Source organism: Aeromonas sp. s1(2024), assembly GCF_040908005.1.
Lineage (GTDB): Bacteria > Pseudomonadota > Gammaproteobacteria > Enterobacterales > Aeromonadaceae > Aeromonas > Aeromonas caviae.
The window spans coordinates 56,456-99,984 of sequence record NZ_JBFOCW010000025.1 but is presented as its reverse complement, the minus strand read 5'-3'; the positions used below and the strand labels follow the sequence as shown (position 1 = coordinate 99,984).

The 43,529-nt window shown below is 63.5% G+C and carries 36 protein-coding genes and 2 tRNA genes (1 of these 38 cut by a window edge); 13 read left to right on the top strand and 25 right to left on the bottom strand.

The window, feature by feature from the left end:
• The first annotated feature begins 117 nt into the window (after positions 1-117).
• Positions 118-1,617 carry an IS21 family transposase gene (istA, locus tag AB5Y70_RS06585; RefSeq protein WP_368175977.1) on the top strand — a complete coding sequence of 500 codons (1,500 nt, stop codon included), beginning with the start codon at positions 118-120 and terminating at the stop codon, positions 1,615-1,617.
• Positions 1,604-2,344 (top strand): IS21-like element helper ATPase IstB, encoded by a 741-nt coding sequence (gene istB, locus AB5Y70_RS06580; RefSeq protein WP_010675356.1) that lies wholly within the window; start codon positions 1,604-1,606, stop codon positions 2,342-2,344. Before istA ends, istB begins: the two co-directional genes overlap by 14 nt.
• On the opposite strand, the gene AB5Y70_RS06575 is transcribed toward istB, so the two are convergent.
• Both AB5Y70_RS06575 and AB5Y70_RS06570 read right to left on the bottom strand, forming a co-directional pair.
• Positions 2,316-3,305, bottom strand: a complete 990-nt coding sequence (locus AB5Y70_RS06575) for an integrase arm-type DNA-binding domain-containing protein (RefSeq protein ID WP_319882060.1) — start codon at positions 3,303-3,305, stop codon at positions 2,316-2,318. The two genes, istB and AB5Y70_RS06575, sit on opposite strands and share 29 nt — an antisense overlap.
• A 545-nt stretch (positions 3,306-3,850) precedes the next feature.
• Positions 3,851-7,288, bottom strand: coding sequence for an ATP-binding protein (locus AB5Y70_RS06570; protein WP_128274397.1), 3,438 nt, complete (start codon positions 7,286-7,288; stop codon positions 3,851-3,853).
• Between the two features lie 249 nt (positions 7,289-7,537).
• On the opposite strand from AB5Y70_RS06570, the gene AB5Y70_RS06565 reads away from it, so the two are divergent.
• Positions 7,538-7,613, top strand: a tRNA-Gly gene (locus tag AB5Y70_RS06565).
• 55 nt (positions 7,614-7,668) lie between these two features.
• Positions 7,669-7,742 (top strand) — tRNA-Cys (locus AB5Y70_RS06560).
• 63 nt (positions 7,743-7,805) lie between these two features.
• On the opposite strand, the gene AB5Y70_RS06555 is transcribed toward AB5Y70_RS06560, so the two are convergent.
• Positions 7,806-8,093 (bottom strand): hypothetical protein, encoded by a 288-nt coding sequence (locus tag AB5Y70_RS06555; RefSeq protein ID WP_128313520.1) that lies wholly within the window; start codon positions 8,091-8,093, stop codon positions 7,806-7,808.
• Between the two features lie 214 nt (positions 8,094-8,307).
• Here AB5Y70_RS06555 and AB5Y70_RS06550 point away from each other — a divergent pair, with 214 nt between their 5' ends.
• On the top strand, positions 8,308-8,508 hold the full coding sequence (locus AB5Y70_RS06550) for a YbfA family protein (RefSeq protein WP_045523888.1): 201 nt from the start codon (positions 8,308-8,310) through the stop codon (positions 8,506-8,508).
• 280 nt (positions 8,509-8,788) lie between these two features.
• Here the strand turns inward: AB5Y70_RS06550 and AB5Y70_RS06545 are convergent, their stop codons facing one another.
• The 6 genes from AB5Y70_RS06545 to AB5Y70_RS06520 form a co-directional block, all read right to left on the bottom strand.
• Positions 8,789-9,136 carry a response regulator gene (locus tag AB5Y70_RS06545; RefSeq protein WP_279988955.1) on the bottom strand — a complete coding sequence of 116 codons (348 nt, stop codon included), beginning with the start codon at positions 9,134-9,136 and terminating at the stop codon, positions 8,789-8,791.
• Positions 9,126-11,588: a transporter substrate-binding domain-containing protein gene (locus tag AB5Y70_RS06540; protein ID WP_319882059.1), complete on the bottom strand. Its 2,463-nt coding sequence runs from the start codon at positions 11,586-11,588 to the stop codon at positions 9,126-9,128. Before AB5Y70_RS06540 ends, AB5Y70_RS06545 begins: the two co-directional genes overlap by 11 nt.
• Positions 11,589-11,623: 35 nt before the next feature.
• On the bottom strand, positions 11,624-12,010 hold the full coding sequence (locus AB5Y70_RS06535; protein WP_223920708.1) for a hypothetical protein: 387 nt from the start codon (positions 12,008-12,010) through the stop codon (positions 11,624-11,626).
• Between the two features lie 143 nt (positions 12,011-12,153).
• Positions 12,154-12,921 (bottom strand): class III extradiol ring-cleavage dioxygenase, encoded by a 768-nt coding sequence (locus AB5Y70_RS06530; protein WP_049636606.1) that lies wholly within the window; start codon positions 12,919-12,921, stop codon positions 12,154-12,156.
• Positions 12,922-13,219: 298 nt separating this feature from the next.
• Entirely contained in the window at positions 13,220-13,690 is a 471-nt protein-coding gene (locus AB5Y70_RS06525; protein WP_010673545.1) for an FKBP-type peptidyl-prolyl cis-trans isomerase, read from the bottom strand.
• A gap of 140 nt (positions 13,691-13,830) precedes the next feature.
• Positions 13,831-14,985 carry a Na/Pi symporter gene (locus AB5Y70_RS06520; RefSeq protein WP_049636607.1) on the bottom strand — a complete coding sequence of 385 codons (1,155 nt, stop codon included), beginning with the start codon at positions 14,983-14,985 and terminating at the stop codon, positions 13,831-13,833.
• A 251-nt stretch (positions 14,986-15,236) separates the two neighbouring features.
• Between AB5Y70_RS06520 and AB5Y70_RS06515 the strand changes: the two genes are divergently transcribed.
• Positions 15,237-15,629 (top strand): hypothetical protein, encoded by a 393-nt coding sequence (locus tag AB5Y70_RS06515; RefSeq protein WP_029314009.1) that lies wholly within the window; start codon positions 15,237-15,239, stop codon positions 15,627-15,629.
• Between the two features lie 75 nt (positions 15,630-15,704).
• Here the strand turns inward: AB5Y70_RS06515 and AB5Y70_RS06510 are convergent, their stop codons facing one another.
• From AB5Y70_RS06510 to AB5Y70_RS06490, 5 genes are all read right to left on the bottom strand, one after another.
• Entirely contained in the window at positions 15,705-17,048 is a 1,344-nt protein-coding gene (locus tag AB5Y70_RS06510) for an APC family permease (RefSeq protein ID WP_049636608.1), read from the bottom strand.
• A 470-nt stretch (positions 17,049-17,518) separates the two neighbouring features.
• On the bottom strand, positions 17,519-18,862 hold the full coding sequence (locus tag AB5Y70_RS06505) for an APC family permease (RefSeq protein ID WP_041214747.1): 1,344 nt from the start codon (positions 18,860-18,862) through the stop codon (positions 17,519-17,521).
• Entirely contained in the window at positions 18,862-18,999 is a 138-nt protein-coding gene (locus tag AB5Y70_RS06500; RefSeq protein ID WP_164882979.1) for a hypothetical protein, read from the bottom strand. The genes AB5Y70_RS06505 and AB5Y70_RS06500 overlap by 1 nt, the downstream gene beginning before the upstream one ends.
• Positions 19,000-19,232: 233 nt before the next feature.
• Positions 19,233-20,522, bottom strand: coding sequence for a 4-aminobutyrate--2-oxoglutarate transaminase (gene gabT, locus AB5Y70_RS06495; protein WP_042014742.1), 1,290 nt, complete (start codon positions 20,520-20,522; stop codon positions 19,233-19,235).
• 232 nt (positions 20,523-20,754) lie between these two features.
• Positions 20,755-22,218 (bottom strand): NAD-dependent succinate-semialdehyde dehydrogenase, encoded by a 1,464-nt coding sequence (locus AB5Y70_RS06490; protein ID WP_200164049.1) that lies wholly within the window; start codon positions 22,216-22,218, stop codon positions 20,755-20,757.
• A gap of 309 nt (positions 22,219-22,527) precedes the next feature.
• Between AB5Y70_RS06490 and puuR the strand changes: the two genes are divergently transcribed.
• Together puuR and AB5Y70_RS06480 are read left to right on the top strand one after the other, a co-directional pair.
• On the top strand, positions 22,528-23,136 hold the full coding sequence (puuR, locus tag AB5Y70_RS06485; RefSeq protein ID WP_029314011.1) for an HTH-type transcriptional regulator PuuR: 609 nt from the start codon (positions 22,528-22,530) through the stop codon (positions 23,134-23,136).
• A gap of 49 nt (positions 23,137-23,185) precedes the next feature.
• The gene (locus AB5Y70_RS06480; RefSeq protein ID WP_128273405.1) at positions 23,186-24,463 is read left to right on the top strand and encodes an FAD-binding oxidoreductase; all 1,278 of its coding nucleotides are present in this window, start codon (positions 23,186-23,188) and stop codon (positions 24,461-24,463) included.
• Positions 24,464-24,552: 89 nt separating this feature from the next.
• On the opposite strand, the gene AB5Y70_RS06475 is transcribed toward AB5Y70_RS06480, so the two are convergent.
• The 5 genes from AB5Y70_RS06475 to AB5Y70_RS06455 all read right to left on the bottom strand — a co-directional run bounded on the left by AB5Y70_RS06475 (position 24,553) and on the right by AB5Y70_RS06455 (position 28,937).
• Positions 24,553-25,752 (bottom strand): transporter, encoded by a 1,200-nt coding sequence (locus AB5Y70_RS06475; protein WP_041213311.1) that lies wholly within the window; start codon positions 25,750-25,752, stop codon positions 24,553-24,555.
• A 62-nt stretch (positions 25,753-25,814) separates the two neighbouring features.
• Positions 25,815-26,474 carry a hypothetical protein gene (locus tag AB5Y70_RS06470; RefSeq protein ID WP_042881141.1) on the bottom strand — a complete coding sequence of 220 codons (660 nt, stop codon included), beginning with the start codon at positions 26,472-26,474 and terminating at the stop codon, positions 25,815-25,817.
• A gap of 7 nt (positions 26,475-26,481) precedes the next feature.
• Positions 26,482-27,159, bottom strand: coding sequence for a C39 family peptidase (locus AB5Y70_RS06465; protein WP_039039335.1), 678 nt, complete (start codon positions 27,157-27,159; stop codon positions 26,482-26,484).
• Positions 27,160-27,211: 52 nt separating this feature from the next.
• Entirely contained in the window at positions 27,212-28,171 is a 960-nt protein-coding gene (locus tag AB5Y70_RS06460; RefSeq protein WP_202007337.1) for a hypothetical protein, read from the bottom strand.
• Between the two features lie 187 nt (positions 28,172-28,358).
• Positions 28,359-28,937 carry a hypothetical protein gene (locus AB5Y70_RS06455; RefSeq protein ID WP_223924172.1) on the bottom strand — a complete coding sequence of 193 codons (579 nt, stop codon included), beginning with the start codon at positions 28,935-28,937 and terminating at the stop codon, positions 28,359-28,361.
• A 346-nt stretch (positions 28,938-29,283) separates the two neighbouring features.
• Between AB5Y70_RS06455 and AB5Y70_RS06450 the strand changes: the two genes are divergently transcribed.
• Positions 29,284-30,585 carry a sigma-54 dependent transcriptional regulator gene (locus tag AB5Y70_RS06450; protein WP_290436067.1) on the top strand — a complete coding sequence of 434 codons (1,302 nt, stop codon included), beginning with the start codon at positions 29,284-29,286 and terminating at the stop codon, positions 30,583-30,585.
• Positions 30,586-30,683: 98 nt separating this feature from the next.
• On the opposite strand, the gene ybaL is transcribed toward AB5Y70_RS06450, so the two are convergent.
• Together ybaL and ggt are read right to left on the bottom strand one after the other, a co-directional pair.
• Entirely contained in the window at positions 30,684-32,315 is a 1,632-nt protein-coding gene (gene ybaL / locus AB5Y70_RS06445; protein ID WP_039039338.1) for a YbaL family putative K(+) efflux transporter, read from the bottom strand.
• A 374-nt stretch (positions 32,316-32,689) separates the two neighbouring features.
• Positions 32,690-34,471, bottom strand: a complete 1,782-nt coding sequence (gene ggt, locus AB5Y70_RS06440) for a gamma-glutamyltransferase (protein ID WP_049636614.1) — start codon at positions 34,469-34,471, stop codon at positions 32,690-32,692.
• 112 nt (positions 34,472-34,583) lie between these two features.
• Here ggt and AB5Y70_RS06435 point away from each other — a divergent pair, with 112 nt between their 5' ends.
• The gene (locus tag AB5Y70_RS06435) at positions 34,584-35,201 is read left to right on the top strand and encodes an arylesterase (protein ID WP_049636615.1); all 618 of its coding nucleotides are present in this window, start codon (positions 34,584-34,586) and stop codon (positions 35,199-35,201) included.
• Between the two features lie 168 nt (positions 35,202-35,369).
• Here the strand turns inward: AB5Y70_RS06435 and rdgC are convergent, their stop codons facing one another.
• Positions 35,370-36,281 (bottom strand): recombination-associated protein RdgC, encoded by a 912-nt coding sequence (gene rdgC / locus AB5Y70_RS06430; protein ID WP_010673564.1) that lies wholly within the window; start codon positions 36,279-36,281, stop codon positions 35,370-35,372.
• A gap of 179 nt (positions 36,282-36,460) precedes the next feature.
• Between rdgC and AB5Y70_RS06425 the strand changes: the two genes are divergently transcribed.
• The 3 genes from AB5Y70_RS06425 (at position 36,461) to AB5Y70_RS06415 (ending at position 41,978) form a co-directional block, all read left to right on the top strand.
• Entirely contained in the window at positions 36,461-36,889 is a 429-nt protein-coding gene (locus tag AB5Y70_RS06425; protein WP_049636616.1) for a GNAT family N-acetyltransferase, read from the top strand.
• A gap of 110 nt (positions 36,890-36,999) precedes the next feature.
• Entirely contained in the window at positions 37,000-38,226 is a 1,227-nt protein-coding gene (locus tag AB5Y70_RS06420; protein ID WP_049636617.1) for an exonuclease SbcCD subunit D C-terminal domain-containing protein, read from the top strand.
• Positions 38,223-41,978 carry an AAA family ATPase gene (locus tag AB5Y70_RS06415; RefSeq protein WP_049636618.1) on the top strand — a complete coding sequence of 1,252 codons (3,756 nt, stop codon included), beginning with the start codon at positions 38,223-38,225 and terminating at the stop codon, positions 41,976-41,978. The genes AB5Y70_RS06420 and AB5Y70_RS06415 overlap by 4 nt, the downstream gene beginning before the upstream one ends.
• An 81-nt stretch (positions 41,979-42,059) precedes the next feature.
• Here AB5Y70_RS06415 and AB5Y70_RS06410 read toward each other — a convergent pair whose 3' ends face one another.
• The 3 genes from AB5Y70_RS06410 to ptsI form a co-directional block, all read right to left on the bottom strand.
• Positions 42,060-42,605, bottom strand: a complete 546-nt coding sequence (locus AB5Y70_RS06410; RefSeq protein ID WP_042015896.1) for a cytochrome b — start codon at positions 42,603-42,605, stop codon at positions 42,060-42,062.
• A gap of 254 nt (positions 42,606-42,859) precedes the next feature.
• Positions 42,860-43,369: a PTS glucose transporter subunit IIA gene (gene crr, locus AB5Y70_RS06405; RefSeq protein ID WP_010673569.1), complete on the bottom strand. Its 510-nt coding sequence runs from the start codon at positions 43,367-43,369 to the stop codon at positions 42,860-42,862.
• A gap of 43 nt (positions 43,370-43,412) precedes the next feature.
• Positions 43,413-43,529, bottom strand: partial view of a phosphoenolpyruvate-protein phosphotransferase PtsI gene (gene ptsI / locus AB5Y70_RS06400; protein ID WP_041213301.1) — the 3' end only. Its footprint extends 1,611 nt past the window's final position; only the last 117 of its 1,728 coding nucleotides appear in the window; its start codon lies off the right edge, out of view — the gene reads right to left on this strand; its stop codon occupies positions 43,413-43,415.

Sequence of the window (43,529 nt, the reverse complement as noted above, 5' to 3'; positions counted from 1 at the left end):
CTGTTGATCAGCGCGCAAAAATGACCAGGTTTCCGGGGTTTTCAGCGTCCAATTTTGACCACCCCGGAGTGTGTGCAACTATCCGATCTTTGGATCGGAGAACCTGGAGTGTTAATCATGGAAACCGTGTTGAAGATCCGGCGTATGCATCAGGTGGACGGCCAGTCCATCAGCGCCATCGCTAAAGTCACAGGACTCTCTCGCAATACCGTTCGCAAATACCTTCGCCAACCTCCCTCCGAACCGCCCAAGTACCGCCGTCCACAGCCAGCCAGGCCCAAGCTCGGTGAATTCGAGTCGACACTGACCCAGTGGCTGGACCTCGATGCCAAGCGGCCCAAGCGACAACGCCGCTGTGCCAGGCAACTCTTCGAAGACCTACAACGCCTGGGCTACCAGGGGGCCTACGACAGCGTCCAGCGCTTCGTCCGTGACTATAAACAGCAGTCAGCCAAAGTGGCTGCCTTTGTCCCCCTGACGTTCGCGGCTGGTGAGGCCTATCAGTTTGACTGGAGCGAGGAAGAGGTGGAGATCGGCGGCGTGGTGCAGTGGGTCAAGGCTGCCCATTTTCGCCTCACCCACAGCCGCCAGCCCTTCGTCATGGTGTTTCCTCGCGAAACCCAGGAGATGGTGTTTGCCGCTCACGATGCGGCCTTTCACTACTGGGGCGGCGTGCCACGCCAGGGCATCTACGACAACCTCAAGACCTGTATCGACCAAGTACTTGAGGGGAAAGAGCGCCGCTTCAATCCCCGCTTCCTGGCGCTGATGAGCCATTACGTCATTGAGCCGGTAGCCTGCACCCCTGCCTCGGGTTGGGAAAAGGGCCAGGTTGAGAAACAGGTTCAGGATGTGCGCCGGCGCTGCTTTACACCCCGGCGCAAGGTCGACAGCCTGGCCGAGCTCAACCGTCGGCTTATCCAGGAGCTGGAGCAGGCAGCACAAACACGCCCCCACCCGGACGACCCCTCGCAAACAGTGTGGCAGCGCTTCGAGCAGGAACGGACCACCCTGCGCCCCCTGGCTGCGCGCTTCAATGGCTATGTGGAGCGGGAGCTGCGGGTTGACAGCACCTGCCTCATCCACTTCGACCGCAACACCTACAGTGTCGACAGCCGTTACGCCCATCGTCATGTCACAGCCCGGGTCTTCGCTGACCGGCTCCAGGTGTATGCCCAGAGCGAGCTTATTGCCGAGCATCCCCGCCAGTTTGGCCGGGACAAGACCCAGTTCGACCCCTGGCATTACCTCGGCCTGCTCGAGCACAAACCCGGCGCGCTGCGCCACGGTGCTCCCTTCAAGGAGTGGGTGTTACCGCCGGCTTTGAGCCGCTTACAGCAGCAACTGCTGAGCCGCAAGGGCGGTGACCGGGACATGGTCAAGCTACTGTTGGCTGCCCGGCAGGACGGACTCGACCTGTTGGAGCAAGCCTGCCAGCAGGTACTGCTGCTGGGCGGCAGCTCGGCCGAGCTGGTACTCAACCACCTGCAGCGGCTGCGCCGCCCCGTCGAGGTGCCACAGCTCCATGCTCAGGTGGTGCCGCTTGCACAGCCGCCGCAGGCCAACTGCCAACGCTATGACAGCCTGTTACCGGGAGGTCAGCATGTCAGCCGATGAAATTTACCAGCGCCTGCAGGGGTTGAAACTGTTTGGTATGGCGGCGCTGTGCGACGAGCTGCTGGCGCATCGGGAGCGTCCCTTACCACCGCCGGAGCAGTGGCTCAAACGGATGATCGAAGCCGAAGAATCCGAACGTCAGTGCCGCTCGATCCGCTATCAGATGGGCATCGCCAAGTTCCCGCTGGCCAGGGACCTGGACAGCTTCGAGACCGCAGACACCCCGGTCAGCCCCGTGCACCTGTCCGCGCTGGATAGAGATGACTTCCTGGAGCAGAAGCGCAATCTGCTGCTGATAGGCGGAACCGGGACGGGTAAAACCCATCTGGCCATCGCCCTGGGGCGCAATGCCGTGCGCCGGGGCAAGCGAGTGCGTTTCTACGGCGTGGTGGATCTGGTCAACCAACTGGAGCAGGAGAAGGCGGCAGGCAAAGCCGGGCAGCTTGCCAACCGGCTGGTCAATGTCGATGCGGTTATCCTGGACGAACTGGGCTACTTGCCGTTTGCCGAAAGCGGTGGCGCCCTGCTATTTCACCTGATCAGCAAGCTGTACGAGCGCACCAGCCTGATCCTGACCACCAACCTGGCCTTCAGCGAATGGAGCAAGGTATTTACGGATGAGAAGATGACAACGGCGATGTTGGATAGGATCACCCATCACTGCGAGATCATCGAGACAGGAAACGACTCCTACCGCTTCAAACAGAGGATGAAATCAGCCAGCTAACCCTGGTCAATTTTGGACGCTGAACCCTGGTCATTTTTCGATGCTGATTGACAAAGATCTCGACGGCTCGAAGAGATAACGGGACGCGATGCATTTGTTTGGCCTTCATTCGTTCTGCTGGCAAGGTCCAGACCTTTGCTTCCAGGTCTACCTCTGACCATTTCATGGCTCTCACTTCACCTGAGCGGCAAGCCGTCAGGATTAAGAACTCCAGCATTAAACGAGTTACATCGTAACGTTGTGCCGTTCTCAAATGCTGCTGAATAAAGGTTGGAATATCACGCCAAGGCATGGCTGGCTGATGCTCTGTACGAACGGCCTTACTGGGTTGCGATGGGAGTAAGTGATTTACAACATCGACAGGGTTTGCCTGGCAGTGACCATGCGCCCAGGCCCAAGCCATGACCGCATGCAGCCGTTGTTTCACACGGCTGGCAGTTTCAGGGATCTCCAACCAGATCGGCATTAAGACCTCAGCGATCTGTGCAGGAGTGATAGCGGAGATTGAGTACTGGCCAATCATGGGGAATGCATACTGCTCGAGCGTCGAGATCCACTGTTTGCCGTGTTTGGGTTTTTTCCATCCAGGTAGCAGTTTGGAATGAACTTCCCGAGCAGCAGCCTCGAAAGTTGGGATAGCGGGTTTGTTCTCTTCAGCACGTTTGAGTTCGAGTGGGTCAAGGCCATTGGCGAGTTGCTCTCGCATCTTCTGTCCTTGCTTGGTGGCATCGGCTATGGATATTTCGGGGTAAGAGCCTATTCCTGCATTTCGGCGTTTTCCGGTCACTGGGCTGACATAACGAAGCACCCAGTTGCCACGGCCTTTAGCCGTTGACGGATGAAGTGCTAGGCCTGTTACGCCACCATGTGCAATCGCTTTGTCACCCGGCTTGAGATTACGTGCTTTGGTATCGGTAAGAAGTGGCATTAGGGAAGATTCCTTGAGAATGTGGTATGCCATTGACTATGCCATCCATTGTGCCATTTAGTGCGAGATAGAGTCATTTACAGTTGGACGGTTTTGGACAGCTTTACCTGTAAGGCGCTGATTTTAATTGGATATGTAGGGTGTGGCTGGTTTTGGTTGGATGTAACTCAGGCGGGCTGTCTCTCCGCCATTTATTCCCCTCAAGCCCGCGTCCGTCGCGGGTTTGTCATTTCTATCTCATCTCTGTCCATCCCCCGGCTCAGCCATCTCCCAATGTCTTTCCCGATTTGGGGCCTGTGGTCACGGGGTCGCGAAGTCTCACCCCATTCTCTCTAATGTCCATTCACCTGATTAGCCACTTGCCGGCTCAGACAGGTCTCCCGGGGTCATCACCAACATGGTGATGGGGCATGGGCCCGCACCTGCAGGGTCATCTGGCCGACCCCGCGAGCTCAGCCATCGCGATCCCCCTGATAGGCGCAGAAAGCCTGCGAGTCGATGTGTCCAGAGTTGGCTATTGGTGCTTGGTTTTCTATCCCGCAGCCATCATCAGAGCAACGTGGCTGCGGGTTGGAGACTCATGCCTTGCGGCTGGCGAGCTGGCGAAGGCGCTGGGTGCTCTGGTGCAGACTCTGGTGCTGCACCTCGTTCAGGGCGCAGTGCTTGAGCACGTACTCGGCGCTGGCCACCACCGTCTTCCAGCGCGGTGCCTTGGGCAGGGTGTCGAGGTTCAGGTACTTGTCGAGGGTGCGGGTCTGGGGACTGGAGCGGTCCATGTAGACCCGCCACAGCTTGCTCTTCTCCGCCAGCACTATCTTGCCCTTGCCGGTGCTCTGCTGCCAGGTCTCCAGGGTGAGACGCATGGTGTCCACCAGGGCGCGGCGCAGAGGTTCGTCATCCTGCTGGCGAATGAGGTCGTCCGCCAGCGACCTGAACTCCCCTCCCAGCCGGCTCAGTTCCCCCAGCAACTGGCCATCCTCGATGATGGCCTGGCGAGAGAGGCTCTTGAGGGCGTTCTCCAGTGCAGCCATGCGATTGTCGTCCTGGCGCGGTTCGGTGCCAAGGGTCAGCGCATAGGCGTGCTGCCCCCCCAGGTTGATGGGCAGGGCGCGGGCGTTGAGGGTGTCTCGCTGGCCCGCCACCAGGAAGTCCAGCTCCCGCACCGGCTGCGCGGTCATGTCGGGCCACTGGCTTGCCAGCGGGGCGGCCAGCCACTCGTCCAGCATCTGCCCCTCCATGGCTTCCGGCTCCTGACCCAGCAGGCGCGCCAGGGCCCGGGAGGCAAACAGCACCCCTCCTTGCTCATCGAGGAAGACCATGGGGTCGGCCCCCTCGCCAAGCAGGGCGAGGAGCCGCTCCTGATCCTGGTGCAGTTGCTCCTGGAGCAGCAGACGGTGCTCTATCTCCTGTTTGAGCAGGCGGTTCTCCACCAGGGAGGCGCGCCCGGCGCTGGCCTCCAGCAGGGCTCTCACCCGGGCGAACAGCTCCTCCTTGCAGAAGGGTTTCACCAGATAGTCGTTGGCCCCGGCGTTGAAACCCTCTTCAATCTCCTTGGGCTGGTTGAGGGCGGTGAGCAGCAGCACCGGCAGCTTCTCCTTGGGGTGCTGCTGGCGCAGACGGCGGCAGACGTCGAAGCCCGAGAGGGTGGGCATCATCACATCAAGCAGGATGAGATCCACCGGCTCCTGAGCCAGCTTGGTCAGGGCGTCGTGGCCGTCGCTGCTGGGCAGGATGCGATAACCGCAGGGCTGCAGCAGGTGGCGCAGTATGTGCAAATTGATGGGCTCGTCATCCACCACCAGGATGACGGGGGCATCTTGCGGCGGGGGCGGCAGATCCTCGCTCTCCCAGTCCGGCAGGATGACGGGCTGCTGGCGCACCAGCTGGTGCTCTATCTGGCGGCTGTCGAGGGTCAGACTGCCCGCCTTGCCGCTGGCCAGCGGCAGGGTGAAGGCGAAGGTGGAGCCGACGCTCGGCTCGCTCTCCACGAACAGCTCCCCCCCCATCAGGTGCACCAGCTGGCGGGTGATGGAGAGACCGAGGCCCGCTCCCTGCTTGCTCACTTCCGGGCTCATCTGCACCAGGGGCTCGAAGATGTGCTCCAGATGGTCCCTGGCGATGCCGATGCCGGTGTCGGTCACCTTGATGCGCAGGAAGTTGCCTTCCACCAGGGCGCTCAGCACCACCTTGCCCTGGGGGGTGTACTTGATGGCGTTGCCCACCAGGTTGTAGAGCACTTGCTCGAGGCGCTGTTCGTCCGCCAGCACAGGGGGCAGTTCGGCGGGGCTCTTGTCCACCAGGGTGAGGGGCTTGGCCTGCACCAGGTGCTGGCAGAGATCCAGCACCAGCCGGATGACCCCCTTGGAGGAGACCGGCTGGGGGTGGATCTCCAGCTGGCCGTAGCGCATCTGGTGGTAGTCGAGCAAGTCGTCCACGAGGCGAGCCAGACCGTCGGCGCTCTTGATGATGAGGCCGAGCTGCTTCTGCTGCCCTTCGGTCAGGTCCTGCTGGCTGGCGAGCATGGACTCGGCCATCCCCTTGATGCCGTGGATGGGGGTGCGCAGCTCGTGGGAGGTGTTGGCCAGGAGCTCGTCTTTGAGCTTGTCCGCCTGTTGCAGGCTGAGGTTCTGCTTGTGGGTCAGCTTGACCTGCTGTTGCAGCTCCTGGGTCTGGCGTTCGATGAGCTCGATCTTGTCCTTCACCGAGCGCTGCATGTGGCGAAACGCCTGGGCCAGCCGGTCGATGTCGTCGTCGGTGCGGGGGATGGTGATGGGGTGATCCAGGGCGCCGTCAGCCACCTGTTCGGCGGCGGCGGTGAGGGATCGCAGGGGCGCCGTGATGGAGTGGGAGAGCCAGCGGGAGAAGAGGATCAGCAGCAGCAGTGAGCCTGCCCCCAGCAGGATCACCAGCGTCTCGAGCTGGCGGATGGGGGCATAGGCCTCGCTGGTGGAGATCTCGGCGATGAAGGCCCACTCGGTATCGAACACCTTCACCTGGGTATAGGCGGCCAGCACCTCGTCATCGTGGTAGGAGAGGAAGGGGCCGACCCCCTGCTCCCCGGAGAGGGCCTTGATGATGAGGGGGGTCTGCAGCGGCCGGAAGTCGGGGCTGAAGCTGTTCTCCACGCTGAATTCAGGGGCGAGCCAGGCGTTGGCGCGCATCCGCTTGTCCGGGCCGATAAGAATGGTCTCGCCGGTTGCGCCGAGCCCCTCCCGCTCCGCCATGATCTGGTTGAGCTTGTCCGGCAGCAGCTCGAAGATGACCACGCCGCGCACATAGTCGTACTGCATCACGGGAGCGGCGAGGTAGGCGACCACCTGGCCGGTCAGCTCGTTGCGGCCAAAATCGGTGAACTCGAAGATCTGCTGGGGCTTCTGGCCGCCATCGAGGCGGCGCTTGATCTTGGCGAAGGTGTTGCCAAGACCGCTGGACTGGTAGGGGCCCGAGAGCAGGTTGGTGGCGAAGTTGGCCTGCTTGGTGACCGAGTAGACCACGTCACCGTTGAGGTCGACCAGGAAGATGTCGCTGTAGTTGGATTTGCGCACCATGTCGGCGTAGCCGCGATGGAAGCGCTGGTGGACGCGGCCATACATCTCGTCCGCCAGGATGAGGGCGCTGATGGAGGGCTCTATCTCCACCTGACTGTCAGGTTGTTGCAGCTTGTCCCAGGAGCCCGGCACATAGCGGGCCTGGGCGCGGGCGCGGGCCTCCTGCGGCGTGGTGCCGAGCTTCTCGAAGGCACCGGTGAAACCGTAGAAGCGACCGATACTGTTGCCGGCAAAGTCCTGCTGGGAGAAGTTGATGATCTGCTCCTTGAGGTTGCCGAAGTAGTCTTGCAGCTGGTTTTTCTTGATGTTGCGCACCGAGACCAGATGGTTGGAGGTCTGGGTGGTGAGATCCTTGCCGTGGCTATAGAGGAAAAACAGGGTGACGACCAGGAAGGGCACCAGGCCCAACATGAAAAAAGCCAGCATCAGCTGCGGTCTGAGCCCCCGAGGCCTGAAGTTCCATTTCATCGCATGATTTTCAATTGAGAATCCAGTTACTAAGCGCGATGAGTTTCTGACTAAAGGCTAACTATTTCAATGGCTTTATCTTAAATTCGCTCGTCGGGTCACAGGGAGCGGGGGGATTTTCGACCAAGGCGTCTAAAGGGTGAGCAAACAGCACGAGAAAGGGCTCAAAGTGAGAAAAAAGGGTTGTGCCCGGGCTCGGGGTACGTATAATGCGCCTCGTTGTCAGGTAACTGGCACGCAAGCAGTCATGCGGGAATAGCTCAGTTGGTAGAGCACGACCTTGCCAAGGTCGGGGTCGCGAGTTCGAGTCTCGTTTCCCGCTCCAATACTCCATGGCACCAACCATGGACATCACTCTCAAGGCAATGCCTTGTCAGCATGGCGCGTTAGCAAAGCGGTTATGCAGCGGATTGCAAATCCGTTTAGTCCGGTTCGACTCCGGAACGTGCCTCCATCTTCTCCCTGTTTTCCATATCCCTGACGTTGTCCATCCGCCATGGCGGCCCAGGATGATGCTTCATTGCATGTCAGTCAGCCGTGAACAACCCTCCCGTTGCCACGTCTTGTGCAGATGTATATCCATCTCGGCCAATGCCTCGCCCCTGGATCCGGACCTCTCTTCGCCCCCCTGTTCTGCCAGCGCGGCCATCTCCTTTATCAGCAAACCGCATTGCCACAGGCTGGCGGTGGGGACCCCGTGATAGGGGATGTCGATGGCATCGTCACGATTGAGCCGCCACTCCTGCCACTGGCTCCAGGCGAGCACGCCCAATGCCCCCAGCAGCACTGCATCCACAAGTTTCATCCTGTGTTCCCCCGTTCTGGTCCAGTCCTCGTTAACTCTGGAACAGGGGCCGCGTTTTGCCACCTTTGTTATTTTTTAGTTAAAGAATGTAACCCGGTTTCATTTTTAGGCTTTTAGCCCCGTTTTTTATCAAAAAATGGCGCTGTCGATGTAGTAATCCTACAATGATTGGCGTAATCTTTGTTCAGTGGTCTTACCAGTGAGGCGTTACATCATGTTTCATCCCTTCTCCCTGACTCAGATAATCCTTCGCCGCATCTTCGTCTTGGTGGCGGGTTTGCTCGCCTTCCCGGTGATGCTGTTTCGCCGGGATCGCGCCCGTTTCTACAGTTACCTGCACCGCATCTGGAGCAAGACCAGCACCAAGCCGGTCTGGCTCAAGATGAGCGAGCGAGGGGAGCGGATCTTCTACTGATCCTCCCCGTGACGCCCGCTTCACCCGGCGCCAGACTGGCGTGGCAGGCAGGCAGGGCGCACCTCCCGATATAAAAAAACCGACACCCTGGTGTCGGTTTTTTTATGGGGCTCGAACCGCCACCGGCCTTGTATCCATGGCTGGTCCACGTTGTCTCTTGTCTCTTGTCTCTTGTCTCTTGTTTCTGTGGGCGACCCTTTATGCCGCAAACGCCGGCGCACTCTCAGCCACATTCTCAGTCGCGCCCGTGCGACATGACGGGAGGAAGGGCTGGGGGTTCTCAGGGCGCTGGCCCCAGGGTGGCCAGCGCCGCGCGCAGACGGGCGAGGCCGATGGGCTTGAACAGGCAGTCGTTCATGCCGGCGGCGAGGCAAAGCTCCCGCTCGCGAGGCTGGGCATGGGCGGTGAAGCCCCAGACGGGCAGGTCATGGCCGAGGGCTCGCAGGTTGCGGGTCAGCTCGAAGCCGTCCATCACCGGCATCTGGCAGTCGGTGATGACCAGATCGAAGGGGTGGCTGGCGAGGGCGCGCAGGGCCTCCAGGCCATTGCTACGCACACTGACGTCGTGTCCCAAGTGCTTGAGCTGCTGGCGCAGCAGGATCTGGTTGGCGTGATTGTCATCGACCACCAGGATATGCAGCCGATGGGGGAGGGGTTGAGCCTGGTGGGGCTGGGGCGCCGGCATTGCCGTGATCGGGGCGGGGGGTTGCTGGGCGAGCGTGAGGGGCAGTCTTATCTCGAGGCGGGTGCCCTCGCCGACCTGGCTGTGAACGGCTATCTCCCCCCCCCATCATCTGGCACAGGATGCGGGCGATATTGAGGCCCAGCCCGCTGCCGGGGAACTGGCCCTGGCCGTGGGCGCGATAGAAGGGGGTGAAGAGCCGGGGCAGCTTGTCCGCGGGAATGCCGGCTCCGGTGTCGGTGATGGTGAGGTGCAGCACAGGAGGCTGCTCGCCCCCGGTCAGGGTGGCGGTGATGGCGACCCGGCCCTGCTCGGTGAACTTGATGGCGTTGCCGATGAGATTGAAGAGGATCTGGCGCAGGCGAAGGGGATCGATCAGCACCCTTGGCATGGGGGTGTCGGGTAGCCTGACCTCATAGGTCAGCCCCTTCTGCTCGGCCATGCCCGCAAAGACCCGGGTGACGGACGAGAGCAGGGGAGCGAGATCGCAGGGGGTGGGAGTCAGGGTCATCTGGCCCGCCTCTATGGAGGCGATATCCAGGCTGTCCCCCAGCAGATCCAGCAGGCCGTTGGCGGAGTCGGCGGCGATGCGCAGCAGCTCGCCGCTGTGACGGCTGAGAGCGGGATCCTCGGTGGCCAGCTCCAGCATGCCGAGGATGGCGTTCATGGGGGTGCGGATCTCGTGGCTCATGGTGGCGAGGAAGTCGCTCTTGGCGCGGCTGGCGCTGTCGGCCTGCTGTTTGGCCTCGCGCAGCGCCTCTTCCAGCCGCTTGCGGTCCGTGATGTCTATCCAGCCGTCGATCACCCCGCTGATGGCCCCCTCCCCGTCGAAATAGGGCACCATCCAGTGATAGATGTCGCTCTGGGTTCCCCTGTGATGGAAGAGGCGATCCGCAAAGATGGGCTGCCCCTCCTGCAATACCCTGGCAAAGTCCTGCTCCAGCACGGCGATGCTGTCTGCATCGAGCACCCCTGACAGCCCCTGGGCGAAGGGCTGACCCAGGATGGCCTTTGGCTCGGCGCCGAGCTGGGCCAGGTATTTGCTGTTGCACAGCAGCACCTTGCCGCTCTTGTCCCGCACGACGATGGGGTGGGGCAGGCTCTCCCCCAGCGCCCGGATGAACCTGACATGGGCCTCCAGTTGCTGGCGGGAAGCCTGCTCGGCGCTAGCCATCCGCTTGAACATGCGGTTGCGATAGAGCAGCACCAGCGCCAGGGTGAGGAGCCCCACGAACACCAGGTAGACGATGTGGGCGTGGCGATCCATGAAGCCGGGCACCGGCAGTTTGCGGTTGCGCCACTCGTAACTCATCATGGCGAGCTCGTTGGGGGGGATGGCGAGGATGGTCTTGTCGAGGATCCCCATCAGCATCCCCTGTCCGGGCAGGCTGGCAAACCCCATCCGGATTGGTTCGTCATCGGCGGGGCCGGCGATGCGCAGCGGGCTCTGGGGATCATTGTCCAGCGCATGGCGGGCAAAATAGAGGGGCACGATGGCGGCATCCACCTGTCCCTGGGCGAGCACCTCCATCGCTTCTGCGGCACTCTCCACCTGGGTGATGCGGCTGCCCTCCAGTCTCTGTGCGAGGGGCACATGGTGCGTCATCGCCACCGTCTTGCCCGCCAGACTCCGGATGGTGTCGATCCCTTGTTCCTCCTGGCGGGTGAGGATCACATAGATGTTGTCGGTGGCGTAGGGCACCGAGGTGCGCAGCCCGTAGTGTTCAGCCACCTGCTGGGAGATGGCGCCGATGAGGTCGATGGCGCCTGACTGCATGGCTTTTGCCAGTTGACGCTCGGAGTCTGCCCGCACGAACTCGAAGGTGAGGCCGGTGCGTGTGCGGATCTTGTCCAGCATGTCCACCGTCATGCCGACCAGCTGGCCGTCATGATCCAGGGCGCCATAGGGGTAGAGGTTGTCCATCAGCCACACCCTGATGGGGGGCGCTTGCCGCATCCAGGCCCGCTCGGCGGCATCATAGAGATCGGTGCTTCGCTCGTTCATGTCGCGGATGGGCCCGTTCCACTGGGTGAAGAGGGTGTTGCGCGCCCGGTCGTCGATGGCCGCCAGCCCCCGGTTGACCAGGCTGAGCAGGGCGGGCTCGGTGGCCGGGACGGCAAAGCGGAATTCGGCAGGCGCCAGATCGGGCGGGGCCTCGCCCCGCTGGCGAAGGTTGTCGAAGCGTTCGCTGTTGAGGTAGTGGGTGGCGTGGGCATCCCCCAGCAGGATGTCGTCGCGGCCGAAGAAGACCGCATCGAACGCCTCCATGTTGGAGGGATAGGTCACCAGGGTGAGAGTGGAGTAGTAGCGGCCAAAGCGCGCCCTGTCTATCTGATCCCGGACGGCGGCTACCCGCTGTCCCGGTGTGAGCAGTGCCCCCCGATAACGTCTGGGCACGGAGAAGACGAGGGGGCTGCTGAAATAGGGGTTGCTCAGGCGGATCGCCCGGGTGTCACTGTCCGCCAGGGTGAGATTGCCGAGGCTGGCGAGGTGTATCTCCCCCGTGCCAGGGCACGGAGCAGGTGCGCCTTGTCGGGGAAGGCGCTCAGGGCAACGGGTTTGTCCAGCATCCGGGCCAGCAGGTCGATGTAGTCGGCACTGAGCCCCTCGACGCGCTGGCGAGCGATCATGGTGAAGGGGCGGTAGTCCTCTTGCAGGATGCCGACCCGCAGTTGGGACTGCTGGCGCAGCCATCCGAGCTCCGCCTCCGACCAGCGGGGAGGCAGCGGGGCGGGATCGTAGCGGCTGTGCAGGGTCAGGGCCTGCACAGGTTGAAGGCAGAGCAGACAGAGCAGGATCAGTGTTCGATATAGGTTCATCTAGCCACCCGACGCGACAGCCATCCCTGCCAAGCCTCATCCTATGGCGGCCATTCTACCGGAAAATGGCTATAACGAGTCCGCTATTTCTCCACGCGCGTCGGCGAGAGCACGGCAAGCAGGGCGGCCTGGCCGCCCCGCCCTCAACCGAACTGGTAGGCCCCCATGTAGAGGCTGCCGTAATCCCAGCTGTCGTGCAGCTTTCGGGGTCTGTCGGCCCCCGCCGCGCCGAGCGCCACAAACAGGGGGCGCAGGTGATCGTCGTGGGGATGGGATTCCACCGCGCCCGGCGCCCGGGCCCGGTACTCTTCCTGCGCCCCCCTGTCTCCCTCTGCCATGGTCTGCTCCAACCACCGGGCAAACTGACTGGCCCACTGGGGAACCGGCGAGCCGTCCGGCCCGAGGGCACGCAGGTTGTGGGTGATGGCGCCGGAGGCGAGGATGCCGATCCCTTGCTCGCGCAGCCCCTGCAATGCCTCCCCCAGTTGCCACAGCTGGGCCGGGGTGAAGCTGGCCGGGATGGCGATCTGCACCAGGGGGAGTTCACTGTCCGGATCCATCAGGGAGAGGGGGGACCAGACCCCGTGATCCAGCTCGCGGCGCACCGGGGTGGCGGGCAGGCCGGCCAGCAGCAGCTGATCGCTCACCGCTTCCTGCAACCATTGCGGGCTCGTCGCGGGCCAGCGGATCTGGTAGAGGGGCTCGGGGAAGCCGTAGAAGTCGTACATCAGGGCCGGGTTGGGCTCGACGTTGATCTGCAGCTCGCTTCGGCTGAACCAGTGGGCCGAGATCACCACCAGCCCTCTGGCACCCTCGAGGCGCAGTTGCTTCAGGAACCGGGTCGCGGGCTGATCGCGCAGGACCAGATCCGGGGCGCCGTGGGAGATGAACCAGACAGGGGCGATAGACATGACAGACTCCATATGCGTTGTGCCGATGCGCGCGGCGCACCGACAACCCGAGGCCAGGGCGACATGCCGCTGACGATGTGGTCATTATCTGCCCCTATTAATGGGTTAACAATCAGGCTTTATGGATAAGCACTCTTCACTTTTGGTTGATAGTCTGGCATCAGGGCGAGGGAGACCGGGGCAGAAACGACAACGCCGGCGCAGTGCGCCGGCGTTGTGATCAGGGTCCGTCGGACGTGGCCCCTGACGGGATGCCCCGCAGCGCCACCGCCAAGATCAACGCGGGCCCCGGGCGGGTTTATTGAATGCCCAGCAGCTCCACGTCGAAGATGAGGACTGAGCCCGGCGGGATCTTGCCGGCGGCGCGATCGCCATAGGCCAGGTTGGCGGGGATGTAGAAGCGGGTCTTCTCCCCTTCCACCATCAGTTGCACCCCTTCGGTCCACCCCTTGATCACCTGGTTGAGGCCGAATTCGATGGGCTCGCCACGGGCGACGGAGCTGTCGAACACGGTGCCGTCCAGCAGCTTGCCCTCGTAGTGCACCTTCACCTTGCTGGTGGCGGTGGGGTGAACGGTGCCGGTGCCCGGGGTCAGCACTTCGTACTGCAGGCCGGAGGCGGTGGTGGTCACCAGGGGTTTTTCCTGGTTGCTGGCGAGGAACTCGGCCCCCTTGCGCACGTTCTCTTCCGCCAGCTTCCGGTTGTTGCTGCTGGAGTAGAAGTAGTAGGCGGCGCCGGCGATCAGCAGGGCTATCAGAATGAATTTCATCGGGTTTTCCTGTTCCTTGAAATCAGAGTGCGAGTGAGGGGGCATCTTATCCCAGCCAGGGGGAGAGGGCGAGGGGAGGCGCCCCGGGATGTGACCTGGCGGGCAAGGGGGCGGGGGCAGCTGAGTGCCCCCGCGCGGGGTTACTTGACGGCCACCATCATCAGGGCGGGCAGGGCGAAGAAGAGCCCGGCCACGTAACCCAGCGCCAGCAGCTTGTTCTCGCTGCCGACCCGGGCCAGGGCTTCGGCGGCCTTGATGGGCAATTCCCGCAGGAAGGGCACGCCATAGATGAGCACCACGGCGAAGAGGTTGAACAGCACGTGGACCAGGGCGATGGTCAGGGCGAGCTGGGCACCGGCACCGCTGATGGCGGTGGCGGCCAGCAGGGCGGTGATGGTGGTGCCGATGTTGGCCCCCAGGGTGAAGGGGTAGAGCTGACGGGTGTTGAACACGCCGCCTCCCGCCAGGGGGATCATCAGGCTGGTGGTGGTGGAGGAGGACTGCACCATCACGGTGACCAGGGTGCCGGAGGCGATGCCGGTGAGCGGGCCACGGCCCAGGGCCTTGTGCAGCAGCTCCTTGGCACGGCCCACCATGACCTGTTGCAGCACCTTGCCAAGGGCGGTGACGCAGAACAGGATGAGCAGAATCCCGATGAGAATGGTGGCGATGGCGCCCCCCTTGCCCGGCAGGAAGGCGACGGCACCGTCGATGAGATCCAGGGACGGGGAGATGAGGGGCTTCATGAAATCCATCCCCTTCATCGACATGTCGGCGGAGCCCAGCAGCAGGCTGGCAATCCCTTCCGCACTCTTTTGCAGCAGACCGAACATCAGCTCCAGGGGCAGGAAGATGAAGACCGCCAGCAGGTTGAAGAAGTCGTGCACGGTGGCGGCGGCGAAGGCGCGGCGAAACTCGCCTCTGTCCCGGATGTGCCCCAGGGAGACGATGGTGTTGGTGATGGTGGTGCCGAGGTTGGCCCCCATCACCATGGGGATGGCCATGGCCATGGGCAGGCCCCCTGCCACCAGGCCGACGATCACCGAGGTGACGGTGCTGGAGGATTGCACCAGGGCGGTGGCCAGGATGCCGAGCAGCAGCGCGACGAAGGGGTTGTTGGCAAAGGCGAAGATCTGGGCCGCGCCCTCGGCGCCGCCGGAGAAGCCCTTGAAGCCGTGGGAGACGGCGCCAACGGCGACCAGGATCAGGTAGATCAGCGTGATCACCGCGAGCCAGTTGAACAGGGGGCCGGGACGACGGATCTGCTGGGGTGCGGAAGATGCGGTGCTGTGCATATGGCCTCTTGGGGTCGTTCTGCGTTGAAAATGGACGGGCGCATTACAACAAGGCTCCATGACAGAAATATGACAACGTGACACTTTTATGATGCTTTGGTGACAGGGCGGCAGGGGGCGTCGCAGACAAAAGGTGTCGGAGCAAACGCCGATATGACGCCATCCGGCTCATCACCGGCCCCCGCCCTTGCACTGGGATCCCAGGGTTATATGCTGCCGGACTTTCCTGTCTTGAAACTGAGGAAGTGATGATGCGTGCATGGGTTTTGTGCCTCTCCCTGGGTCTGCTGTCTGCCGGTGCGCAGGCCAGCGTGTTCAAGTCCGAGTGCAACCTCGACAAGGCGGTCAGGAACGAGGCGATGAACGCCACCCTGGGGGTCAAGGGCAACTGCGATGCCGACAAGCTGGTGCGCAAGCAGAAGGAGAAGGCCAATGCCGAGGTGAAGAAACACACCACGGACGTGCTGGACAAGAAGACGGCGGGACTGAAAGAGACCAGGCAGCACACCAATGCGGCCCTGAACAAGCAGAGTGCCGGTGTGAAGCAGGCGCAGGACAAGGTGAACCAGACCCGCAAGGATGTCAACGCCGTGACCAGGGATCCGGTCAAGGCGGCCGCCACGGCCGTGCTCAATCAGGGGTGAGGGTCCGCGTATCGGACGTCTGAATGCAAGAAGGGGAGCCATGGGCTCCCCTTCTGTTTGGGCGTGTGTGCCGCCTTACTGGCCGTCGGCCGCTTCCTCGTACTGACGGAAGGGGATGCGGAACACGGCGAGGCGCAGGAAGAGGTAGGTGACCCCGATCCCCGCCCAGATGAGGCCAAGCTCCAGGGAGCTCTGCTCCAGGTTGATCCAGAGGGCGCCGATGGTGGCGGCCCCCAGCAGCGGCAGCACCAGGAACAGCAGGTGCTCCTTGAGGCTCTTGTTGCGCTTCTCGCGCACCCAGAACTGGCCGATCACCGAGAGGTTGACGAAGGTGAAGGCCACCAGGGCGCCGAAGTTCACCAGGGCCAGGGCCATGTCCAGATCGAACGACACTGCGGAGAGGGCCAGGGCCCCCACCAGCAGCACGTTGATGGCCGGGGTGCGCCAGGTGGGGTGGATATAGCCGAACACCCGCTCCGGGATCATGCGATCGCGACCCATCACGTAGAGGATGCGCGACACGCCGGCGTGGGCCGCCATGCCGGAGGCGAGCACGGCAGCGGTGGTGCACACCAGCACCACGCTCTGGAACAGGGTGCCACCCACGTAGAGGGCGATCTCCGGCAGCACGGCGTCCGGCTCCTTGAAGCGGGCCAGATCCGGGAAGAAGAGCTGCAGGCTGTAGGAGACGGTGACGAAGATGATGCCGCCGATGAGGGCCGTCAGCACGATGGCACGGGGGATCACCTTGCCGGCATTCGGGGTCTCTTCGGAGAGGGAGCTCAGGCCGTCGAAGCCCAGGAACGAGAAGCAGAGGATGGTGGCGCCGGTGAACAGCGGCAGCATGCTGGCAGACTCCATATGGAACGGACGGCTGCTCATCAGGGTGCCGGCCCCTTCACCGTGACTCAGGCCCCAGGCGATGAGGCCGAGGAAGGTGACGATGATGGCGATCTGGATGAAGACGATGAAGCCGTTGAGGTTCGCCACCAGCTTGATGCCGCGCAGGTTCAGGAAGGTCATCACGGTCACCAGACCGAAGATGAAGATCCAGGGCTCCACGGTGGGGAACATGGCGGTCAGGTAGATCTTGGCCAGCAGGATGTTGATCATCGGCATGAACATGTAGTCCAGCAGGGAAGACCAGCCCACCATGAAGCCCACGTAGGGGTGGAACACCTTCTGGGCATAGGTGTAGGCGGAGCCTGCGGACGGGAAGCGGCGCACCAGGTGGCCGTAGCTGAACGCGGTCAGCAGGATGCCGCCGAGCGCCAGCAGGTAGGCGGTGGCCACGCGACCATCCGTGATGTCACCGACGATGGCGAAGGTATCGAATACCGCCATGGGCGTGAGGTAAGCCAGACCCATCACCACGACCTGGAACAGGGTGAGGGTCTTGAGCAGCTTGGCACCGGCCATCACGCTTTCTCCTCTGCACAGGCCCCGTGGGCGAGATGGGACGGGATCAGGGACGCGGAAACGCGTCGCTGGACACAGGGGGCGCCCATCTGTGGCACAGATGCGTGGCGCACGCCGGCGGGGACCGGCAGGAAAGCAGTGAAATGCCCCATGTTTTTCCTCACAACGTCGGGAGATTGCTTGGCAATCTGGGTATCAATTCCGGCACATGGCCGGCCTCTTGGTGAATGGTGGTGTGCCCCAGAAAAGCAAAGAACCGATGTTGTTGAAACATCGGCTCTCAAGGGGCGCCGTATTGTGCCCTCAGGGGGGGGAGGAGACAAGCGAAAAAGGCCGCCAGCGGGGAATTTGTTCCCCCCGTGAGCGATCACTTCGCCACCGCTGCCGGAAAGTCGATGACAACCTTGTCATCAGACGGGGTCCTGCTTTGCCACCATGCGAAACCGGCGCCCTGGGGGCGCCGGTTTTGCTCAGGAGGCGTCCTGCTCGGGGCGGCCGAGGCGGACCCGGAACACGGTGAGGCGCAGCAGCAGGTAGATGGCGCCGAGGGCGGCCCAGATCAGCCCCAGCTCGAAGGAGGCGGGCTCCAGGTTGAGCCAGAGCACCCCGATGCAGGCGGCGCCGCACAGGGGCAGGGCGAGGAACAGCAGGTGATCCTTCAGGGTCTTGTTGTGGCCCAGCCTGAGATAGAAGTGGGCAATCACCGCCAGGTTGACGAAGGTGAAGGCCACCAGGGCGCCGAAGTTGATGAGCGCCAGCGCCATCTCCAGATCGAAGGCCACCGCCGAGAGGGCCAGCATGCCCACCAGCAGCACATTGAGAGCCGGGGTCTGCCAGGTGGGGTGGATGTAGCCGAAGACACGGCTCGGCAGGGCGCGATCCCGGCCCATCACATAGAGCAGGCGCGACACCCCGGCGTGGGAGGCGAGCCCCGAGGCGAGCACCGCTACCGTGGTGCAGACCAGCACCACCGCCTGGAACAGCTTGCCGCCCACATAGAGGGCGATCTCCGGCAGCACCGCATCCGGCTGCTGGAAGCGGGAGATGTCCGGGAAGAAGAGCTGCAGGAAATAGGAGACCGAGATGAAGAGCACGCCGCCGATGAGGGCGGTGAGCACGATGGCCCGGGGGATCACCCGATCCGCGTTCGGGGTCTCCTCCGACAGGGTGGTGATGGCGTCAAACCCGAGGAACGACAGGCAGAGGATGGAGGCGCCGGTCAGCAGGGGATTGATGTGCATCTGCTCGGAGAAGAAGGGGCGGCTGCTCGCCACCGTGCCGAGCCCCTCGCCGTGGCTCACGCCCCAGGCGATGAGGCCGATGAAGACGGCGATGATGCTGAACTGCATGATGACGATCAGGCTGTTGAAGTTCGCCACCAGCTTGATGCCCCGCAGGTTCAGGAAGGTCATGACGGCGGCCAGGGCCAGGATGTAGGTCCAGGGGGCCACGCCGGGGAAGAGGGCCTCCATGTAGATCTTGGCCAGCAGCATGTTGATCATGGGCATGAACATGTAGTCGAGCAGGGAGACCCAGCCCACCATGAAACCCACATAGGGGTGGAACACCTTCTGGGCATAGGTGTAGGCGGAGCCTGCCGAGGGGAACTTGCGCACCAGGTGGCCGTAGCTCATGGCGGTGAACAGCATGCCGATGAGGGCGAGCAGGTAGGCGGTCGGCACATGGCCTTCGGTGATCTCGGTGACGATGCCGAAGGTGTCGAACACCGCCATGGGGGTGAGATAGGCCAGCCCCATGATGACCACGTGCCAGAGTTTCAGGCTTTTTTTCAGACCGGCGGGGTGCGGGTGCATCAGGCGATCCCCCGCAGGCTGGCTGACGGGATCAGGCTGACGGTGAGGTCATCCTGCACGGTGGGGGCGCCAGTCCGGGATGCGGACGGATGGCGCAGACCGGCGCGGGCCGGCAGGAAAGCGATGATATGCCCCATGGAGTTCCTCACTAAGAAGCGGGTGTCGTGAGATGGCGTGCCACCTCGTTATCATTTCCGGTCTGTTCCGGCCTCGTTATGGATTTGTTTGGCGCAAAAAAAGAACCGGGCTCCGATGAGCGGACGGTCCTTGAATACGGCGGCGCATTGTGCATTCGTGATGCCCCCTTGACAAGCATATCAAGGGAGCAAAAACGCATTTTTTTGCACGTGGGCGAACGCGGTCTTCCGGATCAGGCCAGGGAGGCGGACAGGGCCTGCTCCAGCAGGTCCAGTCCCTCGTCGACGATGGCCGCCGGGGCGGTCAGGGGGGCGAGGAAACGGATCACGTTGCCACGCACGCCGCAGGCCAGCAGCACCAGCCCCCGCTTGCCCGCCTCGGCCACCAGCCGCTTGGTGAGATCCGGGTCCGGTCTGGCGGCATCTCCCTCCTTCACCAGCTCCATGGCCACCATGGCGCCGGGGCCACGGATGTTGCCGATGCAGTCAAACCGTGTCGCCAGCTGGTGCAGGCGTGCCTTGATCTGCTCCCCCTGGGCCAGGGCCTTCTGGTTCAGGCGCTCCTCCTCGATCACCTCCAGCACTGCCAGGGCGGCGGCGCAGGCGATGGGGGAGCCCGCATAGGTGCCCCCCAGGCCACCGGGCTTGGCGGCGTTCATCACCTCGCTCTTGCCCACCACGGCAGAGAGCGGGAAGCCGCCGGCCAGGCTCTTGGCGAGCGTCATGATGTCGGGTTCGACACCGCTGTATTCGGTGGCGAAGGTTTTGCCGGTGCGACAGAAACCGGTCTGGATCTCGTCGCAGATGAGCAGGATGCCGTGCTGGTCGCACACCTGGCGCAGGCGCTGCATGAAGCTGGCGGAGGCGGGGTAGAAGCCCCCTTCCCCCTGCACCGGCTCGATGATGATGGCGGCCACCCGGGTGGGTTCGATGTCGGCGCTGAAGCAGAGATCCAGCGCGGCCAGGGCATCGTCTTCACTCACTCCCAGGTAATCGGCGGGGAAGGGGAGGTGATAGACCTCCCCCGGGAAGGGGCCGAAGCCGGTCTTGTAGGGCACCACCTTGCCGGTGAGGGCCATGCCCATCATGGTGCGGCCGTGGAAGCCCCCCTTGAAGGCGATGGTGCCGCTGCGACCGGTGTGGGCGCGGGCGATCTTGATGGCGTTCTCCACCGCCTCGGCGCCGGTGGAGAGGAAGAGGGTGCGCTTGGGGGTGGGGCCGGGCACCAGGGCATTCAACTTCTCCGCCAGCTCGATATAGCCGGAGTAGGGGGTGACCTGGAAGCAGGTGTGGCTGAACTTCTCGAGCTGCTCGCGCACCGCCGCCACCACCTTGGGGTGGTTGTGGCCGGTGTTGAGCACGGCGATGCCGGAGGCAAAGTCGATGTAGCGGTTGCCCTCCACGTCCCACAGCTCGGCGTTGTGCGCCCGGTCGATGAAGACCGGCAGCAGGGTGCCGACCCCCTGGACCACGGCCGCTTCGCGGCGGGCCTGCCACTGCTGGTTGTTGCTTGAATGACTCATCTTTCCTCCCTGAGGGGCATGGGCCCCCGCTGTTCCTGTGCCATCTGGCCATATGTGTGCCGCCAACTGCCCTCGGGCAGGGCGGCCTGTTCGCAAAAGGGGGCCCCGGGTGTGCCCTCAGGGCCCACAAGGCGCTCGGTCGTGACCGGCGGCCCCCTCTTTCTATCTGTAAAAGCGATGGGCTGTGTCATAACGCATCTGTTTTAACGATGCGATTGCCCCTTCACTCCCCTCAGCGAATGCCGCCAAAGCAGAGGTATTTGGTCTCCAGGTACTCCTCCAGCCCTTCGGCCGCCCCTTCCCGGCCCAGTCCCGACTCCTTGATCCCGCCAAAGGGGGCCAGTTCGGTGGAGATGATCCCCTCGTTGATCCCCACCATGCCGTATTCGAGCCCCTCGGCCACTCGCCACACCCGGGCGATGTCGCGGCCATAGAAGTAGGCGGCCAGGCCATAGGGGGTGTCGTTGGCAAGCGCAATGGCCTCGGCTTCCGTCTCGAAGCGCACCAGGGGGGCGACGGGCCCGAAGATCTCCTCGTCCAGAATGGGGTTGCCCCGGGTGACCCCGGTCAGGATGGTGGGGTGATAGAAGAGGGGACCGGCGGGGTGGGCGTCGCCCCCCACCAGCACCCGGGCACCGGCGGCGACCGATTGCTGCACCAGCTCGGCCACCTTGCTGGCGGCGGCCGGGTTGATGAGGGGCCCGATCTGGACGCCCTCGCCCATGCCGTCCCCCACCTTGAAGGCTTTGACCGCGGCGGCGAGCTTCTCGGCGAAGGCGTCATAGACGCTGGCCTGCACCAGGATGCGGTTGGCGCAGACGCAGGTCTGGCCGGCGTTGCGGTATTTGGACGCCAGGGCCCCGGCCACGGCGGCGTCGAGGTCGGCGTCGTCAAAGACGATGAAGGGGGCGTTGCCGCCAAGCTCCAGGGAGAGGCGCTTCATGGTGTCGGCGCACTGGCGCATCAGCAGTTTGCCGATGCGGGTGGAGCCGGTGAAGGAGAGCTTGCGCACCACGGGGTTGCTGCACAGCTCGTTGCCCACCGCGCTCGCCTGATGGGAGGTGACGATGTTGATGACCCCGGCGGGAATGCCCGCCTGCTCCGCCAGTACCGCCAGCGCCAGGGCGCAGAGGGGCGTTTCGGCGGCGGGCTTGATGACGATGGTACAACCGGCGGCCAGCGCCGGACCCGCCTTGCGGGTGATCATGGCGATGGGGAAGTTCCAGGGGGTGATGGCGGCCACGACCCCCACCGGCTGCTTGATGGTGGCCAGGCGCCGATCGGCGGAGAAGCCGGGGATGGTGCGGCCATAGGCACGTTTGCCCTCTTCCGCGAACCACTGGATGAAGCTGGCGCCGTAGGCCACCTCTCCTCTGGCTTCCGCCAGCGGCTTGCCCTGTTCGCAGGTCATGATACGGGCGAGCTCCTCCTGGTTGGCCATGATGCGCTCGAACCAGGCGTAGAGTTTGCTGCTGCGCTCCTTGGCGGTGAGGGCCGCCCAAGCGGGTTGCGCCGCGTGGGCGGCCGCGATGGCGAGGCGGGTATCCTCCCCGTCCATGTCGGGCACCTGGGTGATGACCTGGCCGGTGGCCGGGTTCAGGACCTCGAACCGGCGCCCGCCCAGGGACTCGCACCAGCGGCCGTCGACATAGGCCAGGGATTTGATCAGGGAGAGAGCAGGTTGTGATGCTGACATAAGTAAGGGGCCTCGATAGTGGGTCTGGGTGGCGCGTTTATGTGGGCACCGCCGTATAGAATAATAAGCACGTAACGACCATAAAATGAGCCGAAATGTTTTTCAAGTGTTAAATATATTTGAGTGAACTGGGCGTCACATGCTAGAAATGGGGCTGTTAGCGCGATTGTAGCGGTTTTCATTGCGCAGGGTGTGCAAAATAATGAACGCTCTGGGTTGTGCAGGATAGTGAACGGGGCTGACGTTCCTGACTCACTATATTGACCAGTCGGCCCCAGGTATTCGAATGACCATGGAAGGAGGTGGGCGATGGAGCAATCCCGTGGCGAGGTCCGGTGGCGGACCATGACGGACAATCCCCTGGCGGAGCACGAGAGAAACATGGGGGAGCGGCTTGCCCGGATCCGCAGGGAGCTCGGGCTCTCCCAGCGCCGGGTGGCGGAGCTGAGCGGCCTGACCCACGGCGCCATCTGCATGATAGAGCAGAACAAGGTGAGCCCCTCGGTGGCCTCCCTACAAAAGCTGCTGAGCGTCTACGAGCTGCCGTTGTCGCGCTTCTTCGCCGAAGAGGAGGTGGCGAGCACGCCCAGCGTGGTGATCAAGGCGGAGCAGCTCATCGAGCTTGGCAGCCAGGGGGTCTCCATGAAGCTGGTGCACAACGGCAACAATCGGCGCCAGCTCGGCTTCATGCTGGAGACCTATGCCCCCGGCACCGACACCGGCGGCGTGGTGAAGCATCAGGGGGAGGAGGTGGGCACCGTGCTGGAAGGGTCGGTGTTGCTGACCCTTGCCGGCCAGACCTATGAACTGTGCGCCGGGGACAGTTATGTCATCGATACCGGCGAGCCCCACAGTTTCAGCAATCCCTCGGGGCAGGTCTGCCGCATCGTCAGCGCCCACACCCCGGCCAGCTTTTAATGTGAACAACCCGTTGTGTTGGAAACGAACCGGTAAGGAAACAGGGATCATGACCGAACATGTAAAGAGTTACTACGCAGCCAGTGCCAACAAACACGCGCCCTATCCCACGCTCACCGAGCAGCTGGAGTGCGACGTCTGCGTCATAGGCGCAGGCTACACCGGCCTCTCCAGTGCGCTGCATCTGGTGGAGAAGGGGTACAAGGTGGTGGTGCTGGAGGCCGCGCGAGTCGGCTTTGGCGCCAGCGGCCGCAACGGCGGCCAGATCGTCAACTCCTACAGCCGCGACATCGACACCATCGAAGCGAACTGCCCGCCGGATCAGGCCAGGCTGCTCGGCTCCATGTTGTTTGAGGGGGGCCAGATCATCCGCGAGCGGATCAAACGCTACAACATCCAGTGCGATCTGCAGGAGGGCGGGGTCTTTGCCGCCGAGACCGAGAAGCAGCTTCACGAGCTCAAGGCGCAGAAGGCGCGCTGGGAGAAGTGGGGCAACGACCAGCTGGAGCTGCTCGATGCCAAGGGGGTGCGCGAGGTGGTCGCGAGCGATCGCTACGTCGGCGCCCTGCTGGACAAGAGCGGCGGCCATATCCATCCCCTCAACCTGGCGCTGGGGGAGGCGGAAGCCATCCGCATGCAGGGGGGGCTTATCTTCGAGCAGTCCGCCGTCACCAGCATCACCCCAGGTCAACCCGCCCTGGTCAAGACCGCCAAGGGGGCGGTGAAGGCGCGCTTTATCGTGGTGGCCGGCAACGCCTACCTCGGCAATCTGGTGCCGGAACTGGCCAGCAAGAGCATGCCTTGCGGCACCCAGGTGATCGCCACCGAAGTGCTGGGAGAGGAGCGGGCCCGTTCACTCTTGCCACAGAACTACTGTCTGGAGGATTGCAACTACCTGCTCGACTACTACCGCACCTCCGGCGATCACCGGCTCATCTATGGCGGCGGCGTGGTCTACGGGGCGCGGGATCCGGCGGACATCGAGCGGCTGATCATCCCCAAGATGCTCAAGACCTTCCCGCAGTTGGCCGACGTCAAGGTGGAGTACACCTGGACCGGTAACTTCCTGCTCACCCTGTCGCGGCTGCCGCAATTTGGCCGCATCGGTCACAACATCTACTACATGCAGGGCTACAGCGGCCACGGCGTCACCTGTACCCATCTGGCGGGCAAGCTGCTCTCCGAGGTGCTGAGCGGTCAGGCGGAGCGCTTCGATGCGTTCGCCAGGCTGCCGCACTACCCCTTCCCGGGTGGCCGCCTGCTGCGCATCCCCTTCACCGCCGCCGGCGCCGCCTGGTACACCCTGCGCGATCGCCTGGGGGTGTGATGTCACCGATGGCCCGCCAGGCAGGCTGGCGGCAACAAGAAGAGGGAGGCGTTATGCCTCCCTCGTTTTTTGCCGTCAACCTGGCGGGGCTAGAAGCGGTAGGGGAAGCGGATCCCGATGGTGTAGTCCGGTGCATCCGTGGTGAGCCCGGCAGACCAGTTGACCGCCATGGAGAGGTTGTCGGTGATGGCCCAGGTCGACCCCATGCCAAAGCTGGCGGCGTTGGCATCGGAGCCGGTGACCTTCTCCATGGCAAAGCCTTCGGACCCCTGCTCGGACTCCATGGTGACGCGCTGGTTGATGTTGAAGGAGAGGCTGAAGCGTTCGTTGAGGGCGAATGCGACCCCCAGGCCATATTCATACCAGTCCCCCAGCTGGATGCTGCCGGGCTGGTTGCCGGGCTGGTAGGAGATATCGTCAAAGTCCTGCTTGAGGCTGTGACCATAGTTGAGGCTGGCAAACAGGATGGCGGGATCCATGGTCTTGACCAGGGAGAAGCCGGTGGAGAGCTGCCAGAGCCCGTTGCCGGTGGCGAGCTCCTTGGGGGTCACCAGGTTGCCCGATTCCGAGGTGTTGATCTCGATGCCGTAAGGATCCTTGCCGGTCGGCGCCTTGGCCCGGAAGTTCCACACCAGATCCGGCCAATCCTCGCTCTCGGCCATGACCCTGTAGTAGATGGCGAGGCTGAGATCCCCCAGACCGCCATCGCTGACGCTCTGCTCCTCGAAGTCGCGGCTGGAGTTCTCCTTGCCGGTGCTCTGGTAGTTGGTGTTGCGGAACATGTAGGGGAGGGCCAGCTCCAGTTGCCAGCGATCGTTGAGGGTGTAGCGGGTGATGACATCCGCCGTCCACTGATCGGAGCGCACCCGATCCAGGTTGATTTCGCCAAGGAAGATGGCGTCCAGGGCGAGGAAGCCGCGCAGGGCGAGATCCTTGCGGTTGTAGTGCTGGTAGGAGAGGCCCACATCGACGGTCAGGGCGCGGTCGAACACATTGTGCTGTTCGATCATCAGGTCTTCGGTGCTGCGGCCGACTTCCGGCGTGCGCCGTGAGGCGTCCTGCTGGGTGGAGGCGACGGCGGCCCCGGCTCCGACCCCGGCGGTTGCCGTCGTGGCACCGGCGGCCTTGACGGCCTCCAGGCGGGCCTGGAGCTGATGAAGGGCCTGATTTTGCTGGATCAGTTGCTGGCGCAGGAGATCCAGCTGTTGTTGCAGGGCCTCCTCCTCGGCCGTGGCCCCCCAGCAGGCGAAGGGGGCGAGGGCAATCAGCAGCATGCGAGACTGTTTCATCGGGATACGTCCTTGTTGTTTATCATCCTTTCTGATGGTTCAGCCCCCGGGCTCACCGGTGCTCAGCGCGAAAACCAGATGCGGGTCTGATTGAGCGTCTGCAAACCGTCCCCTCTGACCTTGTTGAACTGCAGCAGCCCCCGGCTGAAGTCGGTACCGCGCAGGCTCTGCTCCAGCAGGACCCGGCCGTCGGAAGAGTGTAGTTGCAAGCCGGCATAATTCCCCGAGACCCGGTAGGTGGCGGTACCAAGATCGCCCTGGTGCTCGTAGCTGCCCGCCTGAACCAGGTGTCCCGTCATGGTGGGGGTGGTCAGTTCAATACCGGTCTGGTTGACCGAGCTGTTGCCACTCCCTTCCAGTTGAACGACCTGCACCAGCCCGGCCCCCTGCACCTGGGCCTCCTTGGTGGGCGTGGCCGCGGGCTTGACCTCATCCTTGACGCGCACATCCAGCTTGGGTTTGTTTTGCACAATGCTCAGCGCCAGGTTCATGGCCGCCGTCTGCTGGGCCTGGGCCGTGGTCAGTGACGAGATGAACTCGATGCCGAAGTAGCTGATGCCATGGCTGCTGACATAGCGGCCGCGCAGGTGGGCCAGCTCCCCGTCCGCCAGTTCGGGCGCAAAGTTGTCTGACAGATGGGCCAGCGGGTCCGGTGCTGCCAGCAGCGGAGAGGCGATGCCACCCAGGCTGCAGAGGAGGCATAGGGCGGGTCGGGTATTCATGATGACCTCACATTAGCTCTTTGTGCTGAAAACCGAATTCCAGCAGGGATGTTTCATTGACCGGGGCGAAGAGCCCATCCTTGCCTCTGACAGAGAGCGGGGGAGAGGGGTTGGCAAGGGGGGCATCGGGACGATAGCCCGCGCCGATGACGGCGAGGAGGATGCCGTTCCAGCTCTCCTTGAACTCCTTGAACGTGATCACCCGGTTGCCGAGGGCCGGGTCTGCCAGATAGACGCGATCGTGGCGATCGATGGCCCGCAGCACGGCAAAGTGCTGATAGCCGCGAATGTTGAGCAGGACGATGGTGGGCACCCTCACCTGGCGCAGTTTTTCATCGCCCAGTCGATACCCTCTGACCCGCATGCCGAGCATTTGCAGGTACTGCTTCATGTCGAGCATGGAGAAGCCGTAGTGCTTGACCTGCTCCGGGTCTGCCATGGCAAGCATGCCATCCATGACCCAGCGTTCATTGGTTGCATGGCCGTAGGCGTAGCGCAAGATGGTGGCGACGGCGGCGGCCCCGCAGCTGAAATCCGTATGTTGGCGCTCGATGTTGGCGTACCGGCGCTCCAGAATGCTCTGCACCGGTTTGTTGAGATCCCCCAGCGCCGGGAGATGCTCCCCCAGTGGCACCGAGCCTGCCCAGACGGCAGGACAGCACAGCAACAGCAACAGCCAGCGCATTCAGACCTCCAGTGTCAGGGAAAAAGGGGGCACTGGGCCCCCTCGCATCGACTTACTTGGCAAACCCTGCGGCCAGCGAGAGATTGTTCGCTTGCAGGTTGTTGGTCCCCGAGGAGACGTTCACCCCGATGTTGCCCACGGCACCGTTGAAGGCGCCGCCATCGATGGTTGCCCGGTTGAAGGTTTCGCGGCTGGTGTAGGTGTTGACCACGGGAATATACCCGACGGCGTACCCACTGAGCTTGATGTCACCCTCTTCCTTGAACTCGAACTTGCCACCATCTTTCGGGTTGTTGTTGCCGTACCTGTCGTTGTCATTGTCGTGGCCATGTCCTTTCTTGACATCATGACCGGTACCGCCCCCCTCGTAATCGCCCCAAGCCTTGAGACCGAGGAACACACCCGCCTTGTCAACCGTCTTGGTTGCGCTCAGGCTTTGGTTTTCGGTCATGTTCTTGGAGACGCTCTGGCTGTTGGCCACGGTGGCCACGGCCATGTTGCCGGTGGACACGGAGGCTGCCATGTTGTTGGCCTGGACGTTACCCGAGCCCGAGGTCACGTTGACCCCGATGTTGCCTGCGGCATCCTTGAAGGCCCCATCGCCCACACCGGCCTTGTTCTGATGGCCGTGATTGGTCGTCCAGTTGTTGCTGGCGCTCTGGGTGGAGAAGACCTCGGCATCCGACGATCCGCCAGGGGCGCCATGTTGTTGTTGACCACGACCCATGATGAACTCGGCATCGACCTCGTCATAGGCGGCCAGGGAAGCGCTGTTGCCCTGTACGTTGGAGTCACCGGCTGCGACGTTGGCGCCGATGTTACCGGATGCACCCTTGAACGAGCCGTCGATCTTGCTCGTGTTCTCCGTTCTTGTATTGGCGGTGCCTATCATGGAACTGGACTGCTGGTTGTCCACGACGGCCATGCCGAGTTTGTTGACGTTGATGTAGCCGCCGACATTGACCCTGCCTTCGTATTCCACATCGACTTCTGCCTTGACCTTCTTGGTCAAGGTTGCCCCTGTCTCATCTCTGTCACCGCGGTAATCGGCGGATGCAGTGCCCGACATGGCCATGATGACCGCGGCGGCTAATGAGCTATAAATAAGTCCACGCATAATGAGTCTCTCCATTGAACTTTCAGCGGAAGATATGCCCATCGGCTGATACCCCCGGGCCTGGCTTCCTATCCCTGCGGCATCATGGGGATGCCGTTACTGCGCCAGCCAGGGGCAGGGAAACCATGTTGACTGACTGGTTTCCCTGTCCCGTGACCTGGTTCACCTGAATGACCCCCTTGCTGCCCGTGAGGGCGGTGTCATCCAGATAGATGCTGGTAGTGGTGTTGGCGGGGGGCTTTCCCCCTGGGGTCTTCGCGACGCTGGAGCTGAGATTGATGTCGGTCACGACACCCAGGCCGCTGTCATCGAGGGACAGGGCGAAGGCGTTCAGTTGCTGGTTGCCCTCACCCGCCCCCTGATTGATGCCGACCAGTCCCCGGTTCTGGCTCAGGGCCGAGCCCAGGATGGCGACGCTCTGGCTGCCGTTCAGATTGGTGGTGGATTGATTCAGCTGACCAAATTGAATGACGGCCGGACCCGAAATGGCGATGGCGGCAAGATTGCCTTGTTGGTTGTTATTGCCGGCAACCATATTGACGCCCATGGAACCACGAATATTGCTCAATGCCTGAGCACCGAGATCGACCCGGTTTTGTGCCATTGAGGGGGTGGCAAATGCCAGAAAAGGAAATGCTGCCAATGCAATATATATTTTCATGTTCTGTCTCCATATGCCAGGAGGGCTTATTGGAGAGAGCAACGACCATGCCAATTTACAACCATATGATTTTTAGTTGTTTTTTATTTGATATAATTGTTTTTACGTCTCAATGTTGAGAGCGACATATTATGTCGTGAAGTAAGCGCTTATTTATCAATGGATTTATTTTTTCTCACGGATAATTTGGCTGTCTCAATATTGTGGTGCCATCAATCTAAAGGCGGGATGGTTTATAGTTATCATCGTCTGGCCATATTAAATGGCGCCATTTGATGATAAAGGGAGTTATCTGGACAAGTCGTCAGACTCCTTCGTGCAGTGGTGATAACAAGGAGTTGTCCCTATGACAGAAACGGCATTGTTGCTCATCAATTCATGTGCCGTACTGGAAAGCCTGCTGGAACAAGGCGAGTGGCAGGTGGAGCAGGCAAGCTCCCTGGTGGTGGCAGAGAAAAAACTGCAGGAAAAGGACTATCCCCTGGTGCTGGTGGTGATCGAGCATCAGCAGCACGAAGCCCTCTACAACCTGATAGCGCAGCACTCCGGTGCCTTGTGGATCGGCCTCATCCAGCGGGACTGTCTCGCCAGCGAAGCCCTTCGCAATCTGCTGGCAGCCTGTTTTCATGATTTTCACACCTTTCCCCTGGACAGAGACAGGCTCTCCCACAGCCTGGGACATGCCCTGGGGATGGCGCGCCTCATCCGGCGACACCGCCCCCGACAGCAACCCCAGCTTCGTTTCATCCAGGGGGAGAGCGCCCCCATTCGCCAGTTGCGCGACCAGATCGTGCGGTTGCAGCATTGCCGCCTGCCCGTACTGGTGACGGGACCGAGCGGCACGGGCAAGGAGCTGGTGGCCCGGGAGCTGCACTACAGCACGTTCGGGGAGGAGAGCCCCTTCGTGGCGGTCAATTGCGGGGCCATGCCCCATCAGCTCATCCAGTCCGAGCTGTTCGGCCACGTCAAGGGGGCCTTCACCGGGGCACAGCACCACAAGATAGGCAAGATAGAGGCCGCCGATGGCGGCACCCTGTTTCTCGACGAGATAGGGGAGCTGCCGCTGGAGGATCAGGCAACCCTGCTGCGCTTCTTGCAGGAGCAGTGCATAGAGGCGGTGGGCAGCCACCTGTCGCGTCGTGTGGATGTGCGTATCATCGCGGCCACCAATATCGATGTGGAGCAGGCGGTGGCCAGCGGCGGCTTTCGCATGGATCTCTACTACCGGCTCAACGTGGTGCGCCTGCGTACCCCGGCCTTGTGCGAGCGGGCGGAAGACATCCAGCTCCTTGCCGATGACATTCTGGCGGAAGTGCGGGGCGGGCGGGTGCTCAGTTTCACCCGCAAGGCGCGCCAGGCCATGCAGTCCTATGGCTGGCCGGGGAATGTGAGGGAGCTGCGCAACCGGGTGCAGCGGGCGGCGGTCATGTGCAGTGGCCCCTTCATCGAAGCCGATGACATGGAGCTGACCAACATGGACAGCCTGCTGCTCGACGGCTCGCTCAAGGCGGTGCGCGAAGCGGCGGAGCGTCAGGCCTTGCAACGGACGCTGGCCCGCTTCCCCGATCAGCTCGAGGAGGTGGCCCGCACGCTCGATATCTCCCGGGCCACCCTCTATCGCCTGCTGGACAAGCACGATCTGCTGTGAGGGGACGGCAGTATCGCCCCGTCATGCAAAAAGCCCGGGCAGCAGGCCCGGGCTGCTTGTCTGGCCCCGTCGCCGGGACTCGTGACTTCCGATGAGCTTCAGGCCATCTCCATGGCGAGGTGACAGAGTCGCCGCGCAGCCTCCTCCTCGCTCTTGACCACCTGATGCACGCCGCGCACGCGCAGATGATGCACCTCCTCGTGCTGGTGGGCACAGGCAGCGATGCGCATCAGGGCGCCGTATTCCTGCGCCCTGATGGCTATCTCACCGGCCAGCAGGCTGTCATCCAGGGTGATCAGCAGCCAACTGGCGTTGGGCAGCGCCGCCGTCAGCAGATCCTGCTGGATGGGATGGCCCGCCAGACAGGTGATCCCCATGGCGCGCCAAGGGGCCAGCAGTCGCTCATCGGTGTCGATCACCACCATCTCCCTGCCTTGTTCATGCAACTGCCAGATGAGGTGCTGACCTATCTCGTCGGCGCCCACTACCACCACATGGCCCTGCAAGGGGCAGAGGTGAGGTGACTCATCGGTGCGTGGCTCGGGATGGCGCCTCAGCCAGCGCTCCACCTGGTTGAAGACCAGCGGATTGAGCACGATGGAGAAACAGGCGCCGACCAGCACCAGATCCCGGGCGACCCCGGGGACCAGTTCGAGCATGACCCCGAGACCCATCAGGATGAAGGAGAACTCACCCACCTGGGCCAGGCTGGCGGAGATGGTCAGCGCCGTGCGCTGGCTGTGGCCAAAGAGCCGCACGATGGCGAAGGCGGCCACCGATTTGCCGATCACGATGACGAACAGGGTGGCCAGCACGGCCAGGGGCTCGCGCAGCAGGATGACGGGGTCGAACAGCATGCCCACGGAGACGAAGAAGAGCACGGCAAAGGCGTCCTGCAGGGGCAGGGTGTCGTTGGCCGCCTTGTGGCTCAGATGGGAGCTGTTCATCACGACGCCGGCGAAGAAGGCGCCGAGGGCAAAGGAGACGCCAAACAGCTTGACGGCGCCAAAAGCGATGCCAAGGGAACAGGAGAGGACGGCCAGGGTGAACAGCTCGCGGGAGCCGGTGGCGGCGGTGCGGGCCAGCAGCCAGGGGATGAGGCGTCGACCGCCGATGACCATCAGGGCGATGAAGGCAGCCACCTTGGCCAGGGTCAGGCCGATATCCGCCATCACCTGGGCCGGGGTCAGTGCCTCGCCCCCCTGCTGCAGGTTGGCGAGGATGGGGAGCAGTACCAGGGCCAGCACCATCACCAGATCCTCCACGATGAGCCAGCCGATGGCGATGCGTCCCTCGTTGGTGTCGAGCTGGCCGCGACTCTCCAGGGCGCGCAGCAGCACCACGGTACTGGCGGTGGAGAGGGCCAGGCCAAACACCAGGCCGGCGGTCACGGTCCAGTCGAGCAGTTGGGAGAGGCCAAGGCCGAGCAGGGTCGCAAGGGTTATCTGGACGATGGCTCCCGGGATGGCGATGTGTTTCACCGACAGCAGGTCTTTCACGGAAAAGTGCAGGCCGACACCAAACATCAGCAGGATGACGCCGATTTCGGCCAGCTCGGGGGCGAGCCGCAGATCGGCGACATAGCCCGGCGTAAAGGGGCCGCATACCACGCCGGCCGCGAGGTAGCCCACCATGGGGGAGATGCGCAGGCGGCTTGCCAGCATGCCGAAGAGGTAGGCCAGCACGAGGCCGCCTACCAGGGTGGTGATAAGGGGGAGTGAGTGGTCCATGTCGTCACCTCGCTAATGGCAGTCAGGGGCTACCAGATCACCCGAAGGCGAAGAGGGCAGCTGTCAATGAGCAGGGGGCGAAAGAGACAGAAGTTGGCCGTATCAAGGGGAAATCTTGAGGGCAACAGATGCCGTTTCTATTGAAAAGTAATGCATTTATATGCCATGAGCAACACTGTTCCGGTTTTTTCGTTGATTTTGATGAAAAGCATCTTTAATGCATTGCAATTGGGTGAAATGAGTGTGCAGTTAAAGAAAAATTGGCAGGAATAATCAATCGATGATGATATTGGGAGGCAAGGGAGAACAGCTATGAGCACACGGCATGGAGGAGGCGGGCCTCCTCCATGGTGAACGAGGGTGCTGAAGGGGCATCACTCTCCCCTGGCGACCCCCTCACGTCTGGGGTCTGCGGCCCCCAGCCAGCCGTCGGCATGGCGCTGGACGCCCTGCAGCCCGGAGGTCTGCTCGTTAAGCAGGACCTCATGCCCTCTGGCTTTGAGCCCCTGTACCACGGCGTCGGGCGTGCGCCCCTGCTCCAGCTCGGTGGGGCCGTTGCGACTGCCGAAATTGGGCAGGTTGATGGCCTGCTGCAGGTCGAGCCCCCAATCCTGGGTGCCGAGCAGCGCCTTGCCCACGTAGTTGATGATGGCCGAGCCTCCCGGGGAGCCCAGGCTCATCTCGAGCTCGCCGCTTGCCTTGTCAAACACCAGCAGGGGCGACATGGAAGAGCGGGGGCGCTTGCCGGGCTCCACCCGGTTTGCCACCGGCAGGCCGGCGGCGTCCACCGAGGTGAAGGAGAAGTCGGTGAGCTGGTTGTTCAGCAGGTAGCCGTTGACCATCAGCCGCGAGCCGAAGCCATCCTCGATGGAGCTGGTCATGGCCACCGCCATGCCGCTCTTGTCCACGATGGAGATGTGGCTGGTGGAGGGCAGCTCCGGGGTGGCGTCCCGGCCCCTGGCCAGCGCCCGGGGCGGGTTGCCGGGCTGGGCGACGCCCATGGAGCGGTTGCCGATAAGGTGCCCCCGCTGCGCCAGATAGCCCTTGTCCAGCAGACCTGTCACCGGCACGTCGACGACGTCGCCGTCGGCCACGTACTGGTTGCGATCGGCGAAGGCGAGGCGTGCCGCCTCGCTGTAGAGGTGAATGGCCTCGCTGGAGGCGGCCAGTTGACCCTGCTCCCCCTGTACCGGTTTGAGGGCGGCCATGTCCCGGCTCTCCAGCATGCCGAAAATCTGGCCAAGGGCGACGGTGCCGGAGGAGGGGGTCGGGAAGCCGCAGATCTCGCTCTGGCGATAGTCAAAGCAGAGCCCGTCCCGCAGCTTGGCCCGGTAGCTGGCGAGATCGGCGGCGCTCAGCACCCCGGGGTTGGTCGGGTGGGCGTGCACCTTGGCCACCATGGCCTCGGCCAGCGGGCCGCGATAGAAGGCGTCGGGGCCGTCGCTTGCTAGGGTACGCAGCACCCTGGCCAGGGCCGGGTTGGTGAGCCGGGTACCTGCCGTCTTGGGAGTGCCGTCCGCCTGATAGAAGTAGGCACGGGCGTCCGGATCCCCGGCCAGATAGGGATCTTTTGCCAGCAGGGTGGCGAGGCGGGGGCTTATCACGAACCCTTGCTCCGCGAGGGTGATGGCGGGTTCGAACAGCGTGGCCCAGGGCAGCTTGCCATAGCGCTCATGCGCCAGGGCCAGGGCACGCACCGTGCCGGGGGCGCCGACGGAGCGCCCGCCCACCACCCCCTCATAGAAGGCCATGGGTTTGCCCTCCTTCATGAAGAGCTGATCGGTGGCAGCGGCGGGGGCCGTCTCCCGGCCATCCACCGCCGCCACCTGCTTGCCGTCCCACACCAGCATGAGGGAGCCGCCGCCGATACCCGAGGATTGGGGCTCCACCAGGGTCAGCACCAGCTGGACGGCGATGGCTGCATCGACGGCGCTGCCCCCCGCCTTGATGATCTGGTAGCCCGCATCCACCGCCAGCGGGTTGGCCGCCGCCACCATGAAGTCACGGCCCTGCCAGCCCGGTTTGTCAATCCAGCCGCTGGCCGCCTCCGGGGCGATCAGGGTCTGGGGAGGAGGGACATAGTGAAAGCCATCCTGGGAGGCGCAGCCGCCAAGCAGGCCGAGGGCGACCAGCAGGCCGAGGGGGTTGAGGGACATGACAGGCTCCTTGTCGGTTTCTTGTTCACCTGCCGAAATGTGTCACACTTGGAGCTTGATTAAAAGTTTGTCTTAATACTCATATGGTTACAAAACTATCAAGGAGGCGCTCATGACACACCGGGGGACGCTGGCGAAACCTTGCATGGCGGGGCTGCTCTGCCTGTTGCTGGCGGCCTGCGGGGAGCCGACCTTCAGACCGCTGGCCCAGGGGGAGACCCTGCTCGCCTTCGGGGACAGTCTGACCGAGGGGCGCGGGGTGAGCCCGTCCCAAAGCTACCCCAGCGTGCTGGCGAACCTGAGCGGCCATCCCGTGGTCAATGGCGGGGTGTCCGGAGAGCTGAGCCAGGCCGGCAGGGCCCGCCTGCCCGGGTTGCTGGCCCGGCACAGACCCGCTCTGGTCATCCTGCTGGAGGGGGGCAACGACATCCTGCGTGGCAGCGGGGAGGCGGCCCTCAAGGCCAATCTCGCTGCCATGATAGAGGCGGTGCAGGGGAGCGGGGCCCAGATCCTGCTTGTCGGGGTGCCCCGAAAATCCCTGTTTGCCGATGGCGCCCCCCTCTACGGGGAGCTGGCAGAGCAGTACGGGCTGGTGCTGGACAACGACAGCATCGGTGAGTTGCTGCGAGACCCGGCCCTGAAGTCCGATGCGGTGCATTTCAATGCCGAGGGTTACCGCACCCTGGCGCAGCGACTTCATCGACTGTTGCAGGAAAGGGGAGCACTCTAGCGAGATGTCATGCTGCCGGGGCAGTGCGCCATGCTGCTGCAACCTATGGGGTCAGGAGATTGCGCGGCGGCGCTACCCCGGAGGGGACCAGCCCGCGGCGACGGTGCCGATGGAGATGAAAAAACCGCCGTGAAGGCGGTTTTTTGCAATCAGGCTGAGCCAATTTGCTTAGATGGACTGCTCTTCACCGCCCAGGGCGGCAAACAGGGCCGGGATGAACTGGGAGAGCTCGGCGGTGACCAGGGCGAAGTCGGCGTCCAGGCGGGCGGCGGGATCTTCACTGGTGACGTCGTCGTTCTGCTCGCGCAGCTCTTCGCTGAACTTGAGGCGCTTGATGGAGAGATCGTCCCCCAGCACGAAGCTCAGGGTTTCGCCCCAGTTGAGGGCCAGCTTGGTCACCAGCTTGTCGTTGGCCAGGTGGTTCTTGATCTCCTCGCTCATCAGATCCTGCTGCTTGCAGCGGATGATGCCGCCGTGCTCCATGGCGCTGCGCAGCTCGGCTTCGTCCTCCAGGGTGAAGGCGGCGGGCAGGTTGCCCTCGTTGAGCCACTCGGTCATGGTGATCTCGGGCGGGTTCTTGAGGGCCACCGGCACCACCGGCAGGGAGCCGATGGATTTGCGCAGGAGCGCCAGCAGATCGTCCGCTTTCTTGGCGGAGCCTGCATCCACCACCATCAGGTTGTCGGCAGGGTTTATCCAGGCGAAGGTCTGGCTGGTGCGGCTGAAGGCGCGGGGCAGCAGGGTGTGCATGATCTCCTCTTTCAGCGCCTCCTTCTCTTTCTTCTTGAGGGCGCGACCCTGCTCGAATTCAATGGCCTCTACCTTCTCCGCCAGCATCTCCTTGACCACGGTGCCGGGCAGCATCTTCTCTTCCTTGCGAGCGCACAGCAGGATGTGGCCAGAGGCGGCGTGGGTCAGGGTGGAGCCGAATTTGCCAAGGGGCTTGACCCACCCGAACCGGGAGATGTCCTGACTGCCGCAGGGGGTGAAGGCGCAGGCTTCCAGCTGGGTTTCCAGCTGCTCAACGGTCAGGTCGAAGGGGCGGGTAAAGCGGTAAATCTGCAGGTTTTTAAACCACATGGCGTCCTCGGTCTCTAGATTGTCCGGCGGGCATTGTACTAGAGAGGCGCTTTGTGATCAGCCAATCATTCTCGCTAAATAAAGGGCGATCGACCTCACAGGGCCCCATCTTGATCCCCCGGGAGCGGGCCCAACTCCCCTAGACTGCGAGTGTTCACATTGCAGACAAGGAGGCGACCATGTTGAGACAGAGTCGGCCGGAAGACATGGAAGAGATCGTCGAAATCTGGCTCCTGGCCTCCCTGCAGGCCCACGATTTTGTCGATGCCTCCTGCTGGTGGCAGGCTCAGGAGGAGCTGCGTACCCGCTACCTCGATCACGCCCGCATCTGGGTGTTCGAGGAGCGAGGGGACCTGCTCGGCTTCATGGCGCTGGTGGATGATTACCTGGCTGCACTCTTCGTGCGCCCCGATAGGCAGGGGCGGGGGGTGGGGCACGCCCTGTTGCAGGAAGCCAGATCCAGATGTGCCGAGCTGTATACACGGGTTTTCGTGGAGAACGAGCCGGCGGTGCGTTTCTACCGCCGCCACGGCTTTGAAATCGGGGGGGAGGTGCCCGATCCCCTCACCGGCCATCTTCAGTACCAGATGCATTACCAAGCCGTCTGAATCTGACGTCTGGGGCTGCCACGGTTGAAAACGGGGGGCACCATCCTCATCTTGTCTCCATCCCGGGGCGCCCTCGCCCCCGCTCTCTTCTCCTTATCGAGCCGTTTTCCATGAAGATCCTGCACACCGCCGACTGGCACCTCGGTCATCAGCTTCACGGCCACGACCGCCGCTTCGAACACGACGCCTTCCTCGACTGGCTGGCCGACACCATCAAGACCCGCGACATCGACGCCCTGCTGGTGGCGGGCGATCTGTTCGACACCGCCAACCCTCCCGCCAGTGCCTGGCAGCAGCTCTACCGCTTCCTGGCACGGCTGCGGGCCGAGCACCCGGCACTGGAGATGGTGCTCATCGGCGGCAACCACGACTCCCCCTCCAAGCTGGATGCCCCCCATGAGCTGCTGCGCGCCTTCGACCTGCATCTGGTGGGCAGCATCAGTCGGGACGACGAGGGGCACCTCGAGACCGAGCGCCTGCTGGTGCCGCTGCGAGGCAAAAACGGCGAGGTGGCCGCCTGGTGCGCCGCCGTGCCGTTTCTGCGCAGCAGCGATCTGCGCCCCGACGGGCTCAGCGAGGGGCAGGACAGACTCATCGAAGGGGTGCGCCAGGTCTATGAAGCGGTGCTGAGCGAGGGGCGGGCGCGCTGCAATCCGGATCAGGCCCTCATCGCCATGGGCCACGCCTATCTGGCGGCGGGCCAGCTCTCTGAGCTCTCCGAGCGGCGAGTGCTCGGCGGCAACCAGCATGCCCTGCCTGCCGAACTGTTTGCCGCTGCCGACTACACGGCGCTGGGTCATCTGCACCTGGCCCAGAGCCCGGCCGAGGGGGTGCACTACAGCGGCTCGCCGCTGCCGCTCTCGCTGGCCGAGGCGAATTACAACCATCAGGTGCTGGAGGTGACGTTTGAGAGGGGCAAACTGGCCCGCCTTGAGCGGATCCCGGTGCCCCGCGCGGTGGAGATGATCCGCCTGCCCCAGAGTGGCCTTGACGAGGCGCTCCAGGCCATCGAGGCGCTGGCGCTGCCCGCTTGCCCGCAGCAGGCGCAGCCCTTCCTCGAGGTGCGGCTGCTGCTGCCCAAACCCGAGGCCCGCATCCGCGAGCGCGTACTGGCCGCCATCGGCGACAAGCCGGTGCGTCTTGCCCGCATCACGACCAGTTATCAGGGCTCGGGCCAGGGGCTGGCGGACGGTGCCGGCCAGCGCCGGCTCGATGAACTCTCCCCCACCGAGGTGTTTCGCCTCTGCTATCAGCGTCAGTTCGACGGGGAGCCGGAGGCCGAGCTGGTGGCGTCGTTTGAAGAGATCCTGGAGCAGGTGAAGGAGTCCAGCCAATGAAAATCTTGTCGCTGTCAGGGGAGAATCTGGCCAGCCTGACCGGTCAATTCACCATCGATTTTGCCGGTGGCGCCCTGGGGGCCGCCGGCCTGTTTGCCATCACCGGCAATACCGGCGCTGGCAAGAGCACCCTGCTCGATGCCATCTGTCTGGCGCTCTACGACGAGATGCCGCGCTTTATCGCCAATCGCAAGAATGTCGCCGAAGTGGGCCGCATGGATGACGAGGAGAAGCTCAAGGCCAACGACGTGCGCGGCATCCTCAGCCGTGGTCACGCCAGCGGTTTTGCCGAGGTGCAGTTTCGCGGCTGTGACGGCCGTGTCTGGCTGGCCCGCTGGGCGGTGCGCCGGGCTCGCAACCGCGCCGAGGGGCGCTTTCAGGCCCAGGAGCGCAGCCTGACCGACGTGGCGTCGGGCCAGGTATTCAGTGGCAGCAAGCGGGAGCTGCAGGATCGCATCGACGAGCTGGTGGGACTCTCCTGGGAGCAGTTTCGCCGCGCCGTCATCCTGCCGCAGGGGGAGTTTGCCGCCTTCCTCAAGTCGAGCGCCGACGAGCGTTCGGCCCTGCTCGAACGGATGACCGGCACCGAGCTCTACTCCGCCATTTCGGTCCAGACCCATGAACGGGCGCGGGAGGAGCAGCAGAAACTTGCCGCCATCAGCCAGCGGCTCGGCGACGTGGCGCTGATGGACGAGGCGACCCGCGAGCAGTGGGTGAGCCAGCAGGTCAGCCTCGCCACCAGCCTCAAACACGAGCAGCAGCAACAGCAACTGATGCAGGACTTGCGCGATCTCAACGGCCGCATCGCTGCGCAGTTGCAGGCCTGTCAGGAGGGAGAGGCGGCCCTTGCCGCGGCGGAGGCTGCCCACGGTGCGGCCGCTCCCGAGCGGGAGGAGTTCGCCCGCGCCGAGCAGGCCCAGGTGGCCCGCGCCGATCACGACGAGCTGGCTCGCCTCACCCTGGAGGTGCAGCAGCAGGAGAAGGCACTGGCCGAGCTTGGCCCCGAACTTGGCAAGCTGGAGGAGCAGACCCAGCAGAGCGCCCTCACCGAACAGCAACTGCTGGCGGAGAAGATCGCCGCCGAGCGCGAGTGGGGAGCCCTGCAGCCTGAACTCAAACGGGCGCAGGAGCTCGACACCCGCATTCGGGAAAAGCAGCAGCAACTGCAGAAGATCCAGCAGGAGGGGTCGCAGGAGCGGGAGGTGCAGCTCACTCTGGAACAGGGCTGGCGCCAGCAGCGCCAGCAGGTGGGGCAGCTCAAGGCCCAGCACCTGCAGTGGGGCGCCTGGCTTGAGGAGCACAAGGAGCTGGCGCCGGTGGCCCGCCAGTGGCAGCCCCTGCTCACCGCCATGCAGGATTGGGCCGAGGATGCCGACAGGCTGCAGCAACTGCTCACCCTGCGCGAGCACAAGCTGCGCGCCCTCAGGCAGTTGCAGCACCAGCTGGAGCAGGGGCAGCAGGAGCGCGACTACTGGCAGCGCGAGCAGGCGCGGCTGCAGCAACAGCAGCACGAATTGCAGGAGCAGCAATGGGAGGGGCGCCTGGCCAAGGCGCAGGAGCAGTGGCAAGGGCAGACCGAACAACTGGGCCAGCTGCGCCAGCTGCTGGAGCTGGCGGACTATGGCCGCAATCACGGTGAGCAGCATGGTCGCCTGCAGCAGGAGATCGCCCAGCTGGAGCAGGCGCTCGGCAAGCTGGCCATCCTCGGTGACGAGCTGACGCCGGCCCGCGAGCGGCTCGCCCTGCAACGGGACGAGGCACGCCACGCGCTGGAGCAGTCACGTGCCATCGCCAGTTTCGAGCAGCATCGCCACATCCTGCGCGACGGTGAACCTTGCCCGCTCTGCGGCGCCGAGGAGCACCCCTATCACCAGAGCCAGCCGCATGTGGCCGGTATTCTCGGCCAGCTGGCGGAGCGCGTCCGCAGCCTGGAGCTCGAGTGGGAGCGGCTCAATCACCAATACATTCAGTGCGAGAGCGAACGCCAGGAGCTGGCCCGCCAGCTGGCAGTGCGTCAGCAGCATCTACCTGAGCTGGAGACGCGCGCCGAGCAGCTGACCCAGCGTTGGCAGCAGCTGGGCGGTGCCGAGCTGCTGGGCCATCCGCTGCCGCTGCGTCAGAGCCCGATCGAGTGGAACGAGTTGATGAGTACCCTGCTCGGCCGCGGCCAGAGTCTGGAGCAGGGGCTGGCCCGCAGCCAGCAGCAACTGCGCGAGGCCCAGCAGGGGCAGCAGCAGTTGCAGGCCGTGCGCCAGCAGCTGAGCCAGCTGGCCAGCCAGCACCAGCAGTTCGAGCAGCAGTGGCAGGAGGCCGATCGCCAGCGCATCGCTCTGGAAGGGGAGGTGAATGCGATGGGCGAGCAGGAAACGACCCTGCGCCAGCGCCTTGAACAGGGGGGCAGCCGGCTCGACGAGCAGATGGGAGGCCAGCCCTGGCGTCAGTGGCTGGGCAGCCAGCAGTGGCGCGAGTGGCAGCGGGCCTGCGAGGCCTGGCTGCACGGCCAGAGCGAGTGGGAGCGGCTGACCGGCGAGATTGCCAGCCTCACCCCGGCCCTGAGTGCTCAGGAGGCGCGCTTGCAGACCCAGCGTGAGCTGCTGCACAAGCTCGAGCGCGACTACAAGGAACATGAACAGCAACGGCAGGGGCTGGTTACCAGTCGTGCCACCTGTCTGGGGGGCGAGGAGATTGCCCTGGTCGAGAGCCGCTGGCAGCAGCGGCTGCAGCAACTGGCCAGCGAGCTGGAGACGATGCAGGGGGCGGCCCGCACCCTGCGCGAGCGCCAGACCGAGCTCAAGACCCGTCTCAGCCATCTGGAGCAGGAGAAGCAGGTGAGCAGCCGGCGGCGACGGGAGGTGCTGGGGCGCTGGGCTGCCCACGCCAGCAGCCTCGGCATCGCCGAATATGATCTGCGCCGCCTGCTGGCCATGAGCCCGGATGAGCTCAAGGGGCGCCGCGCTGCCTTGCAGGCGCTGGAGGATGCCCGCGCCGAGGCGCGTACCCGTTTGACCGAGCGGCAGCGGGCGCTGGCACTGGAGGAGAGCAAGCGGGATCGTTACCGCGAGCATCACCCCGAGCTGGCCGCGTTGGCGCCGCCGGAGCTCGACAGCCGGCTGACGGCGCTGGAGGCGCACTGCCGCGCTCTCGACGAGCAGCTGTTCCAGTGCAAGAGCACGCTGGCCCAGGCCGAGGCGGCGGCCCTCAAAGCGGGCACCTTGCAGGAGGAACTGGCCGCCCAGCAGGCGGTGGCGGATCACTGGCAGCGCCTCTCCGACCTTATCGGCTCGGCCAGCGGCGCCAAGCTGCGCACCTTCGCCCAGAGCCTCACCCTGGAGCGGCTGCTGCTGGAGGCCAACGCCCAGCTCGCCGAGCTCTCCCCCCGCTATCGGCTGGAGCGAGTGCCCGGCACCGATCTGGCGCTGCAGGTGGTGGATCTCAACATGGGGGATGAGGTGCGCTCGGTGGATTCCCTCTCCGGCGGTGAAAGCTTCCTGGTGTCGCTGGCGCTGGCGCTGGCCCTATCCAGCCTGTCGTCGCGCCAGACCCAGGTCGAATCCTTGTTCATCGACGAAGGCTTCGGCACCCTCGACCCCGACAGCCTGGATCTGGCGCTTGCCAGCCTCGATTCCCTGCAGGCGGCCGGTCGCCAGATCGGGGTCATCTCCCACGTGCAGACCCTGGTGGAGCGGATCGGTGTGCAGGTGCGGGTGGAGGCCCTCGGTTGCGGTGAAAGCCGGGTGGTGTTGCCCGGCTGACGACGTGTCGCCCATGACCCTACATGAGCAAAAAGGCCCCTGTCACAGGGGCCTTTTTGTTGGTGTGCAACCCGTCGCTGGTTATTTGCGCTCGGGCAGCATATTGGTCAGGGTGTTGTCCTTGAGCACATGGTGGTGGTAGATGGCTGCCGCTGCGTGCAGGGCAATCAGAGCATAGCCAATGTTGGCCAGCGTCTCGTGCAACTCCTTGATGGTGCCCTTCAGGCCGTCATCGGGGGCGATGAGGGCGGGGAGCGCCAGGCCGAAGAAGGGAATGGGTTTGCCCCCTGCGCTCAACAGCAGCCAGCCCAGCAGCGGGGTGAGGATCAGGAAGCCATAGAGCGCCAGATGGGCGAGCTTAGCCAGCGTGAGCATCAGGGGGGAGAGCTCGGGCACGATACGCGGTGAAGGGCTACCCACGCGCACCAGCAGGCGCACGACCACCAGCGCCAGGATCAGCAGACCCACCATGAAGTGAAACTCCTTCATCAGGTCGCGGCCGGCCGACCCTTTGGGGAAGATGTCCCTGAACTCCATCAGCGCATAGACGGCGATCATCAGCAGCAGGGTCAACCAGTGCAGCCCTATGCTCAGGCTGCCATAACGTTGTTCGGTATTTCTCAGCATCGTTGTCTCCTCGCCACTTAAGCGGCTTATCTCTTTTCATCCCGTCTCGTATCGAGCCAAAGGACCCGCAGGTATCCCTCTTGAGGGTACTCGGCTTGCTTATGCCCGTGTTGATCTCGATAACATTTCTGCCTGTTTGCCATCATGCTGACCTGTGCGGGAGCCCATGGAGTATCGGGAGATGGAAGGGGCAAAAAAAAACCGAAGCACCAGGCTTCGGTTTTTGGCGGTCGCTGGCGTCAAGCCAGGGCGCATTATTTCTTGATGCGGATCACCGGGGTCTCGCCCACGGTCACGGCGCCAGTCATCTTCACCAGCTCTTTGATCTCGTCCATGTTGGAGATGACCACAGGTGTCAGGGTAGACTTGGCTTTGGCTTCCAGAACGGCCAGATCGAACTCGATGATGGTGTCACCGCGCTTGACCTGTTGACCTTCCTGAGCGATACGGGTGAAACCTTCACCCTTCAGCTCGACGGTGTCGATACCGAAGTGAACGAACAGCTCGATACCAGAGTCGGACTCCAGAGAGAACGCGTGGTTGGTCTCGAAGATTTTGCCGATGGTGCCGTCGCACGGAGCAACCATCTTGTTGCCGGCCGGCTTGATGGCGATGCCGTCGCCGACGATCTTCTCGGCGAAGACGACGTCAGGCACATCTTCGATGGGGACGATTTCGCCGGACAGCGGAGCAAAGATTTCGATGCCGCCAGTGTCAGAACTGTCGTCGGAAACCAGTTTCTTCAGTTTGTCGAACAGACCCATAGTAAAAGCTCCTAGAGATGATTGTCGCTGTTTGCAGCCGATCTTAGCAGACTGCCTTCTGCTTAATAAAGTTATCTACGCACGCTTCGATTTCGGCGGCGGTGGCAAAGCTCAGCGCCTGGTCGGCCATGGCCTTCACATCTTCGAAGTTGGTGTTGCG

What these genes read in the sequence shown, in the direction of transcription:
- AB5Y70_RS06500 (WP_164882979.1), bottom strand. Translation starts at nt 18,999, where the DNA reads ATGGGGCATATCATCGCTTTCCTGCCGGCCCGCGCCGGTCTGCGCCAT.
- AB5Y70_RS06415 (WP_049636618.1), top strand. Translation starts at nt 38,223, where the DNA reads ATGAAAATCTTGTCGCTGTCAGGGGAGAATCTGGCCAGCCTGACCGGT.
- rdgC (WP_010673564.1), bottom strand. Translation starts at nt 36,281, where the DNA reads ATGTGGTTTAAAAACCTGCAGATTTACCGCTTTACCCGCCCCTTCGAC.
- AB5Y70_RS06425 (WP_049636616.1), top strand. Translation starts at nt 36,461, where the DNA reads ATGTTGAGACAGAGTCGGCCGGAAGACATGGAAGAGATCGTCGAAATC.
- ggt (WP_049636614.1), bottom strand. Translation starts at nt 34,471, where the DNA reads ATGTCCCTCAACCCCCTCGGCCTGCTGGTCGCCCTCGGCCTGCTTGGC.
- AB5Y70_RS06575 (WP_319882060.1), bottom strand. Translation starts at nt 3,305, where the DNA reads ATGGCATACCACATTCTCAAGGAATCTTCCCTAATGCCACTTCTTACC.
- gabT (WP_042014742.1), bottom strand. Translation starts at nt 20,522, where the DNA reads ATGAGTCATTCAAGCAACAACCAGCAGTGGCAGGCCCGCCGCGAAGCG.
- AB5Y70_RS06475 (WP_041213311.1), bottom strand. Translation starts at nt 25,752, where the DNA reads ATGAAACAGTCTCGCATGCTGCTGATTGCCCTCGCCCCCTTCGCCTGC.
- AB5Y70_RS06505 (WP_041214747.1), bottom strand. Translation starts at nt 18,862, where the DNA reads ATGCACCCGCACCCCGCCGGTCTGAAAAAAAGCCTGAAACTCTGGCAC.
- AB5Y70_RS06550 (WP_045523888.1), top strand. Translation starts at nt 8,308, where the DNA reads ATGTTTCATCCCTTCTCCCTGACTCAGATAATCCTTCGCCGCATCTTC.
- AB5Y70_RS06510 (WP_049636608.1), bottom strand. Translation starts at nt 17,048, where the DNA reads ATGGCCGGTGCCAAGCTGCTCAAGACCCTCACCCTGTTCCAGGTCGTG.
- AB5Y70_RS06535 (WP_223920708.1), bottom strand. Translation starts at nt 12,010, where the DNA reads ATGAACCTATATCGAACACTGATCCTGCTCTGTCTGCTCTGCCTTCAA.
- AB5Y70_RS06555 (WP_128313520.1), bottom strand. Translation starts at nt 8,093, where the DNA reads ATGAAACTTGTGGATGCAGTGCTGCTGGGGGCATTGGGCGTGCTCGCC.
- istB (WP_010675356.1), top strand. Translation starts at nt 1,604, where the DNA reads ATGTCAGCCGATGAAATTTACCAGCGCCTGCAGGGGTTGAAACTGTTT.
- AB5Y70_RS06435 (WP_049636615.1), top strand. Translation starts at nt 34,584, where the DNA reads ATGACACACCGGGGGACGCTGGCGAAACCTTGCATGGCGGGGCTGCTC.
- AB5Y70_RS06490 (WP_200164049.1), bottom strand. Translation starts at nt 22,218, where the DNA reads ATGTCAGCATCACAACCTGCTCTCTCCCTGATCAAATCCCTGGCCTAT.
- AB5Y70_RS06450 (WP_290436067.1), top strand. Translation starts at nt 29,284, where the DNA reads ATGACAGAAACGGCATTGTTGCTCATCAATTCATGTGCCGTACTGGAA.
- AB5Y70_RS06465 (WP_039039335.1), bottom strand. Translation starts at nt 27,159, where the DNA reads ATGCGCTGGCTGTTGCTGTTGCTGTGCTGTCCTGCCGTCTGGGCAGGC.
- istA (WP_368175977.1), top strand. Translation starts at nt 118, where the DNA reads ATGGAAACCGTGTTGAAGATCCGGCGTATGCATCAGGTGGACGGCCAG.
- AB5Y70_RS06480 (WP_128273405.1), top strand. Translation starts at nt 23,186, where the DNA reads ATGACCGAACATGTAAAGAGTTACTACGCAGCCAGTGCCAACAAACAC.
- AB5Y70_RS06410 (WP_042015896.1), bottom strand. Translation starts at nt 42,605, where the DNA reads ATGCTGAGAAATACCGAACAACGTTATGGCAGCCTGAGCATAGGGCTG.
- puuR (WP_029314011.1), top strand. Translation starts at nt 22,528, where the DNA reads ATGGAGCAATCCCGTGGCGAGGTCCGGTGGCGGACCATGACGGACAAT.
- ybaL (WP_039039338.1), bottom strand. Translation starts at nt 32,315, where the DNA reads ATGGACCACTCACTCCCCCTTATCACCACCCTGGTAGGCGGCCTCGTG.
- AB5Y70_RS06530 (WP_049636606.1), bottom strand. Translation starts at nt 12,921, where the DNA reads ATGTCTATCGCCCCTGTCTGGTTCATCTCCCACGGCGCCCCGGATCTG.
- AB5Y70_RS06420 (WP_049636617.1), top strand. Translation starts at nt 37,000, where the DNA reads ATGAAGATCCTGCACACCGCCGACTGGCACCTCGGTCATCAGCTTCAC.
- AB5Y70_RS06520 (WP_049636607.1), bottom strand. Translation starts at nt 14,985, where the DNA reads ATGCACAGCACCGCATCTTCCGCACCCCAGCAGATCCGTCGTCCCGGC.
- AB5Y70_RS06455 (WP_223924172.1), bottom strand. Translation starts at nt 28,937, where the DNA reads ATGAAAATATATATTGCATTGGCAGCATTTCCTTTTCTGGCATTTGCC.
- AB5Y70_RS06515 (WP_029314009.1), top strand. Translation starts at nt 15,237, where the DNA reads ATGCGTGCATGGGTTTTGTGCCTCTCCCTGGGTCTGCTGTCTGCCGGT.
- crr (WP_010673569.1), bottom strand. Translation starts at nt 43,369, where the DNA reads ATGGGTCTGTTCGACAAACTGAAGAAACTGGTTTCCGACGACAGTTCT.
- AB5Y70_RS06570 (WP_128274397.1), bottom strand. Translation starts at nt 7,288, where the DNA reads ATGAAATGGAACTTCAGGCCTCGGGGGCTCAGACCGCAGCTGATGCTG.
- AB5Y70_RS06525 (WP_010673545.1), bottom strand. Translation starts at nt 13,690, where the DNA reads ATGAAATTCATTCTGATAGCCCTGCTGATCGCCGGCGCCGCCTACTAC.
- AB5Y70_RS06470 (WP_042881141.1), bottom strand. Translation starts at nt 26,474, where the DNA reads ATGAATACCCGACCCGCCCTATGCCTCCTCTGCAGCCTGGGTGGCATC.